The sequence below is a fragment of the Sporofaciens sp. St.21A7 genome, from assembly GCF_059728535.1.
In genome coordinates this window covers 4082464-4140134 of record NZ_BAAGFN010000001.1, presented here as the reverse complement: position 1 = coordinate 4140134, position 57671 = coordinate 4082464, and the positions used below count along the sequence as shown (strand labels likewise).

The following is a 57671-nucleotide window of genomic DNA, read 5'->3' as shown; positions in this document are numbered from 1 at the left end:
CGTATCATCGGCGCAAAGGATATTGATTCGAGAGTCACCGGAAGAACCACTGGACATCCCGTCCGCGCATTGCGCAACGATATGACGAAGAAATATATTGAGCTGGAAAATAAAGGCGCAAGCTTTGAAGAGTTAGAAGAGCTTACCCTTGGCGGCCTGCGCAAAGCGGTGGTAGAAGGCGACGTGAAGAACGGCAGCGTAATGGCAGGACAGATTGCCGGCATGGTAAAGGAGAAGCTGACCTGCAAAGAACTGATTGACAAATTGGTAAGCGAAACAGACGCATTGATAAAAGGAGCTGGATTCTATGTCTAAGATTGCATTTATCTACCCGGGGCAAGGCGCCCAGAAGGCTGGTATGGGAGCAGATTTTTACGAAAAGAGCGAGACTGCAAAGGCAATCTTCGATGAGGCTGGCCGCATGCTTGGGCTTGATATGAAGGCGCTGTGTTTCGAGGAAAATGAGAAATTGGACCTTACGGAGTATACCCAGGCAGCGCTTGTCACGACCTGTCTTGCAATGACCCGGGTGGTAAAAGAGCGTGGGCTTAGGCCGGATATGACGGCGGGGTTGAGTCTTGGAGAATACTGCGCCATTGCGGCGGCAGGGGGGATGGATGATATGGACGCCATCCGTTTGGTGCGAAAGCGCGGGATTCTGATGCAGAACACAGTACCGGCTGGTGAAGGCGGCATGTGCGCAGTCATGGGGCTTGACAGTGTTAAGATTGAGGAAACGCTAGCGAAGATGCAGGAGGGGAGAAATCCCGGCGACGTGACAATCGCGAATTATAACTGTCCGGGACAGATTGTAATTACAGGGAAAACGGCGGCGGTCAAAGACGCGTCCGTAAAGCTGAAAGAAGCAGGCGCAAAGCGCGTGATGATGCTGAACGTCAGCGGACCGTTCCATTCCCCGCTGTTGGTTCCGGCAGGAGAAGAACTGGCGGCCGAGCTTGAGGCGGTAACGCTTCATCCGCTGCAGATACCCTACGTGACGAACGTAACGGCAGAGAAGGTAGAAGACATTGCAAAGACCAAGGGACTGCTCAAGGAACAGGTAAGCTCTTCGGTGCGCTGGATGCAGAGCATGGAATACATGATTCGGGAGGGCGTGGACACATTTGTAGAGATTGGCCCGGGTAAGACCCTTGCAGGATTCATGAAAAAGATTGAGCGTGATGTGAAGGTATACAACATCGCGTCTTGGGATGATGTGGAGAAGACGATAAGCGGCTTATGTGAAAGCCAAACGAAAGATTAAGAAGGCGGAACATAAGACGGTGAAAAATTAAGAAAGCGGTAGGGCAAGTGCAAGTATGTTAAAAGGAAAAGTAGCAGTCGTGACAGGCGCGTCACGGGGAATCGGCAGGGCGATTGCCAAAAAGATGGCTTCATTGGGCGCATTTGTGGTCGTCAACTATAACGGTTCACAAGAACGCGCCGAGAAAGTAAAACAGGAGATAGAAGAAGCAGGCGGCACAGCGGCGATTTACCAGTGCGACGTGTCCGACTATGGGAAATGTGAGACATTTATCCAGAACGTGATTACAGAATACGGACATCTTGATATTCTGGTGAACAATGCAGGCGTTACCAGAGATGGGCTTCTGATGAAAATGACGGAAGAAGACTTCGGCAAGGTCATTGACACGAACCTGAAAGGCGCATTCCATACGATACGGTTCGCAAGCCGCCAGATGCTCAAACAGAAAGGCGGGCGCATCATCAACATGTCATCCGTCGTGGGAGTGACTGGCAATGCAGGCCAGGCGAATTATGCCGCGTCCAAAGCCGGAATCATCGGACTTACCAAGGCGGCGGCAAGGGAGCTGGCATCGAGAGGCATTACGGTAAATGCGATTGCGCCGGGATTTATTGAGACGGATATGACGAGTGTGCTGCCGGAAAAAGTCCGGGAGGCGTCCGCAGCGCAGATTCCTTTGGGTAGCTTCGGGAAGCCGGAACAAGTGGCGGCGGCAGCGGCATTTCTGGCGTCGGAGGATGCCGGATATATTACCGGGCAAGTGCTGCATGTGGACGGAGGCATGGCCATGTAACCGGTTCGCGGGAATGATATGAGCTGCAGGGAACATCCCTCGTATCTTAGAAAGGAATGACAAAAGTATGAAAAGAAGAGTTGTAGTGACTGGGCTTGGGGCTGTAACGCCAATTGGGAATACCGTAGAAGAATTCTGGAGCGGCGTGAAATCCGGAACCGTTGGAATCGGCGAGATTACCAGGTTTGATACTTCCGATTATAAAGTAAAGCTGGCGGCACAGGTCAAAGGCTTTGCGGCAAAAGACCATATGGATTTCAAGGCGGCGAAACGGATGGAACCATTTTCTCAGTATGCGGTCGTGGCGGCAGAAGAAGCTTATCGGGATTCTGGCCTTGATATCACGGCCGAAGACCCCTATCGGGCGGGCGTCATCGTTGGTTCGGGAATCGGGAGCCTTCAGGTGGTGGAGCGCGAGTATGAGAAAATCCGGACGAAAGGCCCGGGAAGGGTCAATCCGCTGATGGTGCCGCTGATGATTTCCAATATGGCGGCGGGAAATATTTCCATACAGTTAGGCCTGAAAGGAAAATGTACGAATGTGGTGACAGCGTGCGCATCCGGGACGAACTGCATCGGCGACGCCATGCGGGCGATCCAGTGGGGCGACGCAGACGTGATGTTTGCAGGCGGCACGGAGAGCTGTATCTGCCCCACCGGAGTCGCGGGATTTACGAGCCTGACGGCGTTATCCACGTCCCAGGACCCATTACGGGCGTCCATTCCATTTGACAAAGAGAGGGACGGATTCGTGCTGGGAGAAGGCGCAGGGGTGGTTGTCTTAGAAGAATTGGAACACGCGAAGGCAAGAGGAGCCAAGATTTATGCAGAGGCAGTGGGATACGGAGCTACCGGCGACGCATTCCACATTACTTCCCCGGCAGAGGACGGCGAAGGCGCGGCGAAGGCAATGACCCTTGCCATGGAAGAAGGCGGCATTGACCCTTCACAGGTAGATTACATCAATGCCCACGGAACCGGAACCCACCATAATGATTTGTTCGAGACAAGGGCAATCAAGCTGGCATTGGGCGATAGTGCGAAGAATGTGGTCATTAATTCCACCAAATCCATGATCGGGCATCTGCTGGGCGCAGCGGGCGGAGTGGAGTTTATTACCTGCGTGAAGACGATTCAGGAAGGGTTCATCCACCAGACCATGGGAACAAAGGAGACGGATGGGGAATGTGACTTAAATTATGCAGTGGGCGCGCCGGTGGAAAAGGAAGTCCGTTATGCAATTACCAACTCTCTGGGATTTGGAGGGCATAACGCAACATTGCTGCTGAAAAAATACGAGGGGTAGGAGATGCAAGAGCATATGGAGATTGAAAACCTGATAAAATTGATAGAAACCGTGTCTGCATCTGAGCTGACCGGGCTGAAATATGAAGAAAACGGAATGAAACTGCATCTGACGAAGAAGGAGGGGCGGGTACAAGTCGTTGCCGCGCCCGGAGTAAATGTGGGAAATACGATAGACCAAGCCATGGTTTCAGGAAGCCATACTTTGGCAGGAAATCTGTCGGCAGTTAATTCGGCGGCGGCAAATCCGCCGGCATCCGCTTTGGAAAATGCCCCGACAGCAGACAATGCCGCGGACGCTGCCGTTGCAGGAATATCCGGCCGGATGGCGGAAGGAAAAATCGTGGAATCGCCCTTAGTCGGGACGTTTTACGCCGCCCCGTCCGAGGATGCGGCCCCCTTCGTGGCAGTGGGCGACACGGTCAGGAAAGGGCAGACCTTAGCGATTATCGAGGCGATGAAACTGATGAATGAAATTGAGAGCGAGTATGACGGGACGGTTGCGGAGATATTGGCAAAGAACGGGAAACCGGTAGAGTACGGGCAGCCATTGTTCCGAATCTGTTAATTGAATGCAGGAGGCAATTATGAATCTGGATATCAATCAAATCAAGGAAATCATTCCCCACAGGCATCCGTTCCTGCTCATTGACTACATCGAAGATTATGAGCCGGGACAGTTTGCGGTGGGATACAAATGCGTCACCTACCGGGAAGAATTCTTCGCGGGACATTTCCCAAAAGAACCTGTGATGCCTGGCGTCCTGACGGTGGAAGCCTTAGCGCAGGTTGGGGCGGTGGCAATCCTTGGCGAGGAAGAGAACAAAGGAAAGACGGCTTATTTCGGCGGCATCAATAAATGCAAGTTCAAGGGCAAAATCGTACCCGGCGACAAGGTCCGTCTGGAAACCCGCATTATCAAGCGGAAAGGGCCGGTAGGAGTCGGCGAGGCGGCTGCCAGCGTGGACGGGAAGACGGTGGTGACGGCGGAATTAACTTTCATGATTGGATAGGTGAAATATAGGATGAAAAAAGTATTAATTGCCAACCGCGGCGAGATTGCCGTGCGCATTATACGCGCCTGCAGGGAAATGGGTATCGAGACGGTTGCCGTTTACTCAGAGGCGGACAGGGAGGCGCTTCATGCGAAGTTGGCGGACGAGGCGGTCTGCATCGGTCCGGCTCCGTCATCGGAAAGTTATCTGAGCATGGACCGTATCATCAGTGCCACCATTATAACAGGGGCGGACGCCATCCATCCGGGATTTGGGTTTCTGTCGGAAAACAGCAGGTTTGCAGAACTGTGCGAGCAGTGCAGCATTACATTTATCGGCCCGGACTCCAAGGTCATCGCCCGGCTTGGAAATAAGCAAGAGGCAAGAAACACCATGGCAGAAGCAGGTGTTCCCGTGATTCCCGGAAGCACGGAGCCAATCTATGACGCCGGGACAGGGGCAAAGATTGCGGAAGAAATCGGCTATCCGGTCATTGTCAAGGCGGCGCTTGGCGGCGGCGGGAAAGGGATGCGGATTGCCAGCACACCGGAGGAATTTGAGCAGAGTTTCCAGACGGCCCAGAAAGAAACCCAGATGGCATTTGGCGACAATACCATGTATATCGAACATTTTGTCCAGCATCCAAGGCATATTGAATTCCAGATTTTGGCCGACCATTACGGAAATGTGGTTCATCTGGGAGAGCGGGATTGTTCCATCCAGCGCAACCACCAGAAGATGATAGAAGAGTCCCCTTCTGTGGCGTTATCCCCGGATTTGCGCCGGCGGATGGGAGAGGCGGCAGTACGTGCCGCGAAAGCGGCCGGATACCAGAATGCAGGGACGATTGAGTTCCTTCTGGAAAAGAATGGGAATTTTTATTTTATGGAAATGAATACCCGTATTCAGGTAGAGCATCCGGTCACGGAATGGGTGACAGGGATTGATTTGATTAAGGAGCAGATCCGGATTGCGTCCGGGAGGAAACTTTCCTTTGCACAGAGTGATATCCGGCTGAACGGTCATGCCATTGAGTGCCGGATTAATGCGGAAAACCCGGGAAAGGGATTCCGCCCGTCTCCCGGGACGGTGACGGATATGTATCTGCCGGGCGGGAAGGGAATCCGGATTGACTCTGCTATTTACAGCGGATATACCATTCCCCCTTACTATGATTCCATGGTGGCAAAACTGATTGTCTGGGCGAAGAACCGGGGCGAGGCTGTGCGGAAGATGCAGAGCGCCTTAGGCGAGGTGATTATCGAGGGAATTGAGACGAATGTGGATTACCAGTATGAGATTTTGAGCCAGCCGGATTATCTTTCCGGTAATTTTGACATTGAGTTCATTGCAAAGCATGAGAAGGAGCTGGCGGAGGCTGTGCGTCATCAATAAGCCTGGCCTGAGGCTTCGGTGTGGGATGGATTTGCACGATAAGGGGGCGGCGTTTTATGAAGTTGGATAATGTGTTTAAGAAGACCAGGCTTGCGTCTGGAAGAAAAGGATATATTTCGTTGAATTCTGCGAGGCCGGAGGTGCCGGAAGGGCTTTTGCGGAAATGTAATAAATGCGGCAGTGCGATTATCGCAAAGGATGTGAAGAGTGATGCTTACATCTGCCCCAAGTGCGGAGGATATTTCCGTGTACACGCATACCGCCGGATTGAGATGGTGGCAGACGAGGATACATTCGAGGAATGGGATGCTGAGCTGATGACACAAAACCCGCTGGAATACAAAGGATATGAGGAGAAAATCAGCGGACTAAGGGAGAAAACGGGACTGAACGAGGCGATTGTTACGGGGAAAGCGCAAATTGACGGGACGGATGTGGTCTTAGGCGTGTGCGACGGGCGTTTTCTCATGGCGAGTATGGGCGAAGCGGTGGGCGAGAAGATTGCAAGGGCTGTGGAGCGGGCGACAAAAGAACGGCTTCCGGTGGTGTTGTTTGCCTGTTCCGGGGGAGCCAGGATGCAGGAGGGAATCGTCTCCCTCATGCAGATGGCGAAGACCTCGGCTGCGCTTCGGCTGCACAGCGATGCGGGGCTTCTGTATATCAGCGTGCTGACAGATCCCACGACAGGGGGCGTGACGGCGAGCTTTGCCATGCTGGGGGATGTGATTCTGGCAGAACCAAAGGCGTTGATTGGGTTTGCAGGGCCGCGGGTGATTGAGCAGACGATTGGCCAGAAATTGCCCAAAGGATTCCAGAGGTCGGAGTTTTTGCTGGAGCATGGTTTTATCGACGGGATTGTGGAGCGTCCGCGGCTTAGGGAGACGCTTTCGCAGATCTTGGCGCTGCATGAGACAGAGCGAAAAGAGCAGTTATCGCTGCCGCATAAGACAGGGCAGGAAGACGCGGGGGAGCGGCGGCATATTCTGGCGGAGAGCCGGGAAGAGACATGTATTGCGGGATGCCCTTTGGGTATCAATAATAAACTTGCCAGGGCATGGGACCGTGTCCAGTTGTCGAGGATGAATGACCGTCCGGTGGGAAGCGATTATATCCGGGAGTTATTCACAGACTTTATGGAATTCCACGGGGATAGATATTTTGCGGACGACAAGGCGGTTATCGGAGGCATCGCAAGATTCCGGGGACGTCCGGTGACGGTAATCGCACAGGCGAAGGGGACGAATACCAAGGAGAACATTGAACGTAATTTTGGGATGCCGTCCCCGGACGGATACCGCAAGGCTCTGCGGCTGATGAAGCAGGCAGAGAAATTCCATCGTCCTGTCATCTGTTTTGTGGACACTCCGGGCGCATTTTGCGGGCTGGAAGCGGAAGAGAGGGGACAGGGAGAGGCGATTGCCAGAAATATCTATGAGATGTCCGGCCTGAAGGTTCCGGTACTCTCCGTCATCATCGGAGAAGGCGGAAGCGGCGGCGCCCTTGCCATGGCGACGGCAGACGAAGTTTGGATGCTGGAAAACTCCATCTATTCCATCCTGTCGCCGGAAGGATTTGCAAGTATTTTGTGGAAGGACAGCTCTAAGGCGAAAGAAGCGGCAGAGGTGATGAGGCTGACGGCAGAGGATTTGTACCGGATGGGAATCGTGGAGCAGGTATTGGCAGAACCGTCTCCTTACACGATAGAAAATATACAAGAGGTGACGGGGAATCTGGCAAATAAGATAGAAGAGTTTTTGCTGCGATACGGGCAAATGTCTGAGGCAGAGCTTACGGAGCGTAGATATGCCAGGTTCCGCCATATGTAAAGACGGCTTGCCATTGCCGTGCAAAGGTTTGTCCGTCTGCGGCGGATATGCGGGCGGGGTACGAAAAAAGGAGAATAACCGTGATAGAGAAAAAATTAAAAATAGGAAATATAGAAGCAAGTGTCCCGCTTTTACAGGGTGGAATGGGAGTAGGAGTAAGCCTTGGAAATCTGGCGGGAGCAGTTGCGAAAGCGGGCGGCATAGGGGTTATCTCTGCCGCCCAAATTGGTTTTCGGGAGCCTGATTTTGATACAGATACGAAAGCGGCGAATTTAAGGGCAATCAAGAAAGAATATGACAAGGCAAGGGCGATTGCGCCGGATGGTATCATCGGGTTCAATCTTATGGTGGCGATGCGCCACTATGAGGAATATGTCAGGGCGGCGATTGACGCAGGGGCGGACATCATCATTTCCGGAGCCGGGCTTCCGACAGAACTGCCGAGGATTGCCGGGGGTTCCGATGTGAAACTGGCTCCCATCGTATCTACGGAGAAGTCGGCGAAGGTTATCCTGAAATACTGGGGGAAGAAATACGGGCGCATGCCCGACCTGCTGGTGATAGAAGGCCCAAAGGCGGGCGGGCATCTGGGCTTTACAAAGGAGCAGTTAAGCGTGTATGGCGCAGATGTCTACAGGCAGGAGATGAATTCAGAAGCGGGATTGCATCATGAGACATACGACGAGGAAGTACGGAAAATATTGGATACCGTAAAAGCATATGAGGAACAATATGGATGCAGGATTCCGACGGCGCTTGGAGGGGGAATCGAGAACCGGGAACAGGCGAAGCATGCGTTTTCCCTCGGCGTGGACGCCATACAGGTGGCGACCAGGTTCGTCACCACGAAAGAGTGCGACGCCGACATCCGATACAAGGAGGCGTATATCCGCGCAAAGGAAGAAGATATCGCCATCGTGAAAAGCCCGGTGGGGATGCCGGGGCGTGGGATTATCAATCCATTTATGAAAAAGGTCATGGCGGGGGAGCAGATTCCCCACAGTCCATGCCACGGATGCCTTCAAAACTGTAACCCGGCAAAAATTCCCTATTGTATCACAGACGCTCTCATCCATGCGGCTAAGGGCGAGGTGGACGAAGGTCTTTTGTTCTGCGGTGCATATGCCTATAAGGCAAATGGATTGGAAACTGTAAAAGAAGTGGTTGATTCTCTGGTGGCAGAGAGGGTATAATAGAAGACGATGGAGTGAGCGGGTTCCTTGAAAAGGAGAGAAATGTAGGAATGGATAAGGCGTATGTGACGATTAATAATGTCTTGGTAAATCTAATCAATGAGATTTGGGAGCTTGAGGAGAAGGCAATCATTACGGAGGAATTTAAGGATCTGACCAATAATGATATGCATGTCATCGAGGCGGTCGGCACAGGCGACGGTAAGAATATGTCTTCCATTGCCAGGAAATTAAATATTACGGTGGGTTCCCTTACGACTGCCATGAACAGCCTTGTGAATAAGAAGTATGTGGAACGGCGCAGGAGCGAGGAGGACCGCCGGGTGGTGTTCGTGAAGCTGACGCCGAAAGGAATCCGGGCTTTCCGGCATCATGAAGACTATCACAGGCAGATGACTCAGGCAGTGGTGGATAAACTGGACGAGACGGAGATGCCGGTGCTCTTAAAGACGCTGGACGCATTGTCAGAATTCTTCGCCGGATACAGTAAGAAGAAGGAGGGGTAATCCATGTATGAGAAGGAAGTAGAAAGGTTACAGGAAATCATTGATGACAGCCGTGATATTGTATTCTTTGGAGGGGCGGGAGTTTCCACAGAGAGCAATATCCCGGATTTCAGGAGCGCGGATGGGCTGTACCAACAGAAATACCGGTATTCGCCGGAGCAGATTGTAAGCCATAGTTTTTTCGTACAGAATACGGAAGGTTTTTATGAATTCTACAAAGAGAAGATGATGTTCCTTGACGCCAAGCCGAACCCGGCGCACTTGAAACTTGCCGAGCTTGAGGCAGCGGGGAAATTGTCTGCCGTGATTACCCAGAATATCGACGGTCTGCATCAGGCGGCGGGCAGCAAGAATGTCTTGGAATTGCACGGGAGCATCCACCGGAACTATTGCCAGAAGTGCGGCAGTTTTTACGATGCGGCGTATGTGAAGAATTCTGAGGGGGTGCCTGCGTGTTCCTGCGGCGGCGTGGTGAAGCCGGATGTGGTGCTGTATGAGGAGGGGCTTGACTCAGGAATCATAAAGAAGAGCATACAGGCAATCAGCCGGGCGGATACCTTGATTATTGGCGGGACTTCGCTGGTGGTCTACCCTGCGGCGAGTTTCATTGATTATTTCCAGGGAAAACATCTGGTGGTCATTAATAAGAGCGCAACGGCGAGGGAAGTCGGGGCGGAACTTACCATAGCGGCTCCGATTGGAGCGGTGCTTGGGCAGATTACGGTAGGATAAGTTGTTTAGATAAGCAGTCTGTCCGGGCAGGTCTCGGGCAGTGTGCTGCATAGTGGAGAAGTGTATGTCGGATGAGAGACGGTTTTTAACAATTCGGGAATTGAGTACGGGCGGGCTGTTTGCCGCTTTGATTGCCGCCGGGGCATTCGTCAAAGTAACGCTGCCCACGGAACCCTTTCCCATGCATTTTACCTTGCAGTGGTTCTTCGTGCTTTTGGCAGGCCTTCTGCTGAACAAGCGGCTGGCTTTTGTAAGCGTCGGGGTGTATCTTCTGGTGGGGCTTTCCGGTGTGCCCGTGTTTGCGTCGGGAGGAGGCCCTGCTTACTTGCTTCGCCCGACGTTCGGGTATCTGCTTGGGTTTGCGGCGGCCGCGTACGGGATGGCCTGGCTGTGTGAAAATATACGGATGTTAAATTATTTCAAGTTATTGCTGGTTTCGGTTGCCGGGCTGTTGGTGTATTATGGAATCGGAGTGTTGTATTATTGGCTGGTCTGCCGCATCTTAATCTCTCAGGAGGTTACGTGGCAGATTCTTTTGTTTCAGTGCTTTCTGCTGACTGTGGGGGAAGATTTTATCCTTTGCGTTGCGGCGGTGGGCGTGGCGGTGAAGCTTAGGGGCATGGTGCGCAGTGCGCTATATTAGATTCCTGCCATGTTGTTCGGTGAGAAGATAATGGAAGCAGAAGAGTGGAATCTGGCGATTATAGAAAAAGTGACTTAGTTTGGAAGAAGTCGTTTCAGGGGAGAAATGTATGAAGAAGATCAGGATTGGGACACGGAAGAGCCGTCTTGCATGTATCCAGGCGGAAATGCTGGCGGATTATATCGAAACTCACTGCGAAGGATATCAGGCGGAGCTTGTGAAGGTCATGACTACCGGCGACCGTATCCTGTCTAAGAAGCTGGATGAGATTGGCGGGAAAGGTCTGTTCGTCAAGGAACTGGACGCCTTTCTTCTGGAGGGGCAGACGGATTTGTCTGTCCATTCCCTGAAAGATATGCCCATGGAGATTTCTCCTAAGCTTCCGATCATTGGATTTTCCAAGAGGGAGGATGCCAGGGATGTGCTTGTCCTGCCCGAAGGGAAGACAGAATACGATTACAGCGCCCCCATTGGCTGTTCCAGCAATAGAAGGATTCTGCAGCTTAAATCTATTTACCCTAAGGCAAAGGTCAAGACCGTCAGGGGAAATGTCCTGACAAGGCTTGAAAAATTGGACAGCGGGGAGTATGGCGCATTAGTCCTTGCGGCGGCTGGCCTTAACAGGCTTGGGCTTAACGGACGTATCAGCAGGTATTTTACAGTGGAAGAAATGGTTCCTGCGGCCGGCCAGGGAATCCTTTGTGTTCAGGGAAGGGCGGGGGAAGATTACAGCTTCCTTCAAGGATTTTTTGATTCGGAGGCAGAAGAATGTGCGGCTGCCGAGCGGGCGTATGCAGCGTATCTGAACGGCGGGTGTTCCCTGCCGATTGGGGTATACGCGGAGATTCTCGACGAGCGGTGGATGCGGGTGCGGGGGCTGTATTATAATGAAGAGAGCGGCGATTACGGGAAAATGTGCGTGTCGGGGCATCGGCCGGAGGCGGCGGATTTGGGGGTATCTCTGGCGAAGAAATTGAAGAATAGTACCGTGCAAAAAAATAGATATGGCGTATAGATTAGGAGAAGCGAACCATATGGACGAAATGAAAGAGACAGGGAAAGGAAAAGTATGGCTTGTAGGGGCCGGGCCTGGGGCAGCCGACCTTTTGACGGTGAAGGCAAAGCGTCTGATTGGCGAAGGGGATTGTATCGTCTATGACAGGCTTGTGGGGGAAGAGGTACTTTGTATGATACCCTCTGGTAAGAAACTCATCGCCGTGGGAAAATCCCCGGGAAGGCATGCCACGCCTCAGGAGGAGATTAACCGAATCCTGGTAAGAGAGGCAGAGCTTGGGAAAAAGGTGGTGCGTTTAAAAGGCGGCGACCCCTTCCTGTTCGGACGGGGCGGAGAGGAAGCCGAAGAATTGTGCCGGGCCGGGATTCCGTTCGAGGTTGTCCCCGGGATATCTTCTTCCCTTGCCGTACCTGCCTATAACGGGATTCCGGTGACGCACAGGGATTATGTGTCGGACGTACATATTGTCACAGGGCATCACAGAGCGGGAAGGAACCAGGTGATTCCTTATGAGGCGCTTGTTAAGACCAGGGGGACGCTTGTATTTCTTATGGGCGTGGGGGCGCTTGCAGAGATTATGGACGGACTTATGGGCGCCGGGATGGACGGGGCGACTCCGGCTGCAATCCTTGAGCAAGGGACGACGGCAAAGCAGAGGCGGGCCGTAGCGACGGTCGGGACGCTGGCACAGGCTGCCAGAGAGCAGCAGATGAAAGCGCCTGCTACGATTGTGGTGGGGGAAGTGTGTTCCCTGGCGGATGAATTTGCCTGGTATCCGAAACTGCCTTTATTTGGGGAGAAATTCCTTGTCACACGTCCGGAAGGGCGGGATAGCAGACTTCAGGACAGATTAAGGGAGCTGGGAGCAGAGGTCCTGTCCGTACCGACCATTCGGACTGTGCCCATTACGGAAACGATGGGTCTGCGGGAGATTGGGACGGAATTGGAGCGGTTGGAGCAGTATCAGGTGTTGGCGTTTACTTCTCCCTACGGTGTGGAAAGGTTTTTTGCACTGTTGCTGGAGCATGGCATGGATATGCGGGCCGTGGCCCATATGCGGTTTGCGGTGATTGGGGAGGGAACGGCGGATGAACTGAGAAAAAGAGGGATTCGTGCGGATTATGTGCCGGAACATTATGACGGTGTTTCATTGGGAAAATTGCTTGCCGAGTCGCTTGCAGACGGGACGAGGGTTCTGCTTGCAAGGTCTTTGCGGGGCGGGAAGGAGATTCTGGGAGAGATAGAGAAGAATCCGGGGATTGGATATCGGGATTTGGCTGTTTATGATACGGAGTTTTTGGAGGAAAGAGGGGAGATGCTGCGTTCGTTTATGGGAAATGGCTCTGTTACCGGGGTGATATTTACCAGCAGTTCTACGGTGGAGGGGTTCTGTAGGATGCTTGGGGAGGATTTCCCCTATGACAGGGTGCGCGCCGTGTGCATTGGGGAAAAGACGCGGCGGACGGCCGAGGGCGTCGGGATGCAGGCGTGTGCGGCGGAGAATGCGACGGTGGAAGCGTTGATTGATTGTGTGGTTGGGAAATAGAGTGGCGAGAGAACTGCATAAGGTATCATATCTGGGCAGTGGCAGAATATGCGGAGGTGTCATATGGGTAGAGTGGCAGGCATTGGTCATCAAGATTTTGAGAAGATACGGATAAACAACATCTTTTATATAGATAAAACCCATTTTATTAAAGAATGGTGGGAAACAGATGACAAAGTGACATTGATTACACGCCCGAGAAGATTTGGTAAGACATTGAACATAAGTATGTTAGAAAAATTTTTTTCTGTCAGGTATGCAGGAAGAAAGGAATTGTTTGAAGGGCTTGATATTTGGAAAGACGAAAAATACCAACGCCTGCAAGGAGGTTATCCGGTTATCCGTTTGTCATTTGCTAATGTGAAAGAGTCAGATGATAGGGGGATAAAGCGATCTATAAATAGAATTATAGAAAATATATATAATAAAAATATATTTTTGCTTGAAGGGGAGCTTCTGACGGAAAATGAGAAGATCTATTTTCGGAGTATAAACAGCGGCATGGAGGATGTGGAGGCAGCCTGGGCGCTCCATAAGATGTCAGACTTCTTGTCCCGTTATTATGGGAAAAAGGTGATTATCCTGCTGGATGAGTATGACACACCGATGCAGGAGGCATATGTAAACGGATATTGGGATGAACTGGTTCCTTTTTTCAGGAGTATGTTTCATTCTACGTTTAAGGAGAACCCGTATCTGGAACGTGCGGTTATGACGGGGATTACCAGAATAAGCAAGGAATCGGTTTTTTCAGATTTGAATAATTTAGCGGTAGTTACCACAACGTCCGAGAAATATGAGGATGCATTTGGTTTTACAGAAGCAGAAGTATTTGCTGCATTGGAAGAATTTGGACTGTCCGACAGGGCGCAGGAAGTGAAGCGGTGGTATGACGGGTTTACATTTGGCAAGGTGACAGACATTTATAACCCATGGTCGATTATAAATTATCTGGACAGGAAAAAAGTAGGATTGTATTGGGCAAATACAAGCTCTAACCGTTTGGTTGATAAGCTCCTCAGGGAAGGGAATAGAGAGGTGAAGAAAGCCTTTGAAGGACTTCTTAATGGAAAACATCTGATTACGCCTATTGATGAACAGATTGTGTATGACCAGCTAGATTACAATGAATGGGCAATCTGGAGCTTGCTTCTTGCCAGTGGATATTTGAAAGTTGTCAGCTATGAAAGGTATGAGGAGATAGAGGATAATTTCTGTGAAGTCAATTATGAACTGGCTCTGACGAATCTTGAAGTGCGGCGGATGTTTGGCGGGATGATAAAAGGATGGTTCGCAGAAAACAGGGCAGATTATAATGATTTCATTAAGGCGTTGCTTTCAGATGATTTAAAGGCTATGAATGTGTATATGAACCGTGTAAGCTCTGAGATGTTCAGCTATTTTGATACGGGGAAGAAACCTTCCAAAAAAGAACCGGAACGTTTTTATCATGGTTTTGTCCTTGGGCTTATGGTGGAACTCAGTGACCGTTATGTGATTACGTCCAATAGAGAGAGTGGGTTTGGGAGATATGATGTGATGCTGGAGCCGCTCAGTAGAGCGGACGATGCTATGATTCTTGAATTCAAGGTACAGGATGAGAAGGATGAAAAGGAGCTTTTGGATACGGTAAAGGCGGCGTTGGAGCAGATAGAGCGGAAAGAGTATGCTGCCTGGATGGCCGCAAAAGGGATTCCAGGGGAGAGGATACGGAAGTATGGGTTTGCCTTTCGGGGGAATGAGGTGTTGATTGGGAACTAATTTTATTATAGATTAAAAAGCCATTACGAAAAAGTATACTTTTTCGTAATGGCTTTTTTCCGTTGATTTCTTAACCATTCTAATATATTATCGACAATCCGTCAATAAACTTAACACCTATTTTTTGTAATATTTGTCTAAAAATTTTTCCAGGAAATTTGTTACGAAAAAGTATACATTTTCGGACTGAGTCCGCCCGCCCGCAGGGCATGCATTACGGTGTGCCCTTGGGTATACTTATTCGGAATGGCTGGGTTTTCCATCTGGGGGAGAGATAGGCTATGCCGTCAGAAAAGATATGCAAGACCATTCACCAGTACAATAAAGAGCCGGTTTCGGCGGAGGATATGCAAAAGCTCCTTGAGGTTGCCGGGGACTATAAGAAAGTGAAGAACTACGTGTATACACGGTTCGGGGGAATTGCCAGCCTGTCCAAACTCTATCCCGGTTATACGGTACAGAATGAGATGACGGGCAGCGGTTTCCGGGAATCCCTGGGTATGCCCTCGGTGTATTTCTATCTTGCAATCTTCGATGCCTTAGGGGATATCAAGTGCCAGTGGACGCGGACGAAGACGAAGCTCCTGAAATTACTGAACCAGAATGAAGGGTTTTACGAGGAGGAGAAACACTATCTCCGCTTTTTGCTCAAGGTGAACAATGCTTTTGAACAGGTATTGAACCAGAAACCAATCGAATTGCCCAGAGCCGTGCAGAAGCAGTACGAAAAAGTGGCTGCGAAGGTGGATACAGAGAGGCTGCACAAATATCTGTGCAGGCAGGTGCGCAAACACCATGTGAAGCTCCATACGGACAGGGCGGACGGGTTTTCTATAGCGGAACGGGCGTACCGGTATGGGGACCGTGGGATTTACATTTCCATCAAGGAAAAGCGGAAACGTGTTTTTGTGCCGCTGACAGACGGAAACCAGTACAAGAGCCAGCTCTATATCAAGCTGTTCCCGGAGGAACACAAGATAGAGATTAAAGCTCCCATCCGTGTGGCAGTCCACAGCCATGAGGATTACCGGAAACAGGTCGGGGTGGCGGTCGGGCTGTATACGATGCTGACAACGGATGAAGGGAATTGCTATGGCAAAGAATTGGGTAAGTATCAGACCACGTATGCAGACTGGATTCGGGAGCAGACGGGAAGCTATAACCGAAACCGGGGCGAGAATCCGGGAAGGAAGAAATATTCTGCGAAGAAGAGAAGGTTGGAGGAACAACTGCACAGCTATATGAATCAGGAGTTAAACCGCTTCCTGAAGGAGGAAAAGCCCCAGGTGATCTATCTGGTAAAGCTGCCCAAGCCCCATGCAAGAGGAGTGAATAAGAAGATTAATCATTCCATGGCGCAGTGGCAGAGGGGATATATGCGGAAACGTCTGGAACAGAAGTGCCAGGAGCAGGCGGTAGAGATTGTGGAAGTACTGGGGAAGAACATCAGTAACGAATGCAGCGAGTGCGGGGAGCTGGGGAGGAAGGAAAAAGGAGAGTTTGTCTGTCCGGTATGCGGATATCGCGCAGAGGAGAAAGTGAACACGGCGCGGAATGTGAAGAAGAGAGGGCAGGGAGAAGGGGTGTTGAATCCTAAGGGGAGCTATTCCTGATGCCAGGAGAAGAATTATAAGTGGATCATAAGGACAGCCGTTTTAGATAAATGTCGGTGATGAGCCGGGATTTTACCGGAAGGACTAAGAAGGGCGTTCATGATATAAAAAAACGAACGGCATTAGAAGTCGGGTGGATGTGAATCAATCTGAGTATTGGGTATGCCAAGACCTTGTGAACATGTCGGAGGTCATCAATCTATGGTTGGTGACAAGATAAGAGGAAGTGCGCGGATGCGCACGCAGGTCATCAACCTACGGTTGGTGACAAGACAAGAAGAAGTGCGCGGATGCGCACGCAGGTCATCAACCTACGGTTGGTGACAAGACATGATGTAGCAGGGAGCGAAGCGGAGGGAAATTTGTCCGCAGCATCAAAAGATGTCCAATGTGCCTTATTTTATTAACAGAAGATAGAAAGAGCGGCTTTATGTCTGGAAACAGGCTTTAAGCATACGTCCCTCAAAAAGGACAAATATGATTTTGGAGGTATCTGATATGTCTAATGGTAATGCAGACATCAATGAAAACAAGGGGAAGAAAGGAGGAAAACCCCTGCTTATAGTGTGTGCTTTGATTATAATTGTTTTGCTTGCAGTCATCATTGAGGTTCTTCTTGGTAAACAGAAAACGGATGACAAGCCTAAGCGAAATGTGGTTGTTAATGAGGATAATGCCGAAGATGTGGCAGAAGATCTGTTTAATCACGAAACAGTTAAGCCAGGCACGTATGAGGTAAGGATGAATTCCACATGGAATTTTAAAGACGGCACATCTGCTTCTGAAAATGCTTACGTTGAAAATGTGCCTGCGAATACAAATGATGTCTATTTTGATGTGGAATTATCGGATACTGAAGAAACAATCTATGAGTCTCCGGTTATACCGCGGGGCAGCCACCTTGAGGCGCTCACGCTTGATAAGGAACTTGAAGCGGGAACCTATGATTGCGTGCTGACTTACCATCTGATAGATGAAGACCAAAATACGGTCAGCACATTGCGGATGGGATTGACGGTCATGGTGGAAAATTAAGGTTTCTCTATGAAACACATATTTAAATTATAAGGAGGAATGTTACATGAAAGGATTTACGAAAAAAGTTATGGTCGGGGCAGTGGCGGCGTCAATGGTGATGAGTTCATCTCTGGTTGCTTTTGCATCAGACGCGAGTACAACGCCCGCTGGAACAGGAACATCCGGCGGTTCAGGAGAAATTGAAGGAGTTGTGGATACCAGCGTATACAATGCGGTACTTCCGACAGCATCCGCAACAGCATATGATTACATTGTTGACCCGCAAGGATTAATCCGTAAGACAAATGCAGCAAAATATGAAGGTAAAGAATTTGGCGAGGGAACAGTTTTCTTTGAAAATGTAGACGGAGACACTTCATCTTACAGCAATACAAGCGATGCTGCGACGATTGTTAATAAGAGTTCAAAGAATCTGTCTGTTACGGTAACGGCAACGGCAACGCCTGATAGTGCAGCCGATGCGGCAGCGCTTGCGACTTCTAAGACTTTCGCTGCTGACAATACAGCGCTTGAAGTTTATCTTGGGATAACAGATTCCGTTGAAGGAAGTACGGAAAAAGCTCTCACGGCAGCAGGCGCAGAGATGAAGGCTGTATTGGGCGCAGCGCCAGAAGGAGCATATGAGTACAAATATGATTCGACTACACAGAAATATAGTTATGCATTAAAGTCAGATGTTTCGGCATTTACATTTGCTGATTATAGTTTCCAGATCAATGGGGCGGCAAACGCAAACGGTACATGGAAGGCTGATACAGCTGTACCGGCGGTTTCCGTTAAATGGGATGTGGATGTGACAGATGATGCGGCGACGGTTGAGACGCCGGTAGTTCCGACAATCACGTTAAATGGTACATACAGCAGAGCAAACACAGAGAATACGTTTGATATGGCAGGATTAGATACAGCTACAGTATCTAAAGTTGAGGCATTGGATTCCTTGGGGAATGTTTTTGCAGAGATTACATCCTCAGTATATACAGTATCAGGCTCTTCTTTGAAGATTAACGGTACTACGGCTCCATGGGGAGCAGGCGCAGTGGGAGCAGACCGCGGCGTTAAGGTAACATTGAGCAATGGAAAAACAATGCAGACAACCTTTAGAGTAACTCAATAGATGTCTAATGAATGTGAGGCATTCTCTTTTTAAAGAGAATGCCCCGCATTTTAAAAATCGAATATTAACTATGAAAACAAAAATAACATCAAAAGCAGCAGTTAGCATAACGGTGTTAAGTATTTTCCTGTTATGGTATTTTCTCTCGACATATACGGATATTTCGCCTATGATCCTGCCGACGCCCTGCGCAGTGTGGAGAAGCTTTTGGGAAGTCTTGCAGGAAGGATATGGACCGGACGGGTATAATTTACTCTCTCATTTTATAGGATCGATGAAGAGAATGTTGACCGCATTTGTGCTGATTGTATTTACGGCTATACCGATAGGATTGATTTGCGGCAGATATAGAATGATTTCCAATTTTTTAAATCCGATTATCGAATTTTATCGTCCATTACCGCCTCTTGCATATTATACGTTACTTGTACTATGGATGGGAATTGGTGAGAATTCAAAAATAATGTTGCTGTATCTGGCAGGATTTGCTCCGCTTTATATTGCATGCGTATCGGGAGTCGGGAAAGTAAAAAATGAGTATATTGTTGGAGCTGAAATGCTTGGTGCAAATAAGTATCAAGTTTTTTTCCATGTAATTTTACCAGCGGTTTTACCAGATATTTTTTCCGGAATCCGAATTGCGGTAGGCGTTGAGTATACAACGTTAGTTGCGGCAGAAATGGTGGCGGCTAAGACTGGATTGGGATGGATGGTGTTGGATGCGTCGAAATGGCTTCGTTCTGATATCGTCTTTATGGGCGTCATTATTATGGGGATAACGGGGATTTTAATTAATTCTTTCATGCTTTCTATTGAAGCTAAGGTAGTTCATTGGAAAGGAAAAAACAGATAGGAGAGTATGGATGAAAAAACTAAGTTTACTTTTATTTATCTTTATATTCTTAACTATAGGAGTGACTGGATGCAAAGAAAACAGTACAGACAATCACTCCGGGGAAGTTCCTGAATCCCCAGAAAAAGTCACATTAGGGTTACAAAAATTAATTACGCCTGAATTGATTGTACGTTATGAAAATAAATATGAAGAATATCTGGGAGAAAACGTAGAAATTGTTCAGTTTGATTCCGGATCTGATGTCAATACCGCATTAGCTAGTGGTTCAATTGATATTGGGATTATGGGGACATCGGTTGTAGCGACAGGACTATCTAGCAATATGGAAATAGAAGTGATCTGGATAAACGACATTATTGGCTCGGCAGAATCCCTGATTGTGAAAAAGGACGCTGGAATAAATGATATAAATGATATGAAAGGGAAACGGATTGCAGCTCCGTTTGTTTCGACGGCACATTTTAGCCTGCAAAATGCAATAGAAAATTCAGATATTTCGTCGTCGGACATGGAACTCCTTGACATGCAGCCCGCAGATATATTGGCAGCATGGGAGAGGGGGGATATTGACGGCGCATATGTATGGTATCCGGTTCTGGGAAAATTGATTGACGATGGAGGAGTTATTATTACATCAAGTGAGGAGCAGGCTCAGAGCGGCGCGGTTACGGCGGATGTATCGGTTGTGAGAACTGAATTTGCAGAACAATATCCGGATATTGTGAAAAAATATGTTAAGGCTCAGATGTATGGTTTAAATAAGTTTCAAAACGAACTGGAAAGCTCGGCAGAAGCGATAGCGGGGGCTGCTGATATCTCAGTGGAGGAAGCCAGGGAACAGATAAATGGATTTGTATACCCTTCGGCAGAAGAGCAGATTAGTGAACGCTATCTTGGCGGAACCGCCCATGCAGGGCAGATGTCTCAAGTGTTAAGAGATGCTGCCATCTTTTTAAAAGAGCAGGGAAATATACCAATGATACCGGAAGATAAGGTATTTGAAAATGCGATTAATGGAAAATATATTGAGATGGTATTAGAAGAATCAGATAGTTAAGAAGCCGGAACAGATTGGAGCAGATGTGGATGGAGAATGGGATTATCAGGTTGTTGGATGTAAGCTTATCATACGACGGGCAAAGGAAGGATGCATATGTCCTGAAAAAAATTAATATGAACATAGAACCGCAGGAATTTGTGTGTGTGCTTGGACCATCCGGATGTGGAAAAACTTCTCTTCTAAATCTTATCGCCGGATTTGTGAATCCGTCAGAAGGAAAAATATTATTCAAGGGGATTCCAATCGAAGGAATTGACCGGCGCAGAGGCGTTGTGTTTCAGGAGCCAAATCTGTATGAGTGGATGAATGTAAGGAAAAATATTAATTTTGGGCTTCGTATGCGAAAATTACCCAAAGATGAAATACAGAAAAAGACAGATGAGGTTTTGCATGAGGTAGGATTAGAGGACTCATCGGAAAAATATGTGTATGAATTGTCGGGGGGCATGAAGCAGCGCGTTGGTATTGCGCGGGTACTGATTAATGATCCAGAAATCCTTTTGATGGACGAACCGTTTAGTTCTCTGGATGCATTAAACAGAGAAAAGATGCAGGGATTTGTAAGGCAAATATGGAAAGAATCTCAAAAAACAATATTGTTTATAACCCATGATGTGGATGAAGCGCTGATGCTTGGAACGCGAGTGGTCATATTGGGCGGCGTACCAGGGGGGATTTTGTTAAATGAGAGAATAGAGTATTATAAAAAATTTGAAGATGATGATAGCGTCAGTGTGAAATTTTCAAAAGAGTATGGCGAAACAAGAAGAAAATTTTTGTCGTATATAGGTATGGATTAAAGATGAAGAGATTTGTTATGGCTGCTGCGGTCATAGAAAATATACTGTATTTTTCAGACCGTTTTAGCAATGGATTGTATCAGTTGGATCTGGATAATGGAGAATGTACATTTATAGACTACTTTTATGATGAAGAAGAGAAAGCATGGTTATATTTTCAGGCATATATATGGGGAAAGAAGATATATTTTATACCCTATCTTGCAGAAAATATTGCATGTTTTGACATAAAATCACAAGAGATTACTTATATCGAACTTCCTAAAGAGGGAACCGTGATTCATGGAGTAGATGGAATTTTTGCAGAAAAGTTCTGTTGCCAGAAGAATGAAAATATTTTATGGATGATGCCGGTTGGATATAATTTGTTTTTAAAACTAGATTTATCCAATGGGCAATTGAGTAAGGTTGAATTGCCAGAGCGTTTAGTATTTACAGAAGGAATATTAAATTGGAGAACCAGCTCTTTATATGGGACAGAAATGATATTCCAACCTTGGGCTGGAACGATACAAGTACGTTACGATATTGTATCTGGTATTTTTAGATTAGAAGAATTAGAAGGAGGAACGCGAAGATTTAGAAGCTGTTTGAAATATAGAGATTATGAGATATATGTGCCATGGAAATTGAAAAATGGACTTCTGATAAATAATGTAGTATATAAAAAAAGGGAAATACTTTCGTTCAAGTTTAATGTTATGAACGACACTTGCGCCGTATCATTTCTAAATGAAAATAAAATATACTTAATTCCACAAATTGGACAAACTATAATTGTAGTAAATATTACAGATTTTAGTATGGAATACATTGATTTGAATGAAATATTTAACCGAAGTGAAACTTCTTGGGAATGGCTTGATATGATAAAAGAAGAACACAGTTATTATGTTTTCTCTAATGCTATTTCAGACATATTAGCGATAGACAGACTCAACGGTAATATAAAATTAATTAAAGTCGGAAAAGAAAGTGATAAGTCAAAAAATAGACGTTTTAGAAGATGCATAGAGAACATGAATCAAAAGGCTTTTCAAGAAAAGCGGGAATGGATTTTAGTCGATGAAAAAGACGGATTAGAACAATTAATCGTGCAAGCTGAAAGATACTCGAAAGACAGAAGGACTGAATTTTGTAGTTGTGGAAAAAGGATATATGAAAAATTGAAAGGCGAATTGAGTTGAAGACGATAATTTATGGAGCAGGAAATATTGCAAGACAAATGTTAGCAAATTCTATACTTAGAAAAGAAAATATATATGGGATTGCAGTGACGCATAGGGAAAACAATCCGGAAATGTTGTGGGAATTTCCAGTTAAATCAATAGAAGATTATCAATGCGTCTGTAAGGATGTGAGAGTTATATTAGGACTGTCGGAGAGCTACCATAAAGAAATTATAAAGCATCTGAAGATGTTGGGATTTGAACGGATTGAAAAGCGGAAAGCGTTGCCATTAAAATATTCTAATTTTATAGGCGTTGAAAAAAAGAAATTTATATCTGCCTGGTATTTTGCAAATACAGGAAAACGATTAGACTGGGAGAATTTATGTACATATAATGAAAAAATGCAGTGGATAAAACTCTACGATAATCCAGAGCAAAAAACTTTACTGACTGATAAATATAAAGTTAGAAAATATGTAAAGGATAAAATAGGAGAAAAATATTTAATTCCGCTATTAGGCGTATGGGATTGTTTTGACGATATCGATTTTAGAAGTCTGCCAGATCAGTTTGTATTAAAATGTAATCATGGATGCGGATGGAATCAGATCGTAGAGGATAAATGTACAATGGATCTCATAGAGACGAAGAATAAGTTTGACCAGTGGATGGCTACGAATTATACGGATATTGCAGGATTGGAACTCCAATATACCAACATAGATAGAAAAATTATTGCTGAAGAGTTTTTGATAGTACCTGGAGAAATGGATATCCCAGATTATAAAATATTTGTATTTGATGGTGAAGTGAAGCTGATTCAGACAGATTTTGGTCGGAGGGAGAAACATACGCAAGCATTATATTCGCCACAATGGGAATATTTGCCTTATTCATTGTTGTGTAAGACAGATCCGGATTCAGTCATTCCCAAACCAAGTTTTTTGGAAGAAATGATTGAAGTGGCAAAAAGATTGGCGGAGGGTTTTCGCCATGTGAGAGTAGATTTATATCAGGTAGATGGAAAGATATATTTTGGTGAAATGACGTTTACTCATTGCGGGGGCATTGGAAATTATTCCCCAGAAGAATTTGGTTATATTATGGGAGATTGGATGAAGCTTCCGGAGGACTATAAACATTATTTGTCTTAGATGTAGTTGGAATTTGTAGAGATGGAGTGAAAGGGAAGTATAATGGAGAATCAGTTGCAGTGGTTTGAAAAAATAGAGAACGTATATCGACATTTGCAAGATGAGGAATCAAGGGTGTTATTTAATGCAAGGTTTTATTTTTTTGAGAATAGGGAGGAGGATTTTTTTGATGTTGTGGGCAGTTATTATCATGACTGGAAGAATGTTGATGGCTTAGAGGACGCATCTATAGAAAAACCATTAGTAGTATGCGGTGGTGGGCATGATGGGAAAATTACCAAAAGGCTTCTAGGTTACTGGGGATATAGAGTCGTATGTTTTTATGACAAATATAAAAAGGGTACTATTGAGGGTTTAGAAATATTATCTGTTGAAGAAATAAAAGAAAAATACAAGGATTTAAAATTTATTGTTGCATCTAATAATTTTAAATATGAAATATTTCATGATTTAATTATGTGCGATGTAGACAAAGAAAGAATCATTATTCCTAAATATAGGTACATGTACTCAGTTCGGGGAAATCAATATTTTGATGTCTTTCCTTATCAAAAGGGAGAGGTATTTATTGATGCAGGCACATATGACGGGAAAACTATTTTAGATTTTATAAAATGGTCGGAATCTGATTATAATGAAGTAATCGCATTTGAACCTATACATGAAATGTACAAGAAGGTAGTTCGACAATTTTCTGATTTTCATAATATTAGTGTCCATAATTATGCAGTTTGGAATCAGGAAGATGAACTTTTATTTGTGGAGGCTGGGGTGGGTTCGCATCAGAACTGTAATGGGAATACAATAGTTAAGGCAGTGGATATAGATCGTATTGTAGGTGAAAAAAAGGTTTCTTTTATCAAAATGGATGTTGAAGGAAGTGAAATGAATGCGCTTATTGGCGCAAGTAAAACAATCAGGAGAGATCATCCAAGACTGGCTATATGCATCTATCATAAAGAGATAGATTTTATTAAATTAAGTTCCTATATCCTGCAATTATATCCAGAATATAAACTATATATTCGGCATTATACATCATATATATGGGAAACAGTGTTATATGCGATTGATGAGCAGGAATAACCGACAGGGAGGAAAATATGAAGCGACGCCGAGTGATAATTTTGAAACGGATGTTAATAGCGCTTGTCTTTTCAGCGGTCTTTTCAAAGGATTTGAAAGCAATGGATCAGGAGGAGTGGAAGAGTGAAGCGGAAGATACCGTTTCTATTGAGTTGCCCACAATAGAAGAGCCATCTCCGTTTGATTTTATTCTTGATCCTCAGAGACTGATTACTGAAACAGATGGGGCAAAATATGGTTCAAGTACGTTTGAAACAGGTGCGACACTTTTTTTTGAAAACGTAGATGGTGATTATGATTTTTCAAGCCGAAGCGATATGCTGACAATTACGAATAAGGGAACTGTTCCAGTAGAAGTAACTGTTACGGCATGGCTCGACCAGATAGATAATTTATGTATTGCGCAGAATGATTTTTTTGAGGATGAAGCGGCAAGTATCTATCTGGCTCTTGTTGATAGTTCAGGATATATACAGCCATTAGATGAAATTGGGAGGGCTTCTATTACAGAAGAGCTTCATGCTGTAAAGGGAAATGCATATGATGAGTATTCTTTTGGTTTTGTGGGGGCGTGTAATCCTAATGGTAATTGGATGGATCTTAATGTGCATCCTAAGATAACGGTGATTTGGCAGGTGACGCCTGTTGTAAACGAAGAGATAGTGCAAGAAAAGCAGAAAGAAGAAAACGAAGAGCAGGAAGAACAAAAGGAAGCACAGGAAAAGCAACAGGAAACGAAGGAAGAGCAGGAAGAACGAAAGGAGACACAGGAAGATAGAGCAGAAATACAAAAAAAGCAAGAAGAGCCAGTGAAGGACGAGAGGATAAATGAATGAAATCCAGGATAAGCTCAACATTAAAAAATATATCCGGACAACTTCTGATTTACGGAGCGCACCTTGTCGCCCTTGAGTGCTGCCGCATCCTGGTGGACAACGGGAAAGGAAGCCAGATTGTTGGATTTGCTGTCACGGAAAAGAAGGGAAATCCTGAGCAGTTGGAAGGATATCCTGTAAAAGAGATTGACGCATATATAGGCCAATGCGACGAGCTGACGGTAATTATTGCAATGCCGGGAAAATTCCATAGCACAGTGGCAGGGTATGCAAAAGAGAAGGGATTCAGGAAATTTATCAGAGTGGGACTGGAAGAGATGTCCGCACTAAAAAGCCGGCGGATGATTTCCGAGTGTCGGAATCATCCCGAGCTAACATTCCATCTGAAAGAAAACGACCATGATATCAGTTGGATGGATATCATGGTTGATGCAATACCATCGCATATATATTTCAAGTTTCCAACCCTTTTTTATAAAAATACAAAGGATATTTTCCGCGCAGTATCAAACTGTGATTTTGCAAAGGAATATCAAGAAACTCTGGGACAATATCGAAATCTTCATAAAATCCCAGGAGAATGGACCGAAGGGGCGGAACCGCTTGCGGATCTCATGCAAGTGTACATGATATTCAGTGAGAATGACAGCGCATCGTTATCCATGAGAGGATATAATCCCTGGATTGTCCCGTTACATGCGGGCAGAAGGAAAGAAAAAGACGCCGCAAATTTCATGTCTTCGCAAGAAGAAAGAAGAGATTTAAAGAGAGTGTTTCAGTGTTTTTACGATGATATGGGGGAAACGATTACGGATCAAAATCGTATTTTTGCAGAAATGACCGGAGCGTACTGGATTTGGAAGAACAGGAATCATGCGGCATACAAAGGCTTATGCCATTATAGAAGGCATTTTATCATATCGGAAGAGGAAATACGGGCGTTGGAACAGAGCAGAATTGACGCTATTCTGACTACACCGAGATATGTCCCATATGGAGTGGGAAATATGTTCCTTGCCGAAACGCCTGTGAAGAAAGGCGTATACGAATCCATGTTACAGGCTGTAAGGGAATGTGCGCCGGAAGATGCGCTAAGATTCCAGATATACTTAGACAGTTGTTTTTATTACCCCAATAATATGGTGATTGCCAGAAACGATATTTATAATGCATACTGCGAATGGGTCTTTAAAATCCTGTTCCGAATGTCGGAGATTGAAACTCAAAAAGGGAATGTGCAAACGGAGGACAGGCGGATTGCTTATGCGGCTGAACTATTAACATCATTCTATTTTGCAAAAAATAAAGATATCTACCGGATTGCGGTTACGGATTACCAATTTTATACATAGGGAGGATTGTATGGCAAAAGTATCGGTTATCATACCAGTGTTAAATGGAGCAGAATACATTAGGGAATGTATGGACAGCATTGTAGGACAGACGATTTCAGATATTGAAATCATACCCGTTGATGCGGGGTCCACAGACGGAACGCTGGAGATTCTGAAAGAATATGCAAAAAAGGACGCCAGGATAAAACTATTGACCGCCGACAAAAAAAGTATGGGATATCAATATAACGTAGGAATAGCAGCGGCAGAAGGCGAATATGTGGGATTCTGTGAATCGGATGATTATATTTCCGAAACAATGTATGAAAAATTAGCCCGTATTGCGGAAAAGGAAGACCTGGATTATATAAGGTCAGACTTCGATATGTTTATAGATAAAGATGAGCGTATTTTTTTAAACTACCACATTCTTGCAGGAAACAGAAATGCGCTTTATGGAAAGATAATCAAGCCGACGGATTATCCGGATATCCTTTACCGTGACGTCAATATGTGGAATGGAATATATAAAAGGGAATTCATTGAAAGGCATGCAATTAAGCTGAATGAGACATCGGGGGCTGCTTTTCAGGATACGGGGTTTGTGATGCAGACATTTCTTGCGGCAAAACGCGCTATGTATGTACATGTAGATGCGAATAAGTACAGGAGAGACAATATTGGTTCATCCGTTTATAACCTGAAAGGTGTTGTGAATGTGGTACAGGAAGCGGAGTATTCAGAAGAATATCTGTCAAGCCTCAAGGTAACAGACGGGAATGTCTGCGCCGTCATATTTAAGCGATTCTGCTCTATATTTTTTGGATTCTATGGGAAACTGCCAGAGAAGGGGCAGTTTACGGAGGATATAGAGCGTGCTGTAAACAAATTTAAAAAATTAGCGGAGATGGTTTATCCCAGGCTTCCTTATTATTCGGAATCATTTGAGGGGATTGGGAATTCATTAAGTCTGAACATCCTGTTCAAAGACCTGGATGCGTTTGATGCGTTGAGAAAGCAGATTGAAGAGATTGAACGAGATTGCCGCCATAGATTCTATCAGCATATTGTAGGTTATCCAAGAGCCGTTATCTTTGGTGCGGGCGAGGTAGGGACATCTCTGTATGCTCTGCTTCGTAAGAATGATTATGAAGGAGTGGCGTGCTTCAGTGACAATGACGCAGCAAAATGGGGGAAGTATTTAATGGGCAAAGAAGTTATAGCCCCTGATAGGCTGGATGATTTGAACGACGGAAAAACAGTTTTTATTATAGCAATGACATCGAATATAGAGACAGTCAGGGAACAACTAATTGCTATGAATGTGGGTAGAGAGAATATCTGTAAAGCTATTGCTATTATTCCCCATAATGCCATGGAAGTAGATATCCGGTAAAAGGTGATGGAAGGAGAGAAGATAAAATGAATGATGAAAGAAAAGTAATTCCGATAGTTTTTTCTACGAATAATAAGTATGCGCTTTATTGTTACCTAGCCATATATTCTTTGTTGAAACATGCGGATAAAAATAATTATTATGATATCCGTGTCTTTATGGTGGATCTTTCGCCGGAAAACATCCAATTTTTAGAAGAACTTAAAAACGAGTATGCGTCTGTTACCTGCATGGATATCCTGCCATATGTAAAGGATGCGGATCTGCGGGAACTTTCTTTTTTCTCTGTAGAAACGTTTTATCGATTATTTTTAAGCGAAATATTACAGGAATATAAAAAATGTATATATTTAGATTCTGATATGCTCATTTTGGGAGATATCTCTTTGCTTTTTGATGTAGAGATGAATGGTCATCCAATAGCAGCAGTGCATGATGTGGTTTGTTCTTATTTAGATCATCATGCAAAAGAATTAGGCATGGATATTAGAAATATGTTTAATGCAGGTGTAATGGTGATTGATACATCAGAATATAAGAAGTGTAATATTAAAGATTTCGGACTCAATGCGCTATCAGAGGATTATAAAAATAAGACACGAAAATACATATTTCCGGATCAGGATGTGCTGAATCTTGCCGCATACGGAAATGTGGAGTTCATAGACGACCGTTGGAACTTCCAGTGGGAATTTATCTGGCGGTTAGACGGCATCTACGACGGATACCGGCAAAAGTATGAGCAGACCTCCAAAGACCCATGGATCATCCATTACGCAGGGGACCGGAAGCCCTGGTCATACCCCTCCCTCCCTTTTGCAGACTATTTCTGGGATATGGTTTTAGAAACGGGAATTACAAAAAAAGTGGTAGAGAACAGCATCCGGATTGAGCGGGAAAACAAAGAACGTCTAAGCTGTTTCCGGGGGTTCCGTTTTCCCTATGAGTGGGTGGAAACGGAAAGCAGGGTAGTCATCTATGGCGCAGGAAATGTAGGACAGGATTTTGTAAAACAGTTGGACAACACCCTCTATGCCAGACTTGCCCTATGGGTGGACATGCGGTATGAGGAGAAGCCGGAAGACTGGAATGTGGAGCATCCGGAACAATTAGCAGCGCGTGGGGAAGAGTTTGACCATGTAATTATCGCAATCGATGATGAGAAAATCGCATCACAGGCAGCAGAATATCTGAGACAGTTGGGGATTCCCAAAGATAAACTGATCTGGCAGAACTTCCGCAGGTGCGATTATGAGTAGAACCTATGGTGTGACTATGGATGAAATAAAAGTATCGGTCATTGTGCCGGTTTATAATGGGGAAATATATCTGGAAGAATGCATGGAAAGCATTCTTTCCCAGTCCTACCAGAACATAGAAGTAATATTCGTAGACGACGGTTCAACGGATCGGAGCGCAGAACGGATACAATCTTTCCAGGAACGGGACCATAGAGTGGAATTGATACGGCAGACGAACCAGTATGCCGGGATTGCAAGAAACCGTGGCTTTGATGCGGCAACAGGGGAGTATGTCATATTTCTGGATGCGGATGATTATTTTGATTCGTCCCTGGTTGAGAAAATGGTGTCAGCCATGCAGAGAAACCATGCGGACATCGCCATCTGTAAGAGCCGCGGCTTTGATGAGAAGGCGAAGAAGGAGCATCAGTTAGCGGGAGCTTTAAATTTAGAGTTACTGCCAGAAAAAGAAGTATTTTCAAAGGAAGATGTCCCGGAGTATATTTTCCAACTGACCGCGGGATGGGCGTGGGATAAGATGTACCGCGCCGGGTTTATCCGTGAGAAGAACCTGCGGTTTCAAGGGACGCGGGTCGCGAATGACGAGCTGTTCGTAGACCTATCATTAGGTGAGGCAGAAGCAATCGTCGCCGTGAGAGACGAGTTGGTAATCCATAGAACCAATGTGATTACATCCATTGAATATACGCGGGAGAGGTTCTGGCATTGTGGTTACGAGATGCTTGCCGAGGAGAAAAAAGAGCTGGAAAGCCGGGGATTGTTTCCGATGCTTAAAAGGAGTTTTGTAAACCGAGCCGCCAAGTATATTACCTGGAATGTTTGTTCTATCACAACTGCGGAATATTTTTCAGAATATTATTCTTTTTTGACGGAAAGAGCCATAGAGGAGTTGGAAATCGTGGGGTATCCGTCAGAATATTATGATGATCCATTTGTGTGCGAGACGCTTCATAGAATAGAGAAACTTAGTGAGATCGAATTTTTGTGTACCCGTATCCGGGAATTAAATCAGACAGTAGCGGAGAGGGATTTGTATGTACAGGAGCTTCTTTCAGACATGGGGTGTCTGCAAGAACGTATGCGGTGGATGAAAGAAGGTAAGCGGTGGATATTTCCGGACTCCCTTATGCCTGACGGTGCGCGAGTTGTCATCTACGGGTTCGGGGACGTGGGCAGCGATTGGTTTGAGGATATCCAAAGGAGCGGGCGCATGAAACTTGTCATGGTTGTGGATAAAAATTATGACAGGTTTGAGACGGATGCCGTCAAGATTCACCCAGTAGAGGACGTCGATGGAGCAGAGTATGACTATATCCTGATTGCCGTAAATGAAAAAGAAACTGCGGATGAAATCAGAGGGGTATTAACCGAGCGCAAAATTGCGCCGGAAAAAATCCTGTGGTTTGATCCTTCGGAAAGAGGGACAAAATGAGAGGTTATATTTTCGGAGCAAAGTCTATAGCCATCAGCACATACAGAGCGGTGCGGGCTTTGCATAGGGATTTTTATATAGAAGGTTTCCTGGTGACTTCGTTAGAGAATAACCCTCATGAGATAGACGGTCTTCCGGTCAAAGAGGTTAAGACGGCGGCGCAGCGAATGACGGAGCAGGATAAACGCAGGGTCAGGGTTTGGATTGCCGTGCCGGACGATGTGCAAAGTCAGGCAAAGGAACTTCTGAGAAGGTATGGATTCATGGACTTTGTCCCGGTTGACGCCTGTATGGAATCAAGACTGCTGGAACAGTATTATGGACAGCGAGGAATATTCTCATCTATCCATGAACTCCAAAGTGGCGAGGAGATGCCGGGAATTTCCGTTTATGCGGCTAAATTTTGCAGGGATAAAAAGCTGTCGGTTCCGCCTGTGTTTCCGGACTATGTACGGTCAATCCTGCTGGGATGCAGCGGGAATCCGTCAAAGAGCCTGGCGGAGGGCGTGGACTTCTGTGACAATGCGGGGGAGCACATTTCCGAAAAGAATCCGAACTATTGTGAGATGACGGCGTTTTACTGGATATGGAAAAATGCATTGAAGAACCCGGAAGATTATGTGGGCGTATACCATTACCGCAGGTCGTTGGATATATCGGAAAATGACCTGAAAGGGATGGAGAAGAACGGCGTTGACGTCGTACTGCCGTATCCGCTGATTCATCTGCCGGATATTCGGGAGCACCATACAAGATATGTTAAGGAGGAAGACTGGGAGGCGGCTCTTGCCGCGCTGCAGGAAATCCATCCGGAGTATGCCGATCGGTATGAAGAGATATTTTCTCAGCCGTATTTTTATAACTATAATCTAATCCTGGCGAAGGAGCGAGTGTTTGCGGACTATTGTGCATGGCTGTTCCCGGTTCTATTCAGGACGGAGGAGCTGTCAAAACCCAAGGGCAAAGAGCGGCGGGACCGGTATCTTGCTTATATGAGCGAGAGCCTGTTTACGTTCTATTTTTTATACCATCAGAATGATTTGAATATCCGGCATACAGGACGGCGGATGTTTGTATAGGAGGTTTCATGGCTATTTTGGTTTGCGGGGGAGCCGGGTATATCGGTTCCCATGTCAATAAATTTTTGAATCGGAAAGGATATGAGACGGTTGTGTTTGATAATCTCGTCTATGGACATCGGGAAGCGGTAAAGTGGGGGACGTTTGTAAAGGGGGATCTCTCCAGCGAAGAAGATATCGAGTCCGTATTCCAACAGCATGAGATTGACGCAGTATTCCATTTTGCGGCGTATGCGTATGTAGGCGAGTCAGTGGAACAGCCGGAGAAATACTATTATAACAATGTCGCAAATACGCTGAACCTTTTGAAGGTCATGAGGAAATATGGATGCGCAAAGATTATTTTTTCCTCTACCTGCGCCACATATGGGGAACCGGAGGCGGTTCCGATTACCGAAGAACAGAGGCAGGACCCAATCAACCCATACGGGGCGTCGAAGCTGATGGTGGAGCGGATTTTCCGGGATTATGACAAAGCCTATGGACTAAGATTTGCTGCGCTTCGCTATTTTAATGCGGCCGGGGCGGATCCGGAGGGCGAGATTGGGGAGAGCCATAGTCCGGAGACGCACCTGATTCCTCTGGTGTTGGATGCAGCAGCGGGCAGGAGGAAGGACGTCAAAGTGTTTGGGACGGACTATGAAACGCCGGACGGAAGCTGTGTCCGTGATTATATTCATGTGATGGATTTGGCAAAGGCGCATTATTTAGCGTTGGAATATCTAAAGCGCCAAGGAAAGAGCGGCTTTTTTAATCTGGGAAATGAACGTGGGACGAGTGTAATTGAGGTGATACAGGCGGTAAAGAACGTGACGGGAAGAGAATTTGCGGTGATGTATGAAGACCGGCGACCCGGCGACCCGGCGATTCTGGTTGGAGGCTGCGGGAAGGCCAAACGTGTCCTTGGGTGGGAACCGGTGTATCCGGAGATTGAACAGATTGTTGCACATGCCTGGAATTGGAGTCAGAATGCGCAATTTTAAGGGAGGAGAAAATATGTATGACTATCTGATTGTGGGCGCAGGATTGTACGGCGCAGTTTTTGCACAGCAGAAGACGGAACAGGGATTCCGATGCCTGGTGATTGACCGGAGGAATCACATTGCCGGGAATATTTATTCTGAAAAAGTGGAGGGGATTGAAGTCCACCGATACGGTCCCCATATTTTCCATACTGCAAATGAAAAGGTGTGGAATTACGTCAACCGGTTTGCCAGCTTTAATCATTTCGTCTATTCACCTATAGCGAACTTCCGCGGCGAATTATACAATCTGCCGTTTAATATGAATACGTTTGTTAAGATGTGGGGGATACGAACTCCCGAAGAGGCGCAGGAGATGATTCAAAGGCAGGTTGCAGAAGCAGGGATTTTGAATCCAAAGAACCTGGAGGAGCAGGCGATTTCGCTGGTTGGGACGGACATTTACGAAAAGCTTATCAAAGGCTATACAAAGAAGCAGTGGGGGCGTTCGTGCAGGGAGCTTCCGGTTTCCATTATTAAACGTCTTCCGGTACGTCTGACATTTGACAATAATTATTTCAACCATCCATACCAGGGAATCCCCAAGGGTGGTTATACGGAAATGGTGAGTAGAATGCTGGACGGCATTGAGGTAAGGCTTGGGATTGATTTCCTGGAGCAAAAAAAGGAGCTTGTAAAGCTGGCAGAAAAAATTGTGTATACAGGCATGGTTGACGCATATTTTGATTACCGGTTCGGGGAATTACAGTACCGGAGCCTGCGGTTTGAAACCGAAACTCTGGAAACGGAGAACTACCAGGGGGCAGCGGGCATGAACTATACGGATGATGCAGTTCCCTACACACGGATCATAGAGCACAAACATTTTACCTTTGGAGAGGGCAATCCGGGGAAGACAGTGGTTACGAAGGAATATCCCCAGGTGTGGGAGCCTGGAATGGAGGCTTATTATCCAATCGGGGATGACGTAAACCATGCATTATACCAAAAGTATAAAGAACTGGCAGAAAAAGAAGAGAATTTACAATTTGGCGGCCGGCTTGGGACATATCGATACATGGATATGGATCAGACGGTTGCGCAGGCAATGGAGGATGCAAGATGAGAGTGACAGTGGTGGGAACCGGCTATGTAGGGCTTGTGACCGGAACCTGTTTTGCGGAAATGGGAAATAATGTCTGGTGCGTAGATGTGGACAGGGAAAAGATTGAGAACCTGAAGAAGGGGATTGTTCCGATTTATGAGCCTGGGCTTACGGAGAAGGTTCATAAGAATTATGGGATGAAAAGCCTGCATTTCACAACGGACATCAGAGAGGCCTTAGAAGTCAGTGAGATCTGCTTTATCGCAGTTGGAACCCCTATGGGGGAGGATGGAAGCGCAGACCTGAGGTATGTGCTCTCTGTGGCGGAAAGTATTGGCAGGAACATGGAGAGGCGTATGTACATTGTGGACAAGTCTACGGTGCCGGTTGGGACGGCAGGTTTAGTCCGCCAGACAATCCAGGAAGAGCTTGACAGAAGGGGAAGCAGCCTGACCTTTGAGGTAATCTCCAACCCTGAATTTTTGAAGGAAGGAAATGCCGTTGCGGACTGTATGAAGCCGGATCGGATTGTGATAGGCGTGGACAGTGAGGATGCGGCAGATGTGATGCGGGAGCTGTATAAGCCCTATGTGATGAATACTGAGAGTTTTATTCTGATGGATACGGCAAGCGCAGAGATGACGAAGTATGCCGCCAATTCTATGCTTGCCACGAAGATCTCTTTTATCAATGAGATATCGAACATTTGCGAGAGGGTCGGGGCTGACGTGAATAAAGTCCGCCGGGGGATTGGAAGCGATCACCGAATTGGGTTTTCATTCATTTACCCGGGGTGCGGGTATGGGGGGAGCTGTTTCCCGAAAGATGTAAAAGCCTTGATTAAGACTGCAGGGGAGCAAGGGTATCATTCCAGGCTCTTGCAGTCGGTGGAGGATGTGAACAATGACCAGAAGAATGTGATTGTGGAGAAAGTGATAGGACGGTTTGGGGAGGAGCTTTCCGGCAGGACATTCGCTGTGTGGGGACTTGCATTTAAGCCTGACACAGACGATATGCGGGAATCGGCTGCGATATCTATCATTGACAGGCTGACCCGGGCAGGGGCAAAGGTGAAAGCCTATGACCCTAAGGCGGTAGAGGAGGCGAAAGGGTTTTATCTGAAAGACAATGTGGGGGTCAGTTATTGTGACAGCAAATATGAAGCGCTGAAGGATTCGGACGCATTGATTCTGATAACGGAATGGAAGGAGTTCAGAAGCCCGGATTTCTATGAAATTAAGAAACTGCTGCGGACGCCGGTGATTTTTGACGGAAGGAACCAATATGAACCCCGGAACGTCAAAAAATATGGGCTGGACTATTATCAGATTGGAGTAAGACCTGTTTTGCAGGAGAAATAGACAGATGGAATGGAGCTTAGGAAGGGGAGGAATGGGCATATGAAACGGATATTGGTAACAGGCGGCGCCGGGTTTATCGGCTCTCATTTATGTAAGAGGCTGGTAGAAGAAGGAAATGAGGTAATCTGCGCCGATAACCTTTTTACGGGGACTAAGCGGAACATCATGAAGCTTTTGGATTATGATAATTTTGAGTTTCTGCGGCATGATATTACGAAAGAATTGTTTGTGGAAGTGGATCAGATCTATAACCTGGCGTGTCCGGCAAGTCCGGTTCACTACCAATATGATCCCATTAAGACGCTCAAGACGTCTGTGGTTGGAGCCATTCATATGCTGGGATTGGCAAAACGGGTGCATGGGCGCATCCTGCAGGCAAGTACCAGCGAGGTTTACGGAAACCCGGAGGTTCATCCACAGCCGGAATCCTATTGGGGCAGTGTGAATCCAATCGGGATTCGTTCTTGTTATGACGAAGGGAAACGTGGGGCGGAGACATTATTTTTCGATTATCACAGGCAGCATGGCGTGGATATCAAGGTGGTCCGTATTTTTAATACATATGGTCCCAATATGGATCGAGAGGACGGCAGGGTTGTCTCGAACTTTATCGTCCAGGCGTTAAAGGGGCAGGATATTACCGTATATGGGGATGGGAATCAGACAAGAAGTTTCTGTTATGTGGACGACCTTGTGGAAGGCATGTATCGAATGATGAACAGCGAAGAGGGATTCCCAGGCCCCGTGAATTTGGGGAATCCCGGTGAATTTACGGTGAAAGAATTGGCGGAAAAGATTATCTGCCTGACGGGAAGTAAATCTAAAATCAGATATCAGCCTCTTCCCCAGGATGATCCGGTTAGGAGGAAGCCGGTGATAGAGCTTGCGGAAAGGAAACTGGACTGGAAACCGTCGGTTCCGCTGGAAGAAGGGCTGGAGAAGACGATAGCATATTTCAGTGCTGAATTAGAAAGAACGGATGGAGAAAGCAGGAGATGAGTTTTGAGCTGATGGCGTCTATGATGTGCGCGGATTATGGGAATTTGGAGAAAGAAGTGAAGTCGCTGGAGGAGGGAGGGATTGATTCCTTCCATATAGATATCATGGATGGAAGATATGTGCCGAACTTCGCCATGTCGCTGAACGATATGCGCTACATAGCACAAGCCACGAAGAAACCGTTGGATGTGCATCTGATGATAGAGCACCCCAACAACCGGATTCATTTGTTTCTGAACCACCTGCGTCCAGGGGATACGGTGTATATCCATCCGGAGGCGGAATACCATCCGTCAACTACTTTGCAGAGTATTATCAATGCGGGGATGGTGCCAGGGATAGCGGTGAACCCTGGGACGTCGGTGGAGACGGTGATGGAGATGCTGAGGATTGTGAAGAAGGTGCTGGTGATGTCGGTGAACCCCGGGAATGCGGGGCAGATGTATCTGCCGTATGTGGGGAAGAAGATTACGAAGCTCTTGTCCATGAAAGAGGATATGGATTTCGAGATTTACTGGGACGGAGCGTGCAGTGCGGAGAAGATTATGGAGTTTGCGCCGAAAGGCGTCCGGGGATTCGTGCTGGGGACGACGCTGTTATTTGGGAAGGGGCAGGCTTATGGGGAGACGCTTGGGAATATTCGGGAGTTGAAGTTTTAGGAATATAGCTTGGCTTGAAGTCTCATAGTTTGGTTGGAACACCTTTAATTGTGGGTATCGTGAAAGTCAGAGTTATCAAAAATTAGTAGGGGCGGCATGAATAGGGAGATGTGCAAACCAGCAATTCGTTTGCATCATCTCCTTTAATGTTCTACAGTCTCTCCCTCAGCACTTCAATTTCGCAAGTATGCTTTTTCGTGGTTTTATCATATGCAATACCGACTCCCAGGATGCGTCCGGTAATCCGCCGAATGTTATCTTTTGATGGGCAGTTAGGGTCTGATATCTGGCAAAGAGGGTATCTGCCTCCTCTTCTGTGAAACAGAAATACTCACTGAATCTCTCCTCAGAAGCCATAGTATACTCGTAGAACATATTCAACTCGGAACCGCTGGAATATTTTGCAATCGGCAGAATGCCGGTCATATATGCGAGTTCCACATAAGGCTGGTCTTTTAGCAGGTTGCTCAGAAAATCAATATATTCAGCTTTGTCCTTATCCGTCACAAAATCTCTGTGGAAAATGAAATCCCACTCGTCTAATATAAAGATAAACTTTACGTTTTCCTCTTCTGATTCGAGAATGTCGTTTAGAACATCCCAGATGGCATCTGTCTCGTTAATTTCATATGACGGATATGCCGCTTTCAGGTCACGTAGGATGCGTTCGCTAATCCGGGTGATATATTGCTGGTAAGATGTACAGTTCGCGGGAAGAGAATTCAATGAGATATAGATTACATTATGTCGATTGAGATGCGACCTGTACCATTTCCTTGAGCTTACTGCAAGTCTGTCAAAAACAGACGCACTGTCTCTGCCTCTTCCAAGATATGCTGCAATCATACTTGCCATAACCGATTTGCCGAAGCGGCGAGGGCGGGTAATGCAGATATATTTGTTGCTTTTCCCTTTTGGGTGGTGTTATCTCTCTGTTCAATAAGAGGAATCAGCTCGTCGAGTATTGCCGTTTTATCAACGAAGTATGTTGCCTCTGTTTCGTCCTGATAGAGAAGACAGGCTTTTTTGCTGTTTAAATATGAGCCCATAATCGTTTTTGCTCCTGAATGTTTTGTAGTTTTATTTTAGCATAGCGACTTCCTTTTTATACATATCTGCGATATAAGACGGTCCGTTCCACCATAGTTTGGAGTCTTCATCGTAAAGTAGTTCCCCTGTCTTGGAAGATAGAAACTTTGGAAGCAGGGTATCAGGATCTATTCCCATTTCTTCAGATAACTCGCCCACAATCAAGGTGACAAGCATATCGATTGCATTATTTTTCTTTTCTTTCGGAAGTGTTTTTTCTATATCCATATACATTCACTTTCTGCAAATGAAAGGCTATTAAGCGCATCATCTGTCTTGAAACAAAATTGATCCGACAGTCTTTCCGGCAATAATAAACCGATACACATATCGTCTGCCGTCTGTGTGCCAATATCGCCATATGCCAGCGCTATATAAGCGGCGATCGTTGCATTCGTATTGTCATTAGCGATTTTACCGCCGATGATGTCATATTTCTTCATCTCCTCGACAATTATAGGAAACGTGTTCTTTCTCCTGTGGGCGACAACGCAATGCAGCCAGTCTGTATCTGCGGCTGGATATATCCGGATATTTAATTTTTTGTTCGGCGTAAACTTATATGATGAAACATAACCATAGTTTTGTTGTTCGTCTATCTTTCCGTTGAGAACTGCTTTTTTAATGGAGGTCTGTATAAAATTTTGAGCCTGTTTTCTTGAAGAGGTTAGATAAAAGCCTTGCCCAAAATCCTTGTATTTTGCCCCATATCGAACCTCCGGCTGTTTTACTTTGCAGTAGCTTCCGTGATAAAGGGTTAATCCGTCAACTAATTCTAACATTGAGTTCCGCCCCCTTATTATTCAGATATTCTACAATGTTATCAAGGACAGCATAGTCTCCCTCTACATGGAAAATGTCGAAGCATTCCCGGATAAACCGGAAAACATTATTTTCTTCAAAAATAGCGGCGACAGTTTTAATTGACAGATTCCATTCTTCGGATGCAAGGCGAATTAGTCTTGCCTGCATATAAGTAATTTGTTGGTTTTCATCCATTTCGATTCCGCCCTTCCATTTTTTGTTTTTGAATATATATATTCTAACATTAGTTTTCATGGTTTTCAATGAAGATAAATATCAGTTTGTAGGTCAAACGATGGTATTACATTTAAATATGCCCATAGTTTTGATGGTATATCCATATGTCTCATTGCATAAGATAGTGCGAGGAGTGTGATGGTATATGATGAATATCAAGGAGAATCCCGCTGCTTATGCAGTAATCAAAGGAAACAAGGAACATCCCAATATAAAAGGAAAGGCTGCATTTTATGATACATACGGGGGAACGGTTTTGGTAGTATCCGTTTGCGGTCTGCCGGGAGAGGCAAAAGACAATAGCAGTGGATTTCACGGATTTCACATTCATGAGGGCGGCAAGTGTACAGGAAATATGCAGAATGAATTTGCAGATGCACACGGGCATTATAACCCCAAGGGAACCCCGCACCCGGAACATGCAGGTGATCTGCCGCCGTTACTTAGCAATCATGGGATGGCATGGATGGCTGTGTATACGGATCGGTTTTATCCGGAGGATGTGGTTGGGCGGACGGTTATCATACATGAGAAAGCGGATGATTTCCGTAGTCAGCCTTCGGGAGATGCAGGGGAAATGATTGCCTGTGGGGAGATTGCAGCATGGAATCCGGGAATTTAATAGAGTCATACAAAAAGCCATTACGAAAAAGTATAGGTTTCGGGATGCCAACAGTTTGGAAATCATGCTGACAGCTTTTTTTGCAGGGCGGATTTATCAAGAAAAACAAGAAGATTTGAGCGATTGTCTGGGAAGATGTATCTGACAGAATGAACTGAATTACGTTGATTCAACAGCCCAAAGTTGTTATACTATGACAATAAGGGCTGTTTTATAGATTTGGCATGGGGAAGAGTATAACAGGCGCGGGGAAGAACAGTTTCAGCTAGGAGAAAAACTTCTGATTGAAGCTGTGGTCTAAGAGGATGGCAGAAAAAATCTATAAAATAAGCATATCCAATCAGAAGTCTGCGCTTTTTGGCACAGGTTCTTCTATGGGATATGCTTATTTTTCCTTCAAATTCATACGAAGCAAAACACATTTGGAATACTGTCCCCAAACGTTTTAACTGCCATTCGGTACATTGCTTTTGCATGGATACGGTCATGCCAGATAAAACGCCGCAGCACCTTCCGTAACGACCATTCTTCGCCATAGCTCCCCAGGTAAACAGTATTCTTCAAAAAATCAGGCTGAATTTCGAGTAACACAAAACCTCGCCGCCGACATTCCACAATCGTTCCCTCGTGGTCAGTTACAACACCAATCTCCCCGAAGTAATAATCATTAACATTTTTTGTATGCTCATACATTTCAAATGCTGTGCGGGGAACTTGTCCGTAAAATGTTTTCCGAGCCAACAGGCAACTTCTATTCTTGTCAGGAATCGCTTCATACAAATTTTGAAAATCCTGTGCGGATTTCAGTGCAAGTGCTTTTAATTCTTCGTATTCCAATTTCGACAGAGGTTTTTTTTCTTCCGTAAAAAGGACATCCGAATCTGCGTCTGAAATTACAAGCGTAGATGATTTCTCCTGTACGATTACCGCTTCCAAAGAATCTGGAACTGCTTCACCTTTCCATTCTAAATAAGATTCAATCTCTTTTGCCATCTTTTGAAGGGCGATATCCTTTGTTTCGCCGCGTGTATATGCTCCAACAAAATTGTTAGAATACAAAATACTGTCATTTCCATTGTGTTCCCAAACACATTGTATTTTCATATCCTTCCTCCGATAAATCTTAATTTAACAATACAGGCGGCAAGTCCTTCCAGGAGTTTGCCTAACGATACCCATTCGGATTCTGTGACTGCCATCTCCAAGTATCTTCACACATCTCATCAAGCCCTCGCTCTGCCTTCCAGCCCAGCACCTTCGCCGCCTTCGCCGGATCTGCATAGCACATAGCGATATCCCCTTCTCTTCTTGGCTTAATCTCGTAAGGAATCTCTTTCCCGCAAGCCTTCCCGAATGCTTTCGCCATATCCAGCACAGAATAACCCGTACCAGTACCTAAGTTAATCACATCCAGCCCCGGATTGGTCATAATATAATCAATCGCCTTCACATGCCCAAGCGCCAGATCCACAACATGGATATAATCACGTACGCCCGTGCCATCCGGAGTATCGTAGTCGTCGCCAAATACGCCCAGCTTTTCCAGCTTCCCAACGGCAACCTGAGAAATATAAGGCATCAAATTGTTCGGGATACCCTTTGGGTCTTCCCCAATGCGCCCGCTCTTGTGCGCTCCTACCGGGTTAAAGTACCTAAGCAGAATCACGTTCCATTCCGGGTCAGATTTCTGTAAATCTGTCATAATCTGTTCCATCATAGACTTTGTCCATCCGTAAGGGTTGGTACACTGGCCCTTAGGGCAGTCCTCAGTAATGGGCATCACCTCCGGATTCCCGTATACAGTGGCGGAAGAGCTGAACACAATCCGCTTCACACCCGCTTTGCGCATGACATCCATCAAGGTCAGCGTTCCGGTGATATTATTATGATAATATTCCAATGGTTTCTGGACAGATTCGCCTACCGCTTTCAGTGCGGCACAGTGAATCACAGCGTCGATGGACTCTTTCTCGAACAATGCCCGGAGGCTGTCAGCGTCGCACACGTCGCCTTCATAGAATGTGACCTTCTTCCCGGTAAGTTCCTCTACCCTTTTCAGGGATTCCTCGGAAGAGTTGGAAAGATTGTCATATACAGTTACCTGATACCCCTTGTTCAGTAACTCCAAAGCTGTGTGGCTGCCGATGTAGCCGGCGCCTCCGGTAATTAAGATATTCGCCATAATTATAAATCCTCCTGTTCTGTTGCAGATATCTCGGACTGCATGACCGTTATCCCCAATCATCAAGCGGCCGGCATACAGTCCATGTTAACTTGCTAGTTATTATCATATTGCATAAAAGAAGGAAAAGCAATAAGCATATGAGATAAAATTATAAAAATATTGCGGATTGAGCATTGATTTTCACAGAATGGATGTTAAACTATAAAGATAGAATTTTTATCACGATGAAGGATAAATGGAATTTGGCAGAAAGAAAGGAAGGGAATCACATGAACCTACATTTTCTCGGCGGCGCCATGGAGATTGGAGGCAGCTGCATCTATATCAGAATTGCAGGCAAGGGAATCCTCTTAGATTCCGGCATCCGTCAGTCAGCGTCAAAAGATCCGATTCCTGATTTCCGGACAGTACAAGAGCAGGGCGGTGTGGATGCGATTATCATAAGCCATGCCCACATGGATCATATCGGGACGCTTCCGATGATCAGTAAGGCATACCCCCGGGCACAGATCTATATGACTGCAATGACGCAGGATCTGACCCGGGTACTGCTCTACGACAGTTTGAAGATTATGAAGAACCGGGAGGACGAGATTCCCCACTATTCAGAACAGGATGTGCTTGCCATGCTAGAGCGCATCCATCCCATCGGTTATCAGATGCCTTTTCCCATCCTTGACGGATTTACCCTGACATTTTACCCGGCGGGGCATATTGCGGGGGCAGCGTGCATATATCTGGTTACGGAGGAAGGAAGCCTGTTCTATTCCGGTGATTTCTCCGCATTTTCCCAGCGTACCATTGAAGGAATCCGGATTCCCAAGCTCCGTCCGGATGTGTCTGTTGTGGAGACAACCTATGGAAATCGGCTGCATGCAAACCGGATGGTGGAGGAGAAGCGTCTGGTGGAGCTGGTTGGGGAATGCATTGCACAGAAGAAGAAAATTTTGATTCCCACATTTGCCTTGGGGAGGGCGCAGGAAGTCCTGCTGATTCTGCGTACGGCGTTTCTGAACCAGGAGATTCCCTCTGTGCCTGTGTTCGTAGACGGCATGGTCAGAGATATCAACAGGATGTACGTGCGGAATCCTATTTATCTGAAAAATGCACTGGGAAAGCGGATTTTGAAAGGAAATGAACCTTTCTATACAAAGGAAATTGCGCCTGTGGCTCCGACACAGAAGCGGGAAGAATTGCTGGCGGGAAACGAGCCGGTTATCTTGGTATCCAGTTCCGGCATGCTGACCGGAGGTCCCAGCGCCCAGTATGCAAAGCTGCTGGCATCTTCAGAGGATGCATGCATCATAATCACAGGGTATCAGGACGAAGAGTCCCCCGGGCGGCAGCTTCTTGACTTGCTTCATGACCCAGAAGGGGGGAAACTGACGGTCAATGGCAGTACCGTTCCTGTAAAATGCCGTATCGAGCAGGTGGGGCTGTCTGCCCACGGGGATAAGTCGGAGATTATGGCGCTTCTGGAGCGACTGTCCTCGCGGCGGGTATTTCTGGTACATGGGAACCGGGAAGCGATTGACGAGCTGGGAAGTGAATTGGCGGCTGAGGATTACCGGCGGCAGATTTATTTGCCTGAGTGCGGGCAGGCGTATGAGGTGGAGGTGCGCAAGAAACGTAAGCAGGCGGAGTTTCAGTTGGAGTATACCCTGCAGATGGACAGGGATTTTACGGAAGCGGATGAGAAAACGCTGTGGGATTTCTGGCGGGAGCATTATTTCGGGAAGGCGTTCCCGGTATCCCAGATTGCACAGATCTGGCATGGAAGGGAGAGGGAAGCACAGGAAAGAGTTCTTAAAAAGATGCAGGATATTTTTCTTCAAAGCAAATATTTTGCACCCAATGCACGCAGGCTGTTCTTGTTTGAGGCGAATACGCCGGAAGCCGTCGCAGAGGCGAATACGCCTAAGGAGTTGACGATGCAGGAGTTGGAGCAGAGGATTTTAGCTCTGTTTCAGGAATTCCCCTACCGGAAAATCAGTTTCCATCTTGAGCGGAAAGAGGTACTGCTTCAATTTGATTATCCAGACAGCCAGGATATGGAAACATTTCAGGAAAAGTCGGACATTTTCGCCGGAGAGACGGGATGGAACGTGAGGGTTCATCCGGCTATGAACCACAATGCGGCGGGGCTTTTGCTGTCGCTCCTTTTTGGAGAGCGGATTATGAAAACTTCTTATTTTCAGGATAGGAAATGTTATTCGATTACACTTTCCGAGGATGGATATGGGGATTCAGACAGGGAGGCGGCGAGGCGTTTCCGGTTGGAGACCGGCTGGAATCTGTCGGTGAACGGGAGGACAGAAACGGATTGTGAGCTGCATGAGGAGGGAGAGAAAGAGACCGGCTATGCGCTGCATGCGAGCTTTATGCCTATGGATTCCACAGCAGGGGCGGCGGAACAGAACCAGGCATTTCAGCGGATTGACGATGCCTTTTCAGGTCTTGCCCATCGACCGGATAAGAAGAGCCTGAAACAGGATTCCCAGGGAAAATACCTGGAGGTAAGCTTTGTTTCCCCGATGATTGGAAGCCGGTATGGAGCAGTTCTTCAGGATTTGGCGAACCAGACAGGGTGGAGGATAAAGATTGGGGATAAGGTAAATCAGAATGCATTATTTAACTATATTCAGCTGCTATGTATGAAGCATCACATGACGCCTGTGAAGAACCCTTCTTATCTTCCGGAGCGGAAGAAAGTACAGATAAAGGTACGCGGGCAGTTAGAAGAAGGCACGCTTCATTTGGTCATGGAGGAGTTCCGGAAGCAGACGGGATGTGAGTGTGAAGTCATCCAAGTTCCATAAGAGTGATGCTAGTGTGACAAAACCGAGGAGGAAAGACATGATGAAATTATATGAGATTACATTTAGCCCTACCGGGGGAACAAAGAAGGTCGCGGACATGATTATGGACAGATTCCGCTGGGAAAGTTCATTCATAGACCTGACAGACAGATTTACAGATTTTTCAACCTATGCATTCGACAAAGAAGACGTGTGCATCGTGGCAGTTCCGTCTTATGGGGGAAGGATTCCCGCCATTGTAGGCGAAAGGTTAAGACAGATGAAGGGAAACCATGCAAAGGCAGTCCCGGTCACGGTGTATGGCAACCGTGCCTATGACGATACGATGCTGGAGCTTAACGATACCCTGATAGAAGCCGGGTTCTGCCCTGTGGCGGCGATAGCGGCTGTGGCGGAGCATTCCATCATGCGCCAGTTTGGGGCAGGTCGCCCGGATGAGGAAGACAGAAGGGAGTTAGTGGATTTCACGGACAAGATTAAGCGGGGAATCCAAAACGGCAGCCTCACGGAGACACCCCACGTTCCGGGAAACCGTCCATACCGCTCCTTCGACGGCGTACCAATGAAACCAAGGTCTGGAAAAAATTGTACAAAATGTGGACTCTGTGCCGAGAAATGTCCCGTAGGAGCAATCCCGACGGATATGCCCATGAGTACGGATCATAGCAAATGCATTACTTGTATGCGCTGCATCGCCGTCTGTCCCCAGAAGAACCGCAGTATCAGCAAGGTACTGGCGGCGGCGGGGGCGCAGAAGTTAAAGAAGGCGTGTAAAGAGAGGAAAAGGAACGAACTGTTTATATAGGAAAACCGGGGATGCCGGGAAATGCTGTGCAGCCATCTCCCGGCATCCCCTTTGTGGATAAAAACTTACACATTTTTCTTGACGAACCTTAGAAGTTCATTTTTTCAATCTCACAACTATGCTTTTTCGTCTTTTTATCATAATTAATACCTGCAAGTATCAGATTGCCGTGATACTCTTTCAATGCATCCACATATTCTTTTTTCTTAATCTGTGTAATCGCACCTTTCGCGCTTTTGTCCCATTTTAATTCAATGACTGCCGCCGGCTTATCTGTATGCAGTTTCCTTGGAAGAAAGCAAATATCGGCAAATCCCTTTCCCGTCGGCAATTCCCGTATTATGGTATAATACTCTCTTGCGGAATAAAAAGCGAGATTGATTGCACAGCTCAGAGAATTTTCATCATTGTATTGAAGAATAGAAATTTCTCTGTGCGCCTGGTCAATTCCTTTTGCGACTTTGTCTCCGTCTAAATTCCATAACGCTTCTAACAGCTTCCGTGATTCCTGTATCGCGTCTGTTACCTCACGCCATTCCATCGTACTGATGGCATTCGCATACTCCTGCAAGACTTCCTTGTTCGGGATAGATACCGTCCCTTTTTCACTGTCATAGGTCAGGTATCCCAGATGTACCAAAAGAGTCATGACGTCATCCTTTGATGCAAAGGAGGTCATATCATTGCTGAAGGTTCCGGTATTGATTGGAATCACTCCTCCTGCAAGCATCTCAATGATGGAATCTTTTAAGCCGTCCATGTTCATCTGAATATACATTTTTAACGCTTCATATGTTTCCGTCTGGTTCCAATAAGTCCCGAACTTATGTCTCATCATTGCTTCTACAACGGATTTTGGGCTGTACATCGCATACGCCCGGGAACCCTTTTTCTCATGCGCTAAAAGCTGATATCCATTATACCATGCTTCTGCCTCTTCAAAATTCATGCCGTACTCCGTGCAGAGTTTTTTTACTTCTTCCTCTGTAAAACCAAAAAATTCAGCCAGATTTCCCGGATCGGTCATAGAATATTCCGTAAACATATTAAGGGCCGAATGGGAGCCGTATTTTTTTATTGGCAGAATCCCTGTCATATATGCAAGAGCCACATACTCCTGATCTTTGAGCCATGCCCGAAGGAAATCAAGGTACTGTTTCTGTACGCCTTTATCCTGCTGGTATTCCCGGAACAGGCAGTCCCACTCATCAATCAAAATGATGAAGGAACGATTTGTCTTGATATAAATATCTTTCATGACTTGAATGAGATTTTTTTCGTCCCGAAACCTTATATCATGGTAAGTCTCAAGTAAATCAAAAATCAGGTAATCATTCAGCATTTTCAGCATAGCGTCTATGCCTTTCGCGGCGTTTACAAATTCTTGGAGATTGATTCGTATGACATCATACCGGTTTAAATGGTTTTTATATGATTCTGTCTTGCCGACAGACAGCCCACCGAACAAATCCGCTGTATTTTCTGACCTGCCATAATATGCGGCAAGCATATGAAGCGCCATAGATTTCCCAAACCTTCGGGGTCTGCTGACACATATGAATCTTTGCTGCGTTTTTATGCGTCGATTAGTCTGTTCAATCAGCCTGCTTTTATCTACATAGATTTCCGAGTTAAGCGACATTTCAAATAACCCGGCTCCCGGATTCAGATAACTTCCCATTCCATCAACCCTGCTTTCCAATAAGCCCCATACACTTCTCAGGCTCCGGCGCGAACAGGGAAGTCACCTTAATTTTCCCGTCCAGGCCTTCCTCCCCAAGCATCTCTTTTAAAACAGCCATGAATACTCCGCTCCCCTTCTCTAACCGGCAGTCCGCCAGAGTTTCGTCAAGATCCGTCCGGCACTCAAAAGAGCCGTACCAGTTCCCGCGGCAGGTATAATCCACGCCGCAGCTCGGGCTTCCGTCTACGCCCACTACCCCGAGAATCTCGAACCAGCCTTCATTTGCCAGATATTCCTTCAACTGTTCGATGACCGGGGAGAGAATCCTGCGGCAGTGGGAGCGGAAGAAGGGATTGTCGAACTGGTCGCTTACATGCCCCCAGCGCTTGGCGCCGTAGAGGGTGAACTCCGGGCAGGGAAGCTGGATGATATGGATGTCATCGGCAATCGCCTTTTGCAAGAATTCCTTGCGGAGCGATTCTTCGGCGTCCATCTCCTCCTGATTGTAGAGAATGACTTTGGATGCGGTGTTAAGAATACAGTGTGATACAAAGACTATTTTTTTCATGGCGTCCTCCTCATAAAATGATGTCGCCGTACCTGTCGGCGAGCTTTTCTAAGTGTTCTTCTTCGATAACGATTTTTCCTTTCCTAAGAGTAAGATACCCCTTTTTTTCCATATCGTCAATATGGCGGTAAAGAGTCCGCAGATTAATATGCAATTCCTCGGCAAGTGCGTTTCTGGTCAGGGGACAGGTATACGGAAGGTGAGAACTGGCGCGAAGGTACAGATAGTGTCCTAAAATATCCTTGGGATGGAAGGTCTTATGCCGTTCGGCATGGTTCATGTTGGAGTCCGTGATTTTTCCCATAATAACCAGGGTGGGATAGCAAAGGGAAGCATCCGTTTTGATAATCTGCACAAAATCGGATACGCGGATGCGGAACATGACGCACCGGGTCTTGGCGACAACGAAGGCGGTATAGTAATCAATATTATTCAGATATTCTACAAGCCCTAATATATGCGGGGATTCCACGTAGTCAATGACATTATCGCTGTTCCATGATATCTGGTTCAGAATCACCGCCCGTCCGCAAAGCAGCATGTACAGGTAAGCGGCAGGGTCCTTCTGGTAAATGATGGTCTCATTTTCGCGGGCCGTCACAAGGCAGCCCTCCGGCGCTATGCCGCGAAGCGATACCAGAGGATTTTTCTTGTTATATTCTTCTTTGAGTATGATACGGAGAGCTTTGGTTATATTGCTGTGCATAAAAGTGAGAAACACCTCTTTAGTTGTAAAAAATGTCTAAAAAACTGACAGATGTCATTTTCTGTATTATAGAATTATACTACAATGAAGTCAACAACCAATTTATTCTAAAAGGAGGAAATGAGAATGGAACAAAAGAAATACTCAATCAAGGAAGACTTTTCAATGCTGGCGCTGCTGATTATCCCGGTGGGCGTGGCGGTCAATTTTGTCGGAGGGCAGTTGGCGTCAATCCTGAAGCTGCCCATGTATCTTGACACCATCGGCACGATTTTTGCGGCGATGCTCTGCGGGCCGTGGGTAGGGGCGGCGACCGGGGGCCTTACCAATGTGGTAACAGGAATTGCCAACCCCGTGAACTTTGCGTTCATACCGGTCAATATCCTTGCAGGCCTTGTGACAGGCTTCCTCGCAAGGAAGAAGATGTTCAGCGTGTGGTGGAAATGGCTGATTTCCATGCTCCTGATGGCGGCGGTATCCATTATTTCATCTGCCCCAATCGTCGTACTCGTATACGGAGGCGTGACCGGAGGCGGTACGTCCATCATCACTGCGGCGGCCATGGCGGCAGGAGCGAATATCTGGGCTGCATTTTTCGGGACAGAGGGTATCTTCACCGTGCTTGACCGAATCATCTCATTTGTCGTCTGCTGGCTGGTCATTAAGGTTATCCCGCCAAGGACGCTGGTGAAGTTTGGATGCGGAAGCAATTACATTAAAGAGAGTAAATGATTATGGAGAAAACATATACAGAACGAATACAGATTCATAAGAAAAACAAGCTGGCAGGGCTTTATCCGTCGGTGAAGCTGTTCATCGTCGTCTTATATACGGTATGTACATTCGTGATTGGAACCGTTCATTTTACCAAGGCAGGACTGTCGCTGCTCCTGATACCATGGTTTCTGGCCATACCGGTTCTATGTCTGGCAAGCGGCGCGTTGGGAAAATGTGTGAAGGCTTTAAAAGCGGTAGCGCTGATTGCGCTGATTATCCTTCTGGTACAGACCTTTCTTGTGCCAGGCGGGGAGGTGCTGGTAAGATTCGGCTTCCTGAAAATCTGTGAAAAAGGGTTAAAGACGGCAGTCTCCCTGTCCTTCATGATTATGAACATCGCCGGCATCTTCGTATGGCTTTTTCAGACCACGGAGAACAAGGAGATTGCAAGGGCGTTGGAGGAATCGGGAATGAACTATAAGGCGGCTTATGTGTTCACTTCTACCTTGCAGATGATTGATATTTTAAGCGAGAACAGCAAGACCATCATGAACGCACAGAAGGCGCGGGGCGTTGAAACAGAAGGGAATATGATTGTACGTGCGAAGGCATTTTTCCCATCCCTGGTTCCGCTGATTTTAGGGGCGGTCATCGGCTCTGAGGAGCGGGTGCTGACATTGGAGGCAAGAGGATTTTCCATGCAGGGAGAAAAGACCCATCTGTTCAACCTTGAGAAATCAGGGGCGGAAAAAACGGCGGTGGCAGCGGCGGTTGTGGTTACAGTGATTATCATAGGGGGGAGGATTGCATTATGGATGTTGTAATTGAATGTAAGGATGTGACATATTCCTATCCTCTCGCGAAGGAACCGGCAATTAAGGATTTGAGCCAGAAAATTGAGCGGGGTAAGTTTTACGGCGTCGTCGGGGAAAACGGATCCGGGAAAACCACCTTCTGCGCGCTCCTCAGGGGATTTGCCCCCAGTTTTTACAAAGGAGAGCTGAAAGGCGAGGTGCTGGTGGAAGGGAAAAAGACCACGGAATATGGCGGGGAGCTGTCTGCCAAAATCGGATACGTGTTCCAGAATCCATTTACCCAAATCAGCGGAGTAAAGGATACGGTATTTGAAGAGGTAGCTTATGGGCTTGAGAATTTTGGTGTCCCGGCCGAGGAAATCGAGCGGCGTGTGGTTGATGTCATGAAAATGACGGACATTGAAGCGCTTGCCATGAAAAGCCCCTTTGATTTGTCCGGCGGGCAGATGCAGCGGGTTGCCCTTGCTTCGGTCATTGTCCTGGAGCCGGATATCCTCATTATCGACGAGCCTACCAGCCAGTTGGACCCGGAGGGGACGGAGAGTGTATTTGCAATCATCAAGACGCTGAAAGAAAAGGAGAAGACCATTATCCTTGTAGAGCATAAAATCGATCTGATTGCCGAATATGCAGACGAGGTCCTGGTATTTCAGGGAGGGCAGGTCATTGCCTCAGGGGATAAAGGGAAGATACTGTCGGATATGTCGCTGCTTGAACGGGGGGCGTCCCTTCCGCAGGTGGCGGTATTGGGAAGCATGCTCAGGGAGAGAGGACTGCCCATATCGGAAATCCCGGTGACAGAAAAGCAGGCAGTCGAAGTCATTGCAAGAGCGCTGAAAGAAAGGAAGAGGCAATGAGAGATTTAAGATTAAAGGACGTAAGTTTTTCCTACCCCGGCGGTTTTCTGGCAGTAGACGGCATCAATATGGAAATCAAAGCGGGAGATAACGTGGCGATTGTAGGACAGAACGGTGCGGGCAAGACCACGACGGTCAAGATGATGAATGGGCTTTTGCGCCCTACGGGCGGGGACGTGCTGATTGGGGAAATGAATACGAAGGACTATACGACGGCGCAGATTTCCAGAATCGTAGGATATGTATTCCAGAACCCGGACGACCAGATTTTCCACGCTACCGTAGAGAGCGAAGTAAGGTTCGGGCCAAAGACCCTGAAACTTACCCGGGAGGAAGAAGACAGAAGGGTAGAGGAAGCCCTTGCCCTTACAGGAATGGACAGGTTTAAGGATGAAAACCCCCTGAACCTTCCTCTGTCTACCCGGAAATTCGTGACCATTGCGGCGGTCATTGCCATGGGGACGGATATCCTCATTGGAAAAGGCGATGTTAAAGCAGCCTTACGTCAGCAGGGTGTTGGGGGCGCTTGGCATCCGCGGCGGCATCATCAGCATCGAGGATGCGGTGGAAGGGATTTTGAACAGGTAACTTTATGCAGAAAAACTATAAATTAATCGCATTTTTGGCATTTGCAATGTATTTTCTTACAGGGGCGGCGTGCATCGTCGTGGGCAGCAGCCTGCCCCATCTGGTGAAAATGTATGGCATGGAATTAAATCGGGTCGTGCTCTTAGGCTCGGCCTATGCAATGGGAAGGGTTTTTACCGTGTATCTGACGGGGCGCCTGGTGGAAAAAACAGGGCCGATGAAGGTGCTCTCAGGCGGGACTGCATTGATTGCAGTATTTCTTCTGGGCGTTCCGACGGTGGTAAATTATTATGCCGGGCTGGTCTTTGCATTCTTAGGGGGCGTTGGGATGGGTGCGCAGGATACGGTCTGTCCCGTGCTTTTAAGCGCGGCGTTTAAAGAGAATTACGCAGGTTCTTTAAGCGCCGGGCAGGCGTTGTTCGGCCTTGGGAATTTTGCGACGCCCTTTCTCATCGGCGTACTGCTTTCAGGAGACAGGCCTTTTTATTACGCCTATTATATCCTTCTCATCGTGCCTGTGGTGATGCTGGTTTGTACTCCATTTGCCAAAATGGATGGGATGGGGCAGGAGGCTTGCGGGGAAGAAGGGGTAAAACCTTTGTATGCAAAAAATACATTTCTTGCATATGGGGCAATCCTTATCGTCTGTGCGGCATACAGCGCCGTGGTTAATACCATCGGCCTTTATACTTCCAGCTTTGCCGAGAGCCTTGGAATCTCGCAGTCTGTCTCGGCATTTATGCTGACCGTCTATAACGTCGGGTGCGTCGTGGGTTCGTTTGTGTTTGTGATTGTGCTGAAAAAGGCAGAGATACAGAAGGCGCTTCTGGTGAACTGCCTGTGTGCGCTGGCGGCAATCGGGACTGCGCTTTTCATCAACCGGACGCCGGTTTATTTTGTGGGATTATTTATAGCAGGATTTTTCCTGGGTGTTTTATTTAGTGTGATTGTAACGATTGCGACAAGGATTGGTTATAAGCATATCAGCATTGCAAGCTCTCTGGTCGCCACGGCGGGCGGGGCGTCGGATATCCTGACCCCGGTCATTACCGGGTTTTTGGTAGGGAAGCTGGGAATCGGATGTTCCTTTGGTTATGCGGCGCTTATGATTATAATCAGTATCATCGCAGCCGCCGTGCTGAAAATGAGTACGGCAGAAGAAGGAGGGAATATCAGTGGCAATGCAGAGTAAGGAAGTATTGACAGCGGATGGAAGGCAGTACCACATCCATTGCAAAAAGGGCGACGTGGGAAGGTATGTGTTAGTCCCCGGCGACCCGTTTCGGACAGACATCATAGCACAGTATTTGGACGAGCCAAAGTTAGTGGCGCACAACCGGGAGCATAAGACCTGGACGGGGACGCTGAACGGGGAAAAGGTATCTGTTACCAGTACCGGCATGGGATGCCCGTCCGCCGCAATCGCCCTTGAGGAGCTGATTCATTGCGGTGCGGACACATTTATCCGTGTGGGGACTTGCGGCCGGGTCTGCCCGGAAAGCTATGACGAGAGCTTAGAAGGTGTCATTATTACCGGGGCGGTCAGGGATGAAGGGACGACTCTTCATTATGTGCCGGTGGAGTATCCGGCAATGGCCGACCGGCATGTGACCAACGCCCTTGCGGCGGCGTGCCAGGCGAAGGGATACCGGTTTGCGGAAGGAATCGCCCAGTCAAAGGATGCTTTTTACGGGCAGCATGACCCGGAGCATATGCCCAACAGCGGAAGGCTTTACCAGAGATGGGAGGCATGGGAGAAGAGCGGCGTCATGGCGTCGGAGATGGAGACGGCGGCATTATTTATCGTATCATCCATAAGGGGAGCGCGGGCGGGCGCAATCATGGCTTATGGCAGCATGAACGACCATACCATCGAATTGGCGTGGGATGCGGTGAAATTATTAATTGATAAGGACAGGAGATAGCTATGGCTGAGAAGAAGAAAATAATCATTGATACGGACTGCGGCTCTGATGATGCAATGGCGATTGCAATGGCGCTGAATGATGGGGCTTATGAGATTGTAATGATTACGACGGTTTCGGGGAATGTCCCTATGGAGCAGGCAACGGTAAACGCGCTGACAACGATAGAATATGCCGGGACTTATGAGCCGCCGGTATATAAAGGGTCTAAGGATATGCTGCTGCGTGAAATGACCTATGCCTATGAGACTCATGGAAACGATGGCATGGGCGACATCGGGCTTGTACCAAAGCGGCTTTCGGCGGCGCAAGGAAATGGAGTCCTGAAAATGCTGGATGCTTTAAGGGAGAGCGAGCCTGGGGAAATCGACATCGTGGCTCTTGGGCCGCTTACGAATCTTGCTCTGGCGATACGGCTGGATTACGAAGCAATGAAGAAGGCAGGAAAGATTATTATCATGGGAAGCGCAGGGCTTGGCGCAGGCAATGTGACGCCCCTTGCGGAATTCAACGTCTGGCAGGACGCCGAGGCGGCGAAAATCGTGACGGAGGCAGGGCTTGGCTATGTAATGTTCGTAGGCTGGGACGCCTGTTTAGGGGACAGTATGCTGAATCCTCAGGAGATTGCCAAAATCAGGGACAGCGGTCCTCTGGGAAAATTTGCCATTGACTGCAACAAGAATCTGTTAGAGATGAACCGGGAGAGGTTCGGGGACGACTATCTGGATATGGCCGACCCGTCTGCAATGGCGGCGGCGTTATATCCGGACTGTATCGAATGCTGCGGAAAATATTACTGTGAGGTGGATATTTCCGGCGGTCCGTGCTATGGCGCGCTGATTGTTGATGTGAATAACGTGACGGGCAAAGAGCCCAATGTGTATATTTGCAGTAAGCTATATGCAGAGAAATACAAAGACTACATCTATAAGACATTGAGGGTAAAGTAGGAAGGAGGATGCTGCCGCCCGTAATGGGCTTGGCAGCAGAAATCATATGGGCGAGTTGAAAGTGAAATTTTTGATGGGGCCGGCTGAGTGCAACGACAGGAATATTCCGGCGTACAGCGAGGAGTTTCTGGGGAATTTAAGCGAAGCGTTGGGCGAGAAGGTTGTGTGCGGGGAGATGGAGCAGGTTAAGGCGCAGGCGCTGCCGGTGTATTTTATTGCCTCAGGCGGGGCGGAACCGGGATTTCGGGAGGCGTATCTGCAGACGAAGGAGCCTTATATCCTTCTGACGACTCCGGGATATAATTCTCTGGCGGCTTCTATGGAGATTATGGGATTTTTGCAGGAAAAGGGGCTGAAAGGGGAAATCCTCCACGGTTCTCCTGAGACGATTGCCAGGAGGCTCAAGGTCTTACTGAGAGCTGCCAAGGCGAAGGAGCGGCTTTCAAGGATGCGTCTTGGATGTTTTGGGGCGCCGGGAGGGCTGATTGCCAGTGAGGCGGATTTTCAGGCTTTGAAGGAAGTAAGCGGCATGGAGCTTGCGCTCTATGACCTTTCCGAGCTGGTGGAGGAATACCATAAGGGAGGGTATCCCGAGAACTTCTATACAGAGGAGTTAAAGAAGAAGGGGTACATACCGGAGGAGACGGAAAAAGCGCTGAATGTGTACGGCGCGCTGAAAAGGCTGATTGCAAAATATGATTTACATGGAGTTACGGTCAAATGTTTTGATTTGCTGGACGCGATTCATACGACGGGATGCCTTGCCCTTGCAATCTTGAATGCGGAAGGGATTCCTGCGGCGTGCGAGGGAGATCAGAAAAGCCTTGTGAGCATGGCTGTCCTTTACGCGTTGACCGGGGAGTCTGGGTTTATGGCGAATCCAAGCTGCATGGAGCCCGAGACGGGGGAGATTATCTTTGCCCACTGTACGCTGCCTATGGATATGCCGGATGCATACAGCCTGACGACCCATTTTGAGTCGGGAATCGGCGTGGCGGTCGCCTGTGACCTTGCGCCCCAGGAGATGACGGTTTTTAAGTGTGACGGTACGTTAAAACGGTATTATGCCGGGAGGGCTAAGCTTTTGGAAACGCTGCACAGAAGCGACCTTTGCAGGTCGCAGATGAGATTAAAGCTGGAGGATGGGACGGGATATTTTTCCGGACGTCCGATTAGTAATCATCATATTATCTGCAAGGGGGACTGGAAAGAGGTAATCGAGGAGTTTTTTGCCGGGATTTAAGGAAAATATACCGCAAAAGCAGGGGAATCAGTCCCCCTGCTTTTGCGGCATTTTTTTATGTACTGACGCTGTACCTTCTATTTGTCCGCTAATATCAGCCGCTTAAATATCCTATCTAAGCGTCAGCGCTTGACATTTCCAGTTGATTTAAGATAACATAGAGGTGGAAAGCACACTTTCCCTATGGTAAAGTGTTTCTTGATTTCCGGGAAGACTGCCTTTCGCCGTAGATTACGGTAAAGTTGTTGGGCAGATTAGATTCAATTTGGGGATGGAATTGTATGAAGAATCGTTTGGAAGAGCTGCGCAGGCAGCGGGGAATCCGGCAGGAGGAGCTTGCCTTGGCGCTGCAGGTATCGCGCCAGACGATCGGCTCTCTGGAAAACGGCAGATATAACCCGTCAATCGGGCTGGCGTTTAAGATTGCCCGGTATTTTGGGATGAGTATTGAGGAGATTTTTATTTATGAGGAAGAATAGAAAATATTTTAACGTGAATGGTGACTGTAAGCCGGGAATGCACTATATGGTGGATTTGACGGGGAGGTTAGGGCTGATAAAGGCAATGGTTGACGCCGGAGAATATTTTACCATTAACCGGGCGCGGCAGTTCGGTAAGACGACGACCTTAAAGGCTTTGGAGCGGTATTTGAAAGATGACTATTTGGTGGTGAGCTTAGATTTTCAGACGATAAGCCAGACGGATTTTGGGGCAGAAGAGTTATTTACGGAGGCATTTGCCAGAGAAATCTTGGATGCATTGGAAGAGAAGACAGAGATTCCGCCAGATGTCCGGGAGGAGTTAGAGGAGTTTTCAGGCGGGATGAAAAGGAGAGCGACGCTTTCGGTGTTATTTCGCTGTCTGAGCAGGTGGTGTGGGCAATCGGAGAAGAAGATAGTCATGATTGTTGACGAAGTGGACAGTACAATGAATAATCAGGTGTTTTTGGATTTCCTCGCAATGCTCAGGGGGTATTATATCCACAGGGACAAAAAGCCGGCGTTTCAGTCGTCGATTCTTGCCGGAGTATATGATGTAAAGAACCTGAAACGTAAAATTGCCGCGGAAGATGAAGGGAAAGTAAACAGTCCTTGGAATATTGCGGCTGATTTTTCGATAGAAATGAGCTTCTCCGTAGAAGATATAGAGGGAATGCTGCGTGAGTATGAGTACGATTATGGGACAGGAATGAATATCCATGATATGTCCCAGATGCTTTACGATTACACAGATGGATATCCGTTCTTGATCTCTAAGTTATGCAAACTAATTGATGAATGGGTGGCGGGCAGCAAAGACTTTCCGGACAAGCGCAGCGCGTGGACAAGGGAAGGATTGTTGGATGCGGTTAATTGTCTGCTTGGTGAAAAGAATACATTGTTTGATTCTTTGGTGGGGAAGCTGGAACTGTATCCGGAGTTGAAAGAGATGTTGTATTTGTTGTTGTTCCAGGGTCAGAGTATTCTTTATAATCCGGATCAGTATGTAATTGAAATGGCGGAGATGTTTGGATTTGTGAAAAAGGACGGGGGGTTCGTACGTATTGCCAATCGTATTTTTGAGATTGGAGTGAAAGAACACTTTTTAGATGGCAAAACTCTGATTGAGGCGGTAGTATAATGAGAATTATTATTTCCCCGGCAAAGAAAATGAATATAGATACGGACACATTCCCACAGCCCACGTTTCCCATATTTTTGGAGGAAACAAGCGTACTGATGGAATGGATTTGCGCTTTATCTTTCCCTGAGGCACAAAA

Annotated in this window: 60 protein-coding genes (2 of these 60 only partly in view); 50 read left to right on the top strand and 10 right to left on the bottom strand. The window is 46.8% G+C overall.

Going from position 1 to position 57671, the window contains the following annotated elements; genetic code table 11:
* The 35 genes from fabK to AC6I3O_RS20245 all read left to right on the top strand — a co-directional run.
* Positions 1-315, top strand: partial view of an enoyl-[acyl-carrier-protein] reductase FabK gene (fabK, locus tag AC6I3O_RS20415; protein WP_497852459.1) — the final stretch only. The gene continues 624 nt to the left of window position 1, outside the view; only the last 315 of its 939 coding nucleotides appear in the window; its start codon lies beyond the left edge, outside the window; it ends in the stop codon at positions 313-315.
* A complete protein-coding gene (gene fabD, locus AC6I3O_RS20410) occupies positions 308-1264 on the top strand; it encodes an ACP S-malonyltransferase (RefSeq protein WP_497852458.1) in 957 nt (318 codons plus the stop codon). The genes fabK and fabD overlap by 8 nt, the downstream gene beginning before the upstream one ends.
* 55 nt (positions 1265-1319) lie before the next feature.
* Positions 1320-2060 carry a 3-oxoacyl-[acyl-carrier-protein] reductase gene (gene fabG, locus AC6I3O_RS20405; protein ID WP_497852457.1) on the top strand — a complete coding sequence of 247 codons (741 nt, stop codon included), beginning with the start codon at positions 1320-1322 and terminating at the stop codon, positions 2058-2060.
* 67 nt (positions 2061-2127) lie between these two features.
* Positions 2128-3366 carry a beta-ketoacyl-ACP synthase II gene (gene fabF, locus AC6I3O_RS20400; RefSeq protein WP_497852456.1) on the top strand — a complete coding sequence of 413 codons (1239 nt, stop codon included), beginning with the start codon at positions 2128-2130 and terminating at the stop codon, positions 3364-3366.
* A 15-nt stretch (positions 3367-3381) separates the two neighbouring features.
* On the top strand, positions 3382-3933 hold the full coding sequence (accB, locus tag AC6I3O_RS20395) for an acetyl-CoA carboxylase biotin carboxyl carrier protein (protein WP_497852455.1): 552 nt from the start codon (positions 3382-3384) through the stop codon (positions 3931-3933).
* A gap of 16 nt (positions 3934-3949) precedes the next feature.
* Positions 3950-4378, top strand: coding sequence for a 3-hydroxyacyl-ACP dehydratase FabZ (fabZ, locus tag AC6I3O_RS20390; protein WP_497853543.1), 429 nt, complete (start codon positions 3950-3952; stop codon positions 4376-4378).
* A 12-nt stretch (positions 4379-4390) separates the two neighbouring features.
* Positions 4391-5755 (top strand): acetyl-CoA carboxylase biotin carboxylase subunit, encoded by a 1365-nt coding sequence (locus tag AC6I3O_RS20385; protein ID WP_497852454.1) that lies wholly within the window; start codon positions 4391-4393, stop codon positions 5753-5755.
* Between the two features lie 56 nt (positions 5756-5811).
* The gene (locus AC6I3O_RS20380; protein WP_497852453.1) at positions 5812-7581 is read left to right on the top strand and encodes an acetyl-CoA carboxylase carboxyltransferase subunit alpha; all 1770 of its coding nucleotides are present in this window, start codon (positions 5812-5814) and stop codon (positions 7579-7581) included.
* A gap of 143 nt (positions 7582-7724) precedes the next feature.
* Positions 7725-8774, top strand: a complete 1050-nt coding sequence (locus AC6I3O_RS20375; RefSeq protein ID WP_497853541.1) for an NAD(P)H-dependent flavin oxidoreductase — start codon at positions 7725-7727, stop codon at positions 8772-8774.
* Positions 8775-8824: 50 nt separating this feature from the next.
* Positions 8825-9280, top strand: a complete 456-nt coding sequence (locus AC6I3O_RS20370) for a MarR family winged helix-turn-helix transcriptional regulator (RefSeq protein WP_497852452.1) — start codon at positions 8825-8827, stop codon at positions 9278-9280.
* Between the two features lie 3 nt (positions 9281-9283).
* Positions 9284-10012, top strand: coding sequence for an NAD-dependent protein deacylase (locus AC6I3O_RS20365; RefSeq protein WP_497852451.1), 729 nt, complete (start codon positions 9284-9286; stop codon positions 10010-10012).
* A gap of 64 nt (positions 10013-10076) precedes the next feature.
* A complete protein-coding gene (locus tag AC6I3O_RS20360; RefSeq protein WP_497852450.1) occupies positions 10077-10655 on the top strand; it encodes a biotin transporter BioY in 579 nt (192 codons plus the stop codon).
* Between the two features lie 109 nt (positions 10656-10764).
* Positions 10765-11670, top strand: a complete 906-nt coding sequence (gene hemC / locus AC6I3O_RS20355) for a hydroxymethylbilane synthase (protein WP_497852449.1) — start codon at positions 10765-10767, stop codon at positions 11668-11670.
* A 19-nt stretch (positions 11671-11689) separates the two neighbouring features.
* On the top strand, positions 11690-13216 hold the full coding sequence (gene cobA, locus AC6I3O_RS20350; RefSeq protein ID WP_497852448.1) for a uroporphyrinogen-III C-methyltransferase: 1527 nt from the start codon (positions 11690-11692) through the stop codon (positions 13214-13216).
* 63 nt (positions 13217-13279) lie between these two features.
* Positions 13280-14977, top strand: a complete 1698-nt coding sequence (locus AC6I3O_RS20345; protein WP_497852447.1) for an AAA family ATPase — start codon at positions 13280-13282, stop codon at positions 14975-14977.
* A 281-nt stretch (positions 14978-15258) separates the two neighbouring features.
* A complete protein-coding gene (locus AC6I3O_RS20340) occupies positions 15259-16590 on the top strand; it encodes a zinc ribbon domain-containing protein (protein ID WP_497852446.1) in 1332 nt (443 codons plus the stop codon).
* A gap of 498 nt (positions 16591-17088) precedes the next feature.
* On the top strand, positions 17089-17625 hold the full coding sequence (locus AC6I3O_RS20335; RefSeq protein ID WP_497852445.1) for a hypothetical protein: 537 nt from the start codon (positions 17089-17091) through the stop codon (positions 17623-17625).
* Positions 17626-17671: 46 nt separating this feature from the next.
* Complete coding sequence (locus AC6I3O_RS20330) at positions 17672-18745, top strand: hypothetical protein (protein ID WP_497852444.1); 1074 nt, start codon at positions 17672-17674, stop codon at positions 18743-18745.
* A 70-nt stretch (positions 18746-18815) separates the two neighbouring features.
* Positions 18816-19598, top strand: coding sequence for an ABC transporter permease (locus tag AC6I3O_RS20325; RefSeq protein WP_497852443.1), 783 nt, complete (start codon positions 18816-18818; stop codon positions 19596-19598).
* Positions 19599-19608: 10 nt separating this feature from the next.
* Positions 19609-20658, top strand: coding sequence for a taurine ABC transporter substrate-binding protein (locus AC6I3O_RS20320; RefSeq protein WP_497852442.1), 1050 nt, complete (start codon positions 19609-19611; stop codon positions 20656-20658).
* A 29-nt stretch (positions 20659-20687) separates the two neighbouring features.
* Positions 20688-21461, top strand: a complete 774-nt coding sequence (locus AC6I3O_RS20315) for an ABC transporter ATP-binding protein (RefSeq protein ID WP_497852441.1) — start codon at positions 20688-20690, stop codon at positions 21459-21461.
* A 17-nt stretch (positions 21462-21478) separates the two neighbouring features.
* The gene (locus AC6I3O_RS20310) at positions 21479-22648 is read left to right on the top strand and encodes a hypothetical protein (protein WP_497852440.1); all 1170 of its coding nucleotides are present in this window, start codon (positions 21479-21481) and stop codon (positions 22646-22648) included.
* Complete coding sequence (locus AC6I3O_RS20305) at positions 22645-23787, top strand: ATP-grasp fold amidoligase family protein (RefSeq protein WP_497852439.1); 1143 nt, start codon at positions 22645-22647, stop codon at positions 23785-23787. Before AC6I3O_RS20310 ends, AC6I3O_RS20305 begins: the two co-directional genes overlap by 4 nt.
* A gap of 42 nt (positions 23788-23829) precedes the next feature.
* Positions 23830-24873, top strand: a complete 1044-nt coding sequence (locus tag AC6I3O_RS20300) for an FkbM family methyltransferase (protein ID WP_497852438.1) — start codon at positions 23830-23832, stop codon at positions 24871-24873.
* A gap of 17 nt (positions 24874-24890) precedes the next feature.
* Positions 24891-25709: a hypothetical protein gene (locus AC6I3O_RS20295; protein WP_497852437.1), complete on the top strand. Its 819-nt coding sequence runs from the start codon at positions 24891-24893 to the stop codon at positions 25707-25709.
* On the top strand, positions 25706-27061 hold the full coding sequence (locus AC6I3O_RS20290; RefSeq protein ID WP_497852436.1) for a DUF4422 domain-containing protein: 1356 nt from the start codon (positions 25706-25708) through the stop codon (positions 27059-27061). The genes AC6I3O_RS20295 and AC6I3O_RS20290 overlap by 4 nt, the downstream gene beginning before the upstream one ends.
* Positions 27062-27071: 10 nt before the next feature.
* On the top strand, positions 27072-28439 hold the full coding sequence (locus AC6I3O_RS20285; RefSeq protein WP_497852435.1) for a glycosyltransferase: 1368 nt from the start codon (positions 27072-27074) through the stop codon (positions 28437-28439).
* Between the two features lie 26 nt (positions 28440-28465).
* Complete coding sequence (locus tag AC6I3O_RS20280) at positions 28466-29698, top strand: glycosyltransferase family 8 protein (protein WP_497852434.1); 1233 nt, start codon at positions 28466-28468, stop codon at positions 29696-29698.
* Entirely contained in the window at positions 29691-31133 is a 1443-nt protein-coding gene (locus AC6I3O_RS20275; protein WP_497852433.1) for a glycosyltransferase family 2 protein, read from the top strand. Before AC6I3O_RS20280 ends, AC6I3O_RS20275 begins: the two co-directional genes overlap by 8 nt.
* Positions 31130-32212: a DUF4422 domain-containing protein gene (locus AC6I3O_RS20270; RefSeq protein WP_497852432.1), complete on the top strand. Its 1083-nt coding sequence runs from the start codon at positions 31130-31132 to the stop codon at positions 32210-32212. The genes AC6I3O_RS20275 and AC6I3O_RS20270 overlap by 4 nt, the downstream gene beginning before the upstream one ends.
* An 8-nt stretch (positions 32213-32220) precedes the next feature.
* Positions 32221-33195: a UDP-glucose 4-epimerase GalE gene (gene galE / locus AC6I3O_RS20265; RefSeq protein ID WP_497852431.1), complete on the top strand. Its 975-nt coding sequence runs from the start codon at positions 32221-32223 to the stop codon at positions 33193-33195.
* Between the two features lie 13 nt (positions 33196-33208).
* On the top strand, positions 33209-34300 hold the full coding sequence (gene glf, locus AC6I3O_RS20260; protein WP_497852430.1) for a UDP-galactopyranose mutase: 1092 nt from the start codon (positions 33209-33211) through the stop codon (positions 34298-34300).
* Positions 34297-35640, top strand: a complete 1344-nt coding sequence (locus AC6I3O_RS20255) for a UDP-glucose dehydrogenase family protein (RefSeq protein WP_497852429.1) — start codon at positions 34297-34299, stop codon at positions 35638-35640. Before glf ends, AC6I3O_RS20255 begins: the two co-directional genes overlap by 4 nt.
* Positions 35641-35679: 39 nt before the next feature.
* Positions 35680-36639 (top strand): UDP-glucuronic acid decarboxylase family protein, encoded by a 960-nt coding sequence (locus tag AC6I3O_RS20250; RefSeq protein ID WP_497852428.1) that lies wholly within the window; start codon positions 35680-35682, stop codon positions 36637-36639.
* Complete coding sequence (locus tag AC6I3O_RS20245) at positions 36636-37298, top strand: ribulose-phosphate 3-epimerase (protein WP_497852427.1); 663 nt, start codon at positions 36636-36638, stop codon at positions 37296-37298. The genes AC6I3O_RS20250 and AC6I3O_RS20245 overlap by 4 nt, the downstream gene beginning before the upstream one ends.
* Positions 37299-37463: 165 nt before the next feature.
* Here the strand turns inward: AC6I3O_RS20245 and AC6I3O_RS20240 are convergent, their stop codons facing one another.
* The 5 genes from AC6I3O_RS20240 to AC6I3O_RS20220 are packed head-to-tail and all read right to left on the bottom strand — an operon-like array spanning position 37464 to position 39386.
* Positions 37464-38153 (bottom strand): AAA family ATPase, encoded by a 690-nt coding sequence (locus AC6I3O_RS20240; RefSeq protein WP_497852426.1) that lies wholly within the window; start codon positions 38151-38153, stop codon positions 37464-37466.
* Positions 38141-38347: a hypothetical protein gene (locus AC6I3O_RS20235; RefSeq protein WP_497852425.1), complete on the bottom strand. Its 207-nt coding sequence runs from the start codon at positions 38345-38347 to the stop codon at positions 38141-38143. The genes AC6I3O_RS20240 and AC6I3O_RS20235 overlap by 13 nt, the downstream gene beginning before the upstream one ends.
* A 31-nt stretch (positions 38348-38378) precedes the next feature.
* A complete protein-coding gene (locus AC6I3O_RS20230) occupies positions 38379-38615 on the bottom strand; it encodes a hypothetical protein (protein WP_497852424.1) in 237 nt (78 codons plus the stop codon).
* Positions 38606-39169, bottom strand: coding sequence for a DUF3990 domain-containing protein (locus AC6I3O_RS20225; protein ID WP_497852423.1), 564 nt, complete (start codon positions 39167-39169; stop codon positions 38606-38608). The genes AC6I3O_RS20230 and AC6I3O_RS20225 overlap by 10 nt, the downstream gene beginning before the upstream one ends.
* A complete protein-coding gene (locus AC6I3O_RS20220; protein WP_497852422.1) occupies positions 39153-39386 on the bottom strand; it encodes a DUF3791 domain-containing protein in 234 nt (77 codons plus the stop codon). The genes AC6I3O_RS20225 and AC6I3O_RS20220 overlap by 17 nt, the downstream gene beginning before the upstream one ends.
* A 187-nt stretch (positions 39387-39573) precedes the next feature.
* Here AC6I3O_RS20220 and AC6I3O_RS20215 point away from each other — a divergent pair, with 187 nt between their 5' ends.
* On the top strand, positions 39574-40050 hold the full coding sequence (locus AC6I3O_RS20215; RefSeq protein WP_497852421.1) for a superoxide dismutase family protein: 477 nt from the start codon (positions 39574-39576) through the stop codon (positions 40048-40050).
* A complete protein-coding gene (locus tag AC6I3O_RS20210) occupies positions 40016-40195 on the top strand; it encodes a hypothetical protein (protein ID WP_497853621.1) in 180 nt (59 codons plus the stop codon). Before AC6I3O_RS20215 ends, AC6I3O_RS20210 begins: the two co-directional genes overlap by 35 nt.
* Positions 40196-40452: 257 nt before the next feature.
* On the opposite strand, the gene AC6I3O_RS20205 is transcribed toward AC6I3O_RS20210, so the two are convergent.
* Positions 40453-41154 (bottom strand): hypothetical protein, encoded by a 702-nt coding sequence (locus AC6I3O_RS20205; protein ID WP_497852420.1) that lies wholly within the window; start codon positions 41152-41154, stop codon positions 40453-40455.
* Between the two features lie 61 nt (positions 41155-41215).
* The gene (gene galE / locus AC6I3O_RS20200) at positions 41216-42232 is read right to left on the bottom strand and encodes a UDP-glucose 4-epimerase GalE (protein ID WP_497852419.1); all 1017 of its coding nucleotides are present in this window, start codon (positions 42230-42232) and stop codon (positions 41216-41218) included.
* Between the two features lie 245 nt (positions 42233-42477).
* Between galE (AC6I3O_RS20200) and AC6I3O_RS20195 the strand changes: the two genes are divergently transcribed.
* The gene (locus AC6I3O_RS20195) at positions 42478-45054 is read left to right on the top strand and encodes an MBL fold metallo-hydrolase (RefSeq protein ID WP_497852418.1); all 2577 of its coding nucleotides are present in this window, start codon (positions 42478-42480) and stop codon (positions 45052-45054) included.
* 37 nt (positions 45055-45091) lie between these two features.
* Positions 45092-45859, top strand: coding sequence for a 4Fe-4S binding protein (locus tag AC6I3O_RS20190; protein ID WP_497852417.1), 768 nt, complete (start codon positions 45092-45094; stop codon positions 45857-45859).
* Positions 45860-45947: 88 nt separating this feature from the next.
* Here AC6I3O_RS20190 and AC6I3O_RS20185 read toward each other — a convergent pair whose 3' ends face one another.
* From AC6I3O_RS20185 to AC6I3O_RS20175, 3 genes are read right to left on the bottom strand one after another with little or no spacing between them, the layout of a single operon-like run.
* A complete protein-coding gene (locus tag AC6I3O_RS20185; RefSeq protein ID WP_497852416.1) occupies positions 45948-47540 on the bottom strand; it encodes an AAA family ATPase in 1593 nt (530 codons plus the stop codon).
* Positions 47541-47544: 4 nt separating this feature from the next.
* A complete protein-coding gene (locus tag AC6I3O_RS20180) occupies positions 47545-48111 on the bottom strand; it encodes a CD3072 family TudS-related putative desulfidase (protein ID WP_497852415.1) in 567 nt (188 codons plus the stop codon).
* A gap of 10 nt (positions 48112-48121) precedes the next feature.
* Positions 48122-48817 carry a Crp/Fnr family transcriptional regulator gene (locus tag AC6I3O_RS20175; RefSeq protein WP_497852414.1) on the bottom strand — a complete coding sequence of 232 codons (696 nt, stop codon included), beginning with the start codon at positions 48815-48817 and terminating at the stop codon, positions 48122-48124.
* Positions 48818-48943: 126 nt separating this feature from the next.
* Between AC6I3O_RS20175 and AC6I3O_RS20170 the strand changes: the two genes are divergently transcribed.
* The 11 genes from AC6I3O_RS20170 to yaaA form a co-directional block, all read left to right on the top strand.
* A complete protein-coding gene (locus tag AC6I3O_RS20170; protein WP_497852413.1) occupies positions 48944-49549 on the top strand; it encodes an ECF transporter S component in 606 nt (201 codons plus the stop codon).
* 2 nt (positions 49550-49551) lie between these two features.
* Entirely contained in the window at positions 49552-50358 is an 807-nt protein-coding gene (locus tag AC6I3O_RS20165) for an energy-coupling factor transporter transmembrane component T (protein WP_497852412.1), read from the top strand.
* A complete protein-coding gene (locus AC6I3O_RS20160; protein ID WP_497852411.1) occupies positions 50346-51206 on the top strand; it encodes an energy-coupling factor ABC transporter ATP-binding protein in 861 nt (286 codons plus the stop codon). Before AC6I3O_RS20165 ends, AC6I3O_RS20160 begins: the two co-directional genes overlap by 13 nt.
* Positions 51203-51820 carry an energy-coupling factor ABC transporter ATP-binding protein gene (locus AC6I3O_RS20155; RefSeq protein WP_497852410.1) on the top strand — a complete coding sequence of 206 codons (618 nt, stop codon included), beginning with the start codon at positions 51203-51205 and terminating at the stop codon, positions 51818-51820. The genes AC6I3O_RS20160 and AC6I3O_RS20155 overlap by 4 nt, the downstream gene beginning before the upstream one ends.
* On the top strand, positions 51799-52986 hold the full coding sequence (locus tag AC6I3O_RS20150) for an MFS transporter (RefSeq protein ID WP_497852409.1): 1188 nt from the start codon (positions 51799-51801) through the stop codon (positions 52984-52986). The genes AC6I3O_RS20155 and AC6I3O_RS20150 overlap by 22 nt, the downstream gene beginning before the upstream one ends.
* Positions 52976-53719, top strand: a complete 744-nt coding sequence (locus tag AC6I3O_RS20145) for a nucleoside phosphorylase (protein ID WP_497853539.1) — start codon at positions 52976-52978, stop codon at positions 53717-53719. The genes AC6I3O_RS20150 and AC6I3O_RS20145 overlap by 11 nt, the downstream gene beginning before the upstream one ends.
* A gap of 2 nt (positions 53720-53721) precedes the next feature.
* On the top strand, positions 53722-54669 hold the full coding sequence (locus AC6I3O_RS20140) for a nucleoside hydrolase (protein ID WP_497852408.1): 948 nt from the start codon (positions 53722-53724) through the stop codon (positions 54667-54669).
* A gap of 46 nt (positions 54670-54715) precedes the next feature.
* Positions 54716-55912, top strand: coding sequence for a hypothetical protein (locus AC6I3O_RS20135; protein ID WP_497852407.1), 1197 nt, complete (start codon positions 54716-54718; stop codon positions 55910-55912).
* Between the two features lie 281 nt (positions 55913-56193).
* Positions 56194-56391, top strand: coding sequence for a helix-turn-helix transcriptional regulator (locus AC6I3O_RS20130; protein WP_497852406.1), 198 nt, complete (start codon positions 56194-56196; stop codon positions 56389-56391).
* The gene (locus tag AC6I3O_RS20125; RefSeq protein ID WP_497852405.1) at positions 56378-57532 is read left to right on the top strand and encodes an AAA-like domain-containing protein; all 1155 of its coding nucleotides are present in this window, start codon (positions 56378-56380) and stop codon (positions 57530-57532) included. The genes AC6I3O_RS20130 and AC6I3O_RS20125 overlap by 14 nt, the downstream gene beginning before the upstream one ends.
* On the top strand, positions 57532-57671 hold the start of the coding sequence (gene yaaA, locus AC6I3O_RS20120; protein WP_497852404.1) for a peroxide stress protein YaaA. Its footprint extends 601 nt past the window's final position; only the first 140 of its 741 coding nucleotides appear in the window; the start codon lies at positions 57532-57534; its stop codon lies off the right edge, out of view. The genes AC6I3O_RS20125 and yaaA overlap by 1 nt, the downstream gene beginning before the upstream one ends.

Bases quoted from the DNA above. Each gene is read 5' to 3' on its own strand.
- fabD (WP_497852458.1), top strand. From the start codon at position 308: ATGTCTAAGATTGCATTTATCTACCCGGGGCAAGGCGCCCAGAAGGCT.
- fabG (WP_497852457.1), top strand. From the start codon at position 1,320: ATGTTAAAAGGAAAAGTAGCAGTCGTGACAGGCGCGTCACGGGGAATC.
- fabF (WP_497852456.1), top strand. From the start codon at position 2,128: ATGAAAAGAAGAGTTGTAGTGACTGGGCTTGGGGCTGTAACGCCAATT.
- accB (WP_497852455.1), top strand. From the start codon at position 3,382: ATGGAGATTGAAAACCTGATAAAATTGATAGAAACCGTGTCTGCATCT.
- AC6I3O_RS20385 (WP_497852454.1), top strand. From the start codon at position 4,391: ATGAAAAAAGTATTAATTGCCAACCGCGGCGAGATTGCCGTGCGCATT.
- AC6I3O_RS20380 (WP_497852453.1), top strand. From the start codon at position 5,812: ATGAAGTTGGATAATGTGTTTAAGAAGACCAGGCTTGCGTCTGGAAGA.
- AC6I3O_RS20375 (WP_497853541.1), top strand. From the start codon at position 7,725: ATGGGAGTAGGAGTAAGCCTTGGAAATCTGGCGGGAGCAGTTGCGAAA.
- AC6I3O_RS20370 (WP_497852452.1), top strand. From the start codon at position 8,825: ATGGATAAGGCGTATGTGACGATTAATAATGTCTTGGTAAATCTAATC.
- AC6I3O_RS20365 (WP_497852451.1), top strand. From the start codon at position 9,284: ATGTATGAGAAGGAAGTAGAAAGGTTACAGGAAATCATTGATGACAGC.
- AC6I3O_RS20360 (WP_497852450.1), top strand. From the start codon at position 10,077: ATGTCGGATGAGAGACGGTTTTTAACAATTCGGGAATTGAGTACGGGC.
- hemC (WP_497852449.1), top strand. From the start codon at position 10,765: ATGAAGAAGATCAGGATTGGGACACGGAAGAGCCGTCTTGCATGTATC.
- cobA (WP_497852448.1), top strand. From the start codon at position 11,690: ATGGACGAAATGAAAGAGACAGGGAAAGGAAAAGTATGGCTTGTAGGG.
- AC6I3O_RS20345 (WP_497852447.1), top strand. From the start codon at position 13,280: ATGGGTAGAGTGGCAGGCATTGGTCATCAAGATTTTGAGAAGATACGG.
- AC6I3O_RS20340 (WP_497852446.1), top strand. From the start codon at position 15,259: ATGCCGTCAGAAAAGATATGCAAGACCATTCACCAGTACAATAAAGAG.
- AC6I3O_RS20335 (WP_497852445.1), top strand. From the start codon at position 17,089: ATGTCTAATGGTAATGCAGACATCAATGAAAACAAGGGGAAGAAAGGA.
- AC6I3O_RS20330 (WP_497852444.1), top strand. From the start codon at position 17,672: ATGAAAGGATTTACGAAAAAAGTTATGGTCGGGGCAGTGGCGGCGTCA.
- AC6I3O_RS20325 (WP_497852443.1), top strand. From the start codon at position 18,816: ATGAAAACAAAAATAACATCAAAAGCAGCAGTTAGCATAACGGTGTTA.
- AC6I3O_RS20320 (WP_497852442.1), top strand. From the start codon at position 19,609: ATGAAAAAACTAAGTTTACTTTTATTTATCTTTATATTCTTAACTATA.
- AC6I3O_RS20315 (WP_497852441.1), top strand. From the start codon at position 20,688: ATGGAGAATGGGATTATCAGGTTGTTGGATGTAAGCTTATCATACGAC.
- AC6I3O_RS20310 (WP_497852440.1), top strand. From the start codon at position 21,479: ATGGCTGCTGCGGTCATAGAAAATATACTGTATTTTTCAGACCGTTTT.
- AC6I3O_RS20300 (WP_497852438.1), top strand. From the start codon at position 23,830: ATGGAGAATCAGTTGCAGTGGTTTGAAAAAATAGAGAACGTATATCGA.
- AC6I3O_RS20295 (WP_497852437.1), top strand. From the start codon at position 24,891: ATGAAGCGACGCCGAGTGATAATTTTGAAACGGATGTTAATAGCGCTT.
- AC6I3O_RS20290 (WP_497852436.1), top strand. From the start codon at position 25,706: ATGAAATCCAGGATAAGCTCAACATTAAAAAATATATCCGGACAACTT.
- AC6I3O_RS20285 (WP_497852435.1), top strand. From the start codon at position 27,072: ATGGCAAAAGTATCGGTTATCATACCAGTGTTAAATGGAGCAGAATAC.
- AC6I3O_RS20280 (WP_497852434.1), top strand. From the start codon at position 28,466: ATGAATGATGAAAGAAAAGTAATTCCGATAGTTTTTTCTACGAATAAT.
- AC6I3O_RS20275 (WP_497852433.1), top strand. From the start codon at position 29,691: ATGAGTAGAACCTATGGTGTGACTATGGATGAAATAAAAGTATCGGTC.
- AC6I3O_RS20270 (WP_497852432.1), top strand. From the start codon at position 31,130: ATGAGAGGTTATATTTTCGGAGCAAAGTCTATAGCCATCAGCACATAC.
- galE (WP_497852431.1), top strand. From the start codon at position 32,221: ATGGCTATTTTGGTTTGCGGGGGAGCCGGGTATATCGGTTCCCATGTC.
- glf (WP_497852430.1), top strand. From the start codon at position 33,209: ATGTATGACTATCTGATTGTGGGCGCAGGATTGTACGGCGCAGTTTTT.
- AC6I3O_RS20255 (WP_497852429.1), top strand. From the start codon at position 34,297: ATGAGAGTGACAGTGGTGGGAACCGGCTATGTAGGGCTTGTGACCGGA.
- AC6I3O_RS20250 (WP_497852428.1), top strand. From the start codon at position 35,680: ATGAAACGGATATTGGTAACAGGCGGCGCCGGGTTTATCGGCTCTCAT.
- AC6I3O_RS20245 (WP_497852427.1), top strand. From the start codon at position 36,636: ATGAGTTTTGAGCTGATGGCGTCTATGATGTGCGCGGATTATGGGAAT.
- AC6I3O_RS20240 (WP_497852426.1), bottom strand. From the start codon at position 38,153: ATGGCAAGTATGATTGCAGCATATCTTGGAAGAGGCAGAGACAGTGCG.
- AC6I3O_RS20235 (WP_497852425.1), bottom strand. From the start codon at position 38,347: ATGGGCTCATATTTAAACAGCAAAAAAGCCTGTCTTCTCTATCAGGAC.
- AC6I3O_RS20230 (WP_497852424.1), bottom strand. From the start codon at position 38,615: ATGGATATAGAAAAAACACTTCCGAAAGAAAAGAAAAATAATGCAATC.
- AC6I3O_RS20225 (WP_497852423.1), bottom strand. From the start codon at position 39,169: ATGTTAGAATTAGTTGACGGATTAACCCTTTATCACGGAAGCTACTGC.
- AC6I3O_RS20220 (WP_497852422.1), bottom strand. From the start codon at position 39,386: ATGGATGAAAACCAACAAATTACTTATATGCAGGCAAGACTAATTCGC.
- AC6I3O_RS20215 (WP_497852421.1), top strand. From the start codon at position 39,574: ATGATGAATATCAAGGAGAATCCCGCTGCTTATGCAGTAATCAAAGGA.
- AC6I3O_RS20205 (WP_497852420.1), bottom strand. From the start codon at position 41,154: ATGAAAATACAATGTGTTTGGGAACACAATGGAAATGACAGTATTTTG.
- galE (WP_497852419.1), bottom strand. From the start codon at position 42,232: ATGGCGAATATCTTAATTACCGGAGGCGCCGGCTACATCGGCAGCCAC.
- AC6I3O_RS20190 (WP_497852417.1), top strand. From the start codon at position 45,092: ATGATGAAATTATATGAGATTACATTTAGCCCTACCGGGGGAACAAAG.
- AC6I3O_RS20185 (WP_497852416.1), bottom strand. From the start codon at position 47,540: ATGGGAAGTTATCTGAATCCGGGAGCCGGGTTATTTGAAATGTCGCTT.
- AC6I3O_RS20180 (WP_497852415.1), bottom strand. From the start codon at position 48,111: ATGAAAAAAATAGTCTTTGTATCACACTGTATTCTTAACACCGCATCC.
- AC6I3O_RS20175 (WP_497852414.1), bottom strand. From the start codon at position 48,817: ATGCACAGCAATATAACCAAAGCTCTCCGTATCATACTCAAAGAAGAA.
- AC6I3O_RS20170 (WP_497852413.1), top strand. From the start codon at position 48,944: ATGGAACAAAAGAAATACTCAATCAAGGAAGACTTTTCAATGCTGGCG.
- AC6I3O_RS20165 (WP_497852412.1), top strand. From the start codon at position 49,552: ATGGAGAAAACATATACAGAACGAATACAGATTCATAAGAAAAACAAG.
- AC6I3O_RS20160 (WP_497852411.1), top strand. From the start codon at position 50,346: ATGGATGTTGTAATTGAATGTAAGGATGTGACATATTCCTATCCTCTC.
- AC6I3O_RS20155 (WP_497852410.1), top strand. From the start codon at position 51,203: ATGAGAGATTTAAGATTAAAGGACGTAAGTTTTTCCTACCCCGGCGGT.
- AC6I3O_RS20150 (WP_497852409.1), top strand. From the start codon at position 51,799: ATGCAGAAAAACTATAAATTAATCGCATTTTTGGCATTTGCAATGTAT.
- AC6I3O_RS20145 (WP_497853539.1), top strand. From the start codon at position 52,976: ATGCAGAGTAAGGAAGTATTGACAGCGGATGGAAGGCAGTACCACATC.
- AC6I3O_RS20140 (WP_497852408.1), top strand. From the start codon at position 53,722: ATGGCTGAGAAGAAGAAAATAATCATTGATACGGACTGCGGCTCTGAT.
- AC6I3O_RS20135 (WP_497852407.1), top strand. From the start codon at position 54,716: ATGGGCGAGTTGAAAGTGAAATTTTTGATGGGGCCGGCTGAGTGCAAC.
- AC6I3O_RS20130 (WP_497852406.1), top strand. From the start codon at position 56,194: ATGAAGAATCGTTTGGAAGAGCTGCGCAGGCAGCGGGGAATCCGGCAG.
- AC6I3O_RS20125 (WP_497852405.1), top strand. From the start codon at position 56,378: ATGAGGAAGAATAGAAAATATTTTAACGTGAATGGTGACTGTAAGCCG.